The organism is Parafrankia sp. FMc2 (assembly GCF_041008525.1).
Classification (GTDB): Bacteria; Actinomycetota; Actinomycetes; order Frankiales; family Frankiaceae; genus Parafrankia.
In genome coordinates this window covers 1-44,440 of record NZ_JBFLUG010000065.1, presented here as the reverse complement: position 1 = coordinate 44,440, position 44,440 = coordinate 1, and the positions used below count along the sequence as shown (strand labels likewise).

The 44,440-nt window shown below is 67.3% G+C and carries 17 protein-coding genes and 2 pseudogenes; 17 read left to right on the top strand and 2 right to left on the bottom strand.

Annotated elements, in window-relative coordinates; all coding sequences use genetic code 11:
* Positions 1-274 precede the first annotated feature (274 nt).
* A pseudogene (locus AB1460_RS21505) lies at positions 275-711 on the top strand (IS1634 family transposase); the annotation flags it as partial.
* Positions 712-718: 7 nt separating this feature from the next.
* Here AB1460_RS21505 and AB1460_RS21500 read toward each other — a convergent pair.
* The gene (locus tag AB1460_RS21500) at positions 719-2,260 is read right to left on the bottom strand and encodes an AraC family transcriptional regulator (protein ID WP_368963617.1); all 1,542 of its coding nucleotides are present in this window, start codon (positions 2,258-2,260) and stop codon (positions 719-721) included.
* 168 nt (positions 2,261-2,428) lie between these two features.
* Here AB1460_RS21500 and AB1460_RS21495 point away from each other — a divergent pair, with 168 nt between their 5' ends.
* The 16 genes and pseudogenes from AB1460_RS21495 to AB1460_RS21420 all read left to right on the top strand — a co-directional run bounded on the left by AB1460_RS21495 (position 2,429) and on the right by AB1460_RS21420 (position 38,123).
* Positions 2,429-4,294 (top strand): SIP domain-containing protein, encoded by a 1,866-nt coding sequence (locus tag AB1460_RS21495; RefSeq protein ID WP_368963615.1) that lies wholly within the window; start codon positions 2,429-2,431, stop codon positions 4,292-4,294.
* 264 nt (positions 4,295-4,558) lie between these two features.
* Positions 4,559-5,545, top strand: coding sequence for an ABC transporter substrate-binding protein (locus AB1460_RS21490; protein ID WP_368963613.1), 987 nt, complete (start codon positions 4,559-4,561; stop codon positions 5,543-5,545).
* On the top strand, positions 5,542-6,585 hold the full coding sequence (locus tag AB1460_RS21485; RefSeq protein ID WP_248831780.1) for a FecCD family ABC transporter permease: 1,044 nt from the start codon (positions 5,542-5,544) through the stop codon (positions 6,583-6,585). Before AB1460_RS21490 ends, AB1460_RS21485 begins: the two co-directional genes overlap by 4 nt.
* Positions 6,586-6,653: 68 nt before the next feature.
* Positions 6,654-7,691: a FecCD family ABC transporter permease gene (locus AB1460_RS21480; RefSeq protein ID WP_368963611.1), complete on the top strand. Its 1,038-nt coding sequence runs from the start codon at positions 6,654-6,656 to the stop codon at positions 7,689-7,691.
* A complete protein-coding gene (locus AB1460_RS21475; protein ID WP_368963609.1) occupies positions 7,688-8,572 on the top strand; it encodes an ABC transporter ATP-binding protein in 885 nt (294 codons plus the stop codon). The genes AB1460_RS21480 and AB1460_RS21475 overlap by 4 nt, the downstream gene beginning before the upstream one ends.
* Positions 8,572-10,326 carry an ABC transporter ATP-binding protein gene (locus tag AB1460_RS21470; protein WP_368963607.1) on the top strand — a complete coding sequence of 585 codons (1,755 nt, stop codon included), beginning with the start codon at positions 8,572-8,574 and terminating at the stop codon, positions 10,324-10,326. The genes AB1460_RS21475 and AB1460_RS21470 overlap by 1 nt, the downstream gene beginning before the upstream one ends.
* 11 nt (positions 10,327-10,337) lie before the next feature.
* Positions 10,338-12,068 (top strand): ABC transporter ATP-binding protein, encoded by a 1,731-nt coding sequence (locus tag AB1460_RS21465; protein WP_368963605.1) that lies wholly within the window; start codon positions 10,338-10,340, stop codon positions 12,066-12,068.
* 615 nt (positions 12,069-12,683) lie between these two features.
* Positions 12,684-29,603, top strand: coding sequence for an amino acid adenylation domain-containing protein (locus AB1460_RS21460; protein WP_368963604.1), 16,920 nt, complete (start codon positions 12,684-12,686; stop codon positions 29,601-29,603).
* Positions 29,587-29,841, top strand: coding sequence for a phosphopantetheine-binding protein (locus AB1460_RS21455; protein WP_368963602.1), 255 nt, complete (start codon positions 29,587-29,589; stop codon positions 29,839-29,841). Before AB1460_RS21460 ends, AB1460_RS21455 begins: the two co-directional genes overlap by 17 nt.
* A gap of 70 nt (positions 29,842-29,911) precedes the next feature.
* On the top strand, positions 29,912-30,754 hold the full coding sequence (locus AB1460_RS21450) for an alpha/beta fold hydrolase (RefSeq protein ID WP_368963601.1): 843 nt from the start codon (positions 29,912-29,914) through the stop codon (positions 30,752-30,754).
* A gap of 62 nt (positions 30,755-30,816) precedes the next feature.
* A pseudogene (locus tag AB1460_RS21445) lies at positions 30,817-32,068 on the top strand (SidA/IucD/PvdA family monooxygenase).
* Positions 32,069-32,102: 34 nt separating this feature from the next.
* Positions 32,103-32,354 (top strand): MbtH family protein, encoded by a 252-nt coding sequence (locus AB1460_RS21440; protein WP_248831786.1) that lies wholly within the window; start codon positions 32,103-32,105, stop codon positions 32,352-32,354.
* A 519-nt stretch (positions 32,355-32,873) separates the two neighbouring features.
* Positions 32,874-33,620 carry a 4-hydroxy-tetrahydrodipicolinate reductase gene (gene dapB, locus AB1460_RS21435; protein WP_368963599.1) on the top strand — a complete coding sequence of 249 codons (747 nt, stop codon included), beginning with the start codon at positions 32,874-32,876 and terminating at the stop codon, positions 33,618-33,620.
* 131 nt (positions 33,621-33,751) lie between these two features.
* Positions 33,752-35,377, top strand: a complete 1,626-nt coding sequence (locus AB1460_RS21430) for a (2,3-dihydroxybenzoyl)adenylate synthase (RefSeq protein WP_368963598.1) — start codon at positions 33,752-33,754, stop codon at positions 35,375-35,377.
* Positions 35,378-35,444: 67 nt separating this feature from the next.
* Entirely contained in the window at positions 35,445-36,893 is a 1,449-nt protein-coding gene (gene tcuA, locus AB1460_RS21425) for an FAD-dependent tricarballylate dehydrogenase TcuA (protein WP_368963596.1), read from the top strand.
* Positions 36,894-36,896: 3 nt separating this feature from the next.
* On the top strand, positions 36,897-38,123 hold the full coding sequence (locus tag AB1460_RS21420) for an FAD-dependent oxidoreductase (protein ID WP_368963594.1): 1,227 nt from the start codon (positions 36,897-36,899) through the stop codon (positions 38,121-38,123).
* A gap of 330 nt (positions 38,124-38,453) precedes the next feature.
* On the opposite strand, the gene AB1460_RS21415 is transcribed toward AB1460_RS21420, so the two are convergent.
* Positions 38,454-42,779 carry an amino acid adenylation domain-containing protein gene (locus AB1460_RS21415; protein WP_368963592.1) on the bottom strand — a complete coding sequence of 1,442 codons (4,326 nt, stop codon included), beginning with the start codon at positions 42,777-42,779 and terminating at the stop codon, positions 38,454-38,456.
* Between the last annotated feature and the right edge of the window lie 1,661 nt (positions 42,780-44,440).

Here is a 44,440-nt window from a genome sequence, read left to right as displayed (position 1 = left end):
CCCACCTCGTCGCCCTCGTCCGCGCCGGCGCCGTCTTCGAAGCAGGCCAGCTCGTCGAACGACCCACCACCACACCCGTCACCCAAGCCGCCTAACGATCATCACCCACAAGTCTTGACTATTTCTCTTCGAGCCCCCGTTGGTCCGCGAGCCGGCCCGCCGCGAAGCCGATCTAGGATCGGCTTCGCGTTACCGTGCGGCGTCGGGCGCTGGTCTGGTACCCGGAGGACGTGTGGCGCTATGTTCTGGTGGCTGGTCGGCTGCGGGTCAGTCGACCCCCAGGTTCGTCACCGTCAAGGGCGACGCCACGACTCTCGACGAGGCCAGCCGGGCCCGGGCCCGGCTGGCCTGGTCGGGCTGAAGGGCTACGTGACCAACCTGCCCGCGACCGTCCTGCCCGCCGACCAGGTCATTGCGAACTACCACGACCTCTGGCACGTCGAGCAGTCGTTCCGGATGTTGAAGACCGATCTCGCCGCCCGGCCCGTGTTCGTCCGCACGAGGGACACGATCGATGCCCACCTGACCATCGTGTTCACCGTGCTCGCCGTCGCCCGCACCGTCCAGAACCGCACCGGCCTCGCGGTCCGCAACGTGATCCGACAGCTCCGCCCGCTGCGCTTCGCGACCATCGCGATCAACGGCGCTACCCAGACCTTCCCGCCCGCGATCAAACCGGACAAACAGGCCGTTCTCGACGCCCCGAACTGACCCGGTGTCAGGCGGTGCCGATCTCGCGCTCCTGGTATTCGCGCGGGGAGAGTCCGTGGAAGCGCGTGAAAGCGGCGCTGAAGGCAGGTAGGTGGGCGTAGCCGACGCGGCGGGCGACGGAGCTGGGCTTGGCGCCGCCGGCGAGCAGGTCGCGAGCCATCCGCATGCGGGCGGCGTAGCGCCAGCGGGCGAAGGTCATTCCGGTCTGTTCGTGAAAGGCTCGGTGGACGTCGGCGGGCAGGTCGAAATCGGCCGATCCGGCGGAGACCCCGATGCGGCGCAGGTAGTCCATGGCGGCTTCACGGCCGCGCGGGTCGGTGGGCATCGGCACGGACAGTGCCCGCTGCGCGGCGACCTGCTCGGCGAACAGGTCGATGATCTGGGTCCGGTCATAGTCGATCGGATGCAGCGAGGTGCGGGCGCTGATCGAACAGAACATCAGGTAGTCGTCCCACGCTCGGGGGAACTGCACCTGGATCGGTTCGATCAGCTGGAGATCGGCGGTGCTGGCGTTTCCGAGCGGCAGCGAGATGGAGTCCTGGTGAAGCCCGGTGATGTGCTCCACTCCCGCTGGTATCCAGGTTGCTACGCCACGCAGTCGCTCGTAGCGCCTGGCGTCGATGTCGAGATATCCGCTGCCGCGATACATCCAGCTGAGCACATGACTGTCGATGGCGTGCAGAGGCGTTTGGGCGGCGGGCAGCAGATCGGGCGCGTGGGCAGCAGCGCCGCCCGTCCGCATCAGGCGTACGAAGTTGTCAGCCTGGCGGGCCGCGCTGGCCCGTCCGGTCAGGCCGCCGGCAGGAGTGCGGGCGGCAAGCGCCCTGGAGAACTCGTGCGGGGTCAGCCCGAACTGCTGGTGGAACGCGCGCCGGAAACCACCGCGGCTGGCGAAGCCCACTCGCGCTGCCACCGGATCGACGTCGTACCCGGCGGCGAGGAGCTCGACGGCGGCGGTCAGCCGGCAGCGCAGTCGCCACTGCTCGAAGGTGAGCCCGGTGTCGGCGACGAACTCGCGCAGCAGGGTGCGCGGGCTGGAGGGAACCCGGACCGCCCACTCCTTGACAGTGAGGCCGAGCGCGGGGTCGCGGATCAGGTCCTCGGCCACCGCCCTCGCCCCGGCGGCCTTCGGCATGGTGGGGGGATCGAGCAGCGCCGAAGCAGCGCTGGCCTCGCCGGGCGCAGGTGCGGTCGGGAGGGTGCCGAGGTCACGTAGGAGATCGGCGACCCCGCCAGGGGAGTACCCGTGACCGGTGAACGGTGTGACCTGAAGGTTGAAGTACTGGATCAGCCAGTCGTGCCAGTCGTCTGGGACGTCGAACCGCATCGGCTCGGTCAGCTCCCAGGTCCCGACGCCGGCGTCGGGCCAGTACGGGAAGGCGACCGTGCCGGGCTCGGTGATCGTCAGGCTGCGGCTTCGGAGCCGCTGAGGCACCCAGATGCCTTCGCCATCGCCGAGCGAGAACTCCGTCCCGTCGTCCAGAAGCACCCGCGCGCGACCGGTACGGACCCAGATCAACATGTGGCTGGGGCGCTCCACCGGAACCATCCGTGCTGCCGGAATCGGCGGCGGAGACGAGCCAACCATGTCATAACTATATGGCGACCTGCGTACCCAATCGTGGGTGAGGTTTACCGTACCTTACCGGTAGCTCGCTGCCGCTGGTGGTGCGCGACCTCCCCACCTCAGGCGCGATTGGAAGGGGCTCCCCTCAGCATGCCGAAGACCGCACGTGGGCTCACAGTGCACCCGCTGACCCTGCGAGAGGCCGAGGTGGTGCGGGTGGTGGACCTGACATCGGGGGTGCGGCGGATCACGTTGACTGGCGAGCAGCTTGGTGCTTTTACCTCGGCGAACGGCTTCCCGCAGCCCGCGTTCGACTCGACGGGTTTCGACGACGACATCCGGCTGGTGTTCTGCTACCCCGACCAGGCCGAGCCGGTGCTGCCAGTGCAGAAGGAGAAGGGTCTCGAGCTGCCGAGAGACCCCCGGCCGCTGTCGAGGGCATACACAGTTCGTCGCTGGAACGCCGCGACCGGTGAACTGGATGTGGACATCGTCAGGCACGGCATCGGTGTCGGCAGCACCTGGGCGTACCGCACCGAACCGGGCGAGCGCATCCACTTCCACGGCCCGAGCGCATCGCGGTCGCTGCCGCAGGACGCGGACTGGCTTCTTGTTGCCGGCGACGACACGGCGATCCCCGCGATCGCCCGCCTGCTTGACGAGTTGCCCGACGAGGCGCGGGCGCAGGTGTTCGTCGAGGTCGCCGAGGACGCTCATCGGCTGGAGCTGAGGGCGCTGCCGCAGGTCGAGGTGACCTGGTTGGTGCGCGGCGGCGCCGAGGCGGGCACGACCACGCTGCTGGTGGACGCGGTCAGGAACTGCGCCTGGTGGGACGGCCGACCGTTCGCGTGGTTCGCGGGAGAGCGTTCGGCGGTGCGGGATCTGCGTCGCCATCTGGTCGAGGACCGTGGAGTGCCCAAGGAGGACATCGAGTTCACCGGGTACTGGCGCCGTGGCGAGGTCGTCGCCTTGGAGGGCGACGGAGCGGTGCCCGACCCCGAGAAGTCGATCACTCCCTTCGAGAAGCTCCATCAACTGACCGAACTGGTCCCGCCGATCGCGATCCGCACCGCCGTCGAGCTGGGCGTTCCCGAGCTGATCTCGCGTGGTGTCAGCAGCGTGGCGGACCTGGCCACCAAAGCGAATGCTGACGAGCGTGCGCTGGGCAAGCTGTTGCGCTACCTGCATGCGCTGGACGTGCTGACCGAGACCGAACCGGGCCGTTACGGGCTGACGCCAGTAGGTGAAGTCCTGACCGTCGAGTTCGTCGCGGACTCCCTGCACCCGTCCGGGGTGGGGGGGCGGGAGATGCTCGGCGTTCACGGGCTCACCGAGTCGATCCGCACTGGCCGGTCGTCCTACGCCTCCGTCACAGGGCAGACTTTTGCGCAGGTGCGGGCCGAGCAGGACTACGAGGACCGCTACCTCGAACGTCTGGCCGAGTTCCAGCACGCGCTGGCCATGTCGATCGCCAAGTCCGACCTCCTTGTTGGCGTCCGGCACCTGGTGATCCACTCCGGTGGTGCGGGCGTGCAGGCCAGCGCGTTCGTCGCCGCTCATCCTGAGCTGCGGGTCACGATCTGCGCGTTGCCCGCCCAGGCCGACTGGCTGCGCCGCGACCTGCCTGTCACGATCCCCGACGAGCAGCAGCGGGGGCGGGTCGGCGTGGTCGAGCAGTCGGTGTTCGAGCCCAGCCCCGAATCGGACGCCGTGTTCATCGGCCGTGCTTTCAAAGCGCTACCCGACGCCGACGCCGCTCACGCCCTGCGCCGAGCGTCCGAGAACCTCCTCTCGGGCGGGCGGGTGCTGCTGATCGAGGATGTCTTCGACCGCGACGACCTCGATGAGCATGACGGTGAAGCCGACCTGATCGGACTCGCTGTACACGGCTCCGGGCTACGGACCGCCGAGGAACTGGACGCCGTGATCGCCCGGTCAGGGCATGCCCGCACAGCGACGCACATCGTCGGCTGGGGAACCACCGTCCACGACCTCGTCCGCAACGACACCAACTGACCCTGAGGTGCTCAATGTCTTCCGGGTAGCTGTCGCCACCAGAATTAGGGGCAGCACGGAAGATGTAATAGATGGCACAGCGGTGCAGAAAATGATCGGCTGAGTTAAAGGGTCGGGATCTGCCGTCGGCCATTTTCATCCCACCGTTGTTGATCGAGATCGCCACGGGTCCGCGACGACGGTGGAAAGAGCTCGGTGGTGGCTGTCCGGATCTAACGGGCACGTCGCCCTCGCCGAACGAAGAACAGAAAGAAGAACGCATCTATGAGATTTGCCAGACCACGGCGCCACAGCGCGGCCCTGGTCGCCGCGTTGCTGGGCGCCGCGATCCTCCTTGCGGGGTGCGGCGGCGACGACAGCGACGACCAAGGTGACGCGGCCGCAGCGACCCGCACTGTGGAGGCCGACAACGGCACGGTCGAGATCCCGGCGCACCCGCAGCGGGTTGCAACGCTCGGCCGACTGACCTTGTCGTTCCTCGACCTCGGCGGCAAGCCGGTGGGCGTCACGGAGGTCGACGCTCCCGTGGTCGGCCTGCTGCCCGCGGAGCAGCAGGCCGCGTACAAGGCGGCCAAGCTCCTCGGCTCCAGCGCCAGCGAAGCCGACCTCGAGCTGCTGGCCACCCTCAAGCCCGACCTCATCCTGTTCTCCGCACCCGACTCCGACTTCGACCAGATGAAGTCGCAACTGGAGTCGATCGCACCGACGATCTACTTCGGGTTCAGCTCGGACTGGAAGACCCGGCTGTCCGTGACGGCGGATGCCACCGGGCTGACGGATGCTCTCAACGAGCAGAAGTCCGAGTACGATGAGACGCTCGCCGAGTTCAAGAAGAAGTACTCGGAGATCATCAAGACCACCAGGTTCGGCGAGGTTAACAGGGGTTCCTGGCAGGACCCGGGAATGTTCAGTCTCAACGGATCTCAGTGCTCGGAGATCGCGCGCGCGGACGTCCCGCTCAACATCCCCGATCTGGGTGAAGGTGGCGAGGAGCGATCGTTCGAGCGGATCGGCGACCTGTCCGAGTACGACGTGCTCATCTACCCCGTGGACGTTGAGGGCAAGGTCGCCGAAGGCTTCGTCCCCGTGGCGGAGTCGAACGGCTGGAAGGCCCTTCCCGCGGTGACCTCCGGCAAGGCCCTGGGTGTCTACTGCTTCGGTGACATCAGCTTCACCCGGTCCTACCGGACCTACTCCCAGTACCTGGACTCGCTCGGTCAGGCACTGGCGAAGCTCGCGCCGGCGGGATGACAACTCAGACCAGTGACGTCGAGGCCCGGATGCCCGCAGCGGCATCCGGGCCTCGACTGCGCGCCGGCGGCCTGCTCACGGTGCTGGTGACACTGCTCGTACTGCTGGTGCTGAGCCTGCTGGTCGGCTCGACGGTGATTGCGCCGTCGGTGGTGTGGGATGCGCTGTTTCATCCGTCGGCCGACATCGATCAGTACTCGATCCGCGACTACCGGGTGCCGCGCACGGCCGTCGGGCTGGTCGTGGGCATGGCACTGGGGGCCGCGGGCGCGTTGATCCAGGCCCTGACGCGTAATCCACTGGCCGACACCGGCGTCCTCGGCCTTAGCGCGGGTTCCTCGTTCGCGGTGACCGTAGCCGTCGGTGTTCTCGGAATCCGCGACATCAGTGGCTACATGTGGTTCGCGTTCGCCGGGGCGCTGATCGTAACGATCATGGTCCTGCTCCTGGGGTCGACCCGAAGCGGCCAGTCGCCGGGAGTCATGGTGCTCGCCGGGGTCTGCGTCGGCGCGGTGCTCGGTGGTGCCAGTTCGGCACTTCAGCTGACCAATCCGGACGCGTTCGATGCGATGCGGTCGTGGGCTGCCGGTTCGATTCTGGGGCGCCCCCTCGACGTGATGTGGCCGGTCGTGCCGTTCTTCGCGGTGGCACTCGTGCTGGCCTTCGCGGTGTCGGGCCCACTCAACGCGATGGCTCTCGGCGACGAGATCGCCGCCGCGCAGGGCGTTGCGCTGAACCGTACCCGCGTCCTCGCGATCATTGCGATCACGCTGCTCGCCGGCGGCGCGACCGCCATCGCGGGCCCCATCGGATTCGTCGGGCTCATGGTGCCGCACGTGGCCCGCTGGTTCGTCGGACCGAACCAGCGCTGGATCTTCGCCTACAGCATTCTTCTCGCCCCGAGCCTGCTGCTGGCCTCCGACATCGTCGGTCGAATCGCCATGCGACCCACCGAGATCCCCGTGGGTGTCGTCACCGCCTTCATCGGAGCCCCCGTGCTCATCGCACTGGTGCGGCGGAGGAAGGCGAGCGGACTATGAGCATCGGTGTCGCCTCTCGGTCCGAACCGACGAGCCTTCGTTCGACCGGAAGAGCTTCCGGGGGGCGGGTGGACTTCGGCCGGCGGGTCGTGGTGCTGCGGCGATGGCGGGTCGCGGTCCGGTTCGAGTGGCGCGCGGTCATCGTCTGCGCGGCGCTGGTGGCCGCGATGGTCTGCCTAGCGATGCTCGCGCTGATGACGGGCTCGTACCAGCTCAGCCCCGGCCAGGTGGTCTCCGCGCTGGTCGGTGGGGAGAACGGGCTGGTCCGCGACATCGTGGTCGAGTGGCGAGCACCCCGGGTGGCTGCGGCGCTGGTGTTCGGTGCCGCTCTGGGAGTCAGCGGGGCGATCCTGCAGTCGATGTTGCGCAATCCGCTCGCCGACCCAGGCATCATCGGGTTCTCCCAGGGCTCGTACACCGGCGCACTGATCGTGATCCTCGTCGTCAACGGCAGCTATGTGCAGCTGATAGGCGGGGCGTTGCTGGGGGCGATGGCCACCGCCGTCGCCGTGTACGTGCTCGCCCACCGGCGAGGGGTGCAGGGGTTCCGGCTGATCATTGTCGGCATCGGCGTGTCGGCGATGCTCGAATCGCTCAACACCTGGTTGATACTGAAAGCCGACCTGGAACAGGCGATGGCCGCCGCCGCGTGGGGCGCCGGATCACTCAACGTGGTGTCCTGGAACCAGGTGGCCATCGGCGGTGTGTGCATCGCGGTGCTGCTGCTGCTGGCTGCGATGTTGAGCCGGCCGATGCGCCAGATGGAACTGGGTGACGATACCGCCGCCTCCCAGGGGGTGCGGATCTCGTCCGCCCGCCTCGGTGTGGTCGTGGTGGGGGTGGCGCTGACAGCGGTCGTCACGGCGGCCTCGGGGCCGATCGCGTTCATCTCCCTGGTCGCGCCGCAGATCGGGCGCCGCCTCGTCCGCTCCGCGGGGATCACCCTCGCACCCGCCGCCCTGGTCGGCGCGCTGCTGTGCCTGGCGGCCGACTACCTCGCCCAGCACGTCGCCCCGACCCCGCTGCCGGTCGGGATCATCACTGTCATCCTCGGCGGTGGGTACCTCGGGTATCTGCTGTTCACCGAAGCCAGGAGACGCCTATGAGCACGTACTCCGACACCGTCACCGAGCTGGCCGAGGCGAGCGATGTGCCCACGCCTGCCAGGTCGCCCGGTGGCACCCGCCTGAGGGTGGAATCGGCGACGATCGGTTACGACAGGCGCGTCATCAGTGAGGGCTTGTCGGTGTCCATTCCGGACCAGTCGTTCACCGTCATCGTCGGTCCGAACGCGTGCGGGAAATCCACTCTGCTGCGCAGCCTGTCGCGGCTGTTGAAGCCCTCCGCGGGTCAGGTGATCCTCGACGGTGCGGCCATCGGGTCGTACAAGGCGAAGGAGGTGGCACGGCGGGTCGGCCTGCTGCCGCAGACCTCGATCGCCCCGGAGGGGATCACCGTGGCCGACCTGGTGGCTCGGGGGCGGTATCCGCACCAGGGGTTCATCCGGCTGTGGACCGAGGCCGACGAGCGGGCCGTGGCGAGAGCGATGGGCCAGACCGGAGTCACCGACCTGTCCGGCCGTCTGGTGGACGAGCTGTCAGGTGGTCAGCGGCAGCGGGTGTGGGTGGCGATGGCGCTCGCGCAGCACACCAACATCCTGCTGCTCGACGAGCCGACCACCTTCCTCGACATCGCCCACCAGATCGAGCTGATGGAGCTGTTCACCGACCTGCACCACGTCGGCCACACCCTGGTCGCCGTGCTGCACGACCTCAATCACGCCGCTCGCTATGCCACGCACCTGATCGCGATGAAGGACGGCGCTGTGGTCGCCGAGGGGTCACCGTCCCAGATCGTGACGGCCGAGCTGGTCGACGAGGTGTTCGGGTTGCGCTGCCTGGTGGTGCCCGATCCGGTGGCGGGCACTCCGCAGGTGGTGCCGCTGGGCCGTGACCGTCGTGGCGAAGGCGTGCGGGAAAGCCGTTGATGCGCACCGATCCGATGGGGCTGGGGCGAGGACCGCTGACGCGGTGGCTGCCGGTGGTGGGGCAGACCGCGCCGGAGCCTCCTGATGTCGGGCCGTTCGAGGCCGGGGAGGGTGATCGTCCCGGGCAGTTCGTGACGCGCGTCGTCTTCTCGCTGCCACGCATCACGGTTCCCGCGATGCTGCTGGCGATCGTGTGGCAGGTGGGCGAGGCGGCTGTCCCGGTGGTGATGGGGCTCGCGATCGACCGGGCGCTGGTGACCGGGGACACCGGGCAGCTGGTGCTTTGGCTTGGTGCGCTGGTGGCCTTGTACGTCGCGCTGACGGCGGCGGCCAGGTTCACGAACCGGCTCAACACGTACGCGATCCAGTTGTTGCAGCACCGACTGCGCGCAACCCTTTCGACCAGGGTGCTGCATTCCGACGGCAGCGCGGGGCGGGCACCGGCGGACAATGTGGTCTCGGTCATGACCAATGACGTCGGCCGACTGGCCAACGCTGTGCTGCTCGTGATTCTGCCCATCGCGCGGATCGCCGCCATCGCGTTCATCGCCGCCTCGTTGCTGGTGACGTACTGGCCGCTCGGGGTCGTGGTGCTGCTCGGCGCGCCCGCGGCGGTCTGGTTGATGGGCTTCCTGAGCGAACGCCTCGCCCGCGACACCCGCGTCTACCAGGATCTCCTCGCTGAGACCGTTGGACGGGCCACCGACCTGGTCGCCGGGTACCGGGTGATCAAGGGCGTGCGGGCCGAGGCCGAGGCGACCAGGCGATACCGGCAGGCCAGCCAGGAGACCCTGGTCGCCGCCAGGCGCAACGCCGGGCTGCTCGGCAGGTTCCTGGTGGGCTCCGGCGCGGTGAACGGCGTCTTCGTCGCCGCGGTGACGGGGCTGGCGGGCTGGTTCGCGGTGGACGGGCAGCTCAGCATCGGCGAACTGATCGCCGTGGGTGGCCTCACCCAGGCGCTGCTGCCCCAGATGCAGGCGATCGCGAACTACTCCATCCCCAATCTCGCCGGTGCCCGCGCCTCGGCCGCGCGCATCATGGACGTCCTCAAAAACGCGGACACCGTCGCGTCCGGCCACGATGACGCGCTACGACAGCGCCGCAGCCCGCTGCCCGCGCAAGGCGTGGCCGCGCCGTCCGCCGGTGTGCTTGAGGTCGACGTGCCCAGTGGGTCGATCCGGGTGGAGCCCGGTGAGCTGGTGGGGGTGCACGCCGATGACCGGACTGCCGCCCGCATCGCCGACGCGCTGCTGAACCCGTGGGCCGCCGACGACACCGAGGTTCGTCTCGACGGCCGACCGGCGCACGAACTGACCCCGGCGGAATACCGCCGCGTGGTCACCGCCGCACCCCACCGGGCGACGTTGTTCACCGGCACCATCCGCGACAACCTCACCGTCACCGGCAGCCCGCCCGAGCGGATGGACAGTGCTGTGTGGGCTGCCGCCTGTGAGGACTTCGCGGCCGGTCTGGACACCCCCGTCGGTGAGAACGGCAACCGCCTCTCCGGTGGCCAGCGTCAACGGGTCGCGCTCGCTCGGGCCTTCGCGACCGATGCTCCGATGCTGGTGCTGCACGACCCGACCACCGCCGTCGACTCGGTGACCGAGCAGCTCATCGCCGAGCGGCTGGTCGGTGTCCGTAGAGATCGTTCAACCCTGCTGATCGCCTCGTCGCCAGCCCTGCTTGGCTGCTGCGACCGTGTCGTCGACCTGCTCGACGACGTGCCGGCGCTTGGAAAGGCGGCGCCGTGACCGGGGGATCCGTGAGGACACCGAACGCGCTGCCGATCGCGGGCGGGCGTGAGACCGCTCGGGAGATGTGGCGGCTGTGCCGTGGGCATCGACGACAGCTGGCGGCCCTCGTGGTGCTGGGAGTCGTAAGCACCGCCATCGAGCTGATCGGACCGGTCGCGATCGGATTCCTCATCGATCGGGTCCAGGAAGGCACCGCCGACTTCGGTATCGTGCTGATCGTTACCGCGATCATGGCGGTCTCAGCCGTTCTCGGTGCTGCCGGCACAGCGGCGACGATCGTCCTGGCTACTCGGATGTACCACACCATCCTCGCCGGGCTGCGGGAGGAACTGGTCTCCCGTGCCCTGACGCTGCCGCAGCATGTCGTCGAGGGGGCGGGTACCGGGGATCTGATCTCGCGGTCCAGCGATGACGTCACCGCGGTTGCCGATGCGGCCCCCGCGGTGATCCCGGTGCTCACCGTCACATCCTTCACCATCGTCATGTCGCTGGGCGGGCTGGCCGCAGTGGAATGGCCCTACGCAGTCGCCCTCGCCATCGTGCTGCCCGTCTACGCGCTGTCCATGCGGTGGTATCTGCGCACCGGACCGCGGGTCTACCTGGCCGAGCGCGCGGCGATGAGCGCGCGTGCCCAGCAGATTCTGGAGTCGCAGCGCGGCTACGCCACTGTGCTCGGATTCAGGCTTGCCGAGCAGCGGCACCGCGCCGTGACAACCACCTCCTGGGGGGTGTCGGCGCAGGCGCTGCGGGCACGCACCGTGCAGAGCATGCTCAACACCCGTCTGAACCTCGGCGAGTGCCTGAGCCTGGCCGCCGTACTCGTCGTCGGCTTCGTCCTCATCGACCACGGGGACTCGACCGTCGGTGGTGCGACCACCGCCATGCTGCTTGTGCTGCGCCTGCTCAACCCGGTCAATCAGCTGCTGTTCGTCGTCGACACTGTCCAGTCCGCCCTCGCCTCGCTGAACCGCATGATCGGGGTCGCCACCATCCCCGTCGCGGACGCGCCGAGCATCGCAACGAGCAGCGGCGCCCACCTCCGCGAGGTCTCCTTCCACTACGGGGCCGGCCCTCGCGTGCTCGTCGATGTCACGCTCGACGTTCCCACCGGTCAGCGCGTCGCCGTCGTCGGTTCGTCGGGTGCCGGCAAGTCGACGCTGGCCACGGTGATCGCCGGCATTCACCAGCCCGACGCCGGAACAGTGGCCCGGCCGCAGCGCACGATGATGATCACCCAGGAGGTGCACGTCTTCACGGGGACACTGCGCGACAACCTCACCCTCGCCGCACCGCAGGCCACCGACGCCCAGGTACGGGCTGCGCTCGAGGTCGCCCAGGCGGTTGGAACGCTTGACCTGCTGCCCGACGGCCTCGACACGGTGCTCGGTGGTGGCGGGTACGAGCTGACCGCCGCCCAGGCGCAACAGATGGCGCTCACTCGCCTGGTCCTGGCCGATCCGGAACTGGCGATCTTCGACGAGGCCACCGCCGAGGCGGGTTCCGCCTACGCCGGAGCGCTCGACCGCGCCGCCGACGCCGCGCTGACCGGACGCACCGGACTGGTGATCGCGCACCGGCTCTCGCAGGCCGCCGCCTGCGATCTGGTCGTGGTGATGGAGCACGGCCGTATCGCCGAGCGAGGAACCCACCCGGAGCTGATCGCCGCCGGCGGGGTGTACGCCGCGCTCTGGTCAGCCTGGCAGGCTGGGCAGGAAACCGGAGCGAACGGGTCGAGATGACGGAACACCAGGCGTCGTCGACGAGACGAGCAGTGCGCCGGAACTCGCGTTTCCTGGATCAGGGGCCAACCGCCGGGCCTGCCTCGGCGGCCGGATCGCCCGCCCCGCTTGCCGCGCTCGCCGTTTCAGGCGCCCCCACCCACCGGTCTCCTCTGGAGAACCCCACGCGCCGTCGAAGTGATCAAGCCGGCTCCATGACCTGCCTGCCCTGGATAACACCGCCATCGATCTCCCGGTCCGCCCACCGGAAAGGGCACTGGTCAGGACCTGGACCGGGCACCTACCCCGCTTCCCGGCGGGGTAGTGAACAACGGCACAACTCAGTCGAACCCCGGAACCCAACATCAACGAGGGTGGGAGATCGGCCCACGATCGTGGGATCACACCCAGTGAAAGATCGAGGCTGGAGCCTCGGAAAGATGCACTGCACAGCTATAAGCCCTGCTCGGCGTATAGATCGATCATTGAAGTCGAATCGATGGCCGACTCCAGGTGCTACCCGGACATTCTCGTGCGGGGTGGGTGCTGCCGCTCTCCGGGATCGGTCGCGAACATCGCCGAGACATTTTTCGTCAATCCGTGCAAATTTAGGTTAGGTTACCCTACACTGGCGACATGGCTGGTCAGCGCGATGAGACGGGGAGTGCGTCGGCTGCGGGTGGTGCGCCATCTGATGTGGGAGTGGGTGGTGGCAGGCGGCTGCCTCTTTCGTTTGCCCAGCGGGGGAACTGGGCGGCGCAGCGATTGTTCCCGGGTTCCGCCGGGTTCTGTGTCTGCGATCTGGTCTGGTTTGACGGTGCGATCAATGCTGGGGCGTTCGCTGCCGCGGTGAGCGGGGCGTTCGCGGAGACCGAGGCTCTGCGGGCCGTTATCCATGACGATGACGGGGCTCCGATGCAGTCGGTCGGCGGCGCCTTTTCGCTGCGAACGGTGGTTGCCGAGGAGGAGCTCCCAGACGACGAGATCCGGTCTGCGGTTCGCGCCGCAGTGGGTGCGCGAGAGGCTTCGGCGGCTACGGATGTCACGTCGTCGACGTTGTTCAGACGTGTCGGTGGCGGGTGGGTGTGGTCGTTCACGACGAACAATCTTCTGCTTGACGGATACAGCATGTCGCTGTACATCCGCCGGGTGGCCGAGCTGTATTCGGCTGCGGTCGGTGGAACACCGCCACCGGCCAGGTGGTTCGGTCACCTGGAGGATCTCGTCACGGGTCCGGCGTCGACACCGGGCGGGCCCGCCGTTGTCGGTCACTGGCGTGATGTTCTTGCGGTCGAGGTGTCGGCCGAGCCGGCGGGCAGCACACCAGCCGAGCTGTTCTCGTTCTCCTACCGGCCTGTTCCGGTGGTCCTCCCACCCGAAGCCGATGATCGTCTGAAGGCGCTGGCGCGGGCGGCGCGGAGCACCTGGACCGATCTTGTGATCACAGCGTGGGGGCTGTACACCGCCCTGGCGGAGGGCCGGGATCACCTGGCGGTGCGGGTGCCGTCGATGATGCGCGGCGCGGCGGAGTCGCTGCGGGTGCCCGGTGCGGTCGCCCGCGTCCTGCCTGTCGTGACCGCGCTGCGTCCGGGAGGCACCTTCGCCGAGGTGCTGGCGGTGGTGCGGGCGCAGGTCCGGGACCTGCAGGACAACTCCGCGATCGAGGACCACCAGCTCGCCCGGCTCTGGCAGGGCGGGGAGCACTCCTACCTGGCACTGCCCACTGTCAACATCAAGATGTTCCGGACGACACCGGTCTTCGGCACGGTGCCGGGAGTAACGGAGCTGATCAGTCCGGGCCCGACCGGCGCGTTGGACCTGTCGGTCTACGGCAGCCCCGGGCGGGACCTGCGGATGAATGTCTCCGGCCGTTCACCGCTGGTGGCCGAAGACGCGGCCGAGCGGCACGCAGCCGCGTTCGCTGGGTTCCTCGGCCATCTCCTTGGTGGCGCTGCGGACACGACACTCCACGACCTCGCCGAAATTCAGGTGTTCACCGACGCCGGTGCCTTGTCGGTCGGTGCCCTGTCGGTCGATGCGGTGTCGGTGGGCGCGAGGCTGGCAGTTGCGGCGGTGTCGGTCGATGCGCTGATTCGGGACCAGGTGATGCGTTCTCCTGGTGCGGTCGCGGTGGTGGATGACGCGGCTGGGGCGGAGTGGAGGTATACGCAGTTCGACAGGCGGGTGAATGCGCTGGCTCGTCTCCTGGTCGAGGGGGGTGTGGCGGTGGGTGGCCGGGTCGCGGTGGCTTTGCCGCGGTCGGCGGACCTGGTGGTTTCTCTCGCCGCGGTGCTACGTGCTGGCGCAGCATATGTCCCCGTCGATCCGGGATATCCGGCGGAGCGGGTGACAGCGATCCTGCAGGACAGCGCCACCCGGATGGTGATAACTGATGCTGCGACGGCGGCGGCCCAGACTGGTGTGCTCACGGCGGCAGGCGTGGCTACCGTGCTCGTCGATGAAGATGCTGTTCGTCGCCAGCTCGATGACGGGGCTTCCGACGGTCCCGCGCTTGGGCGTGCGCTGACTTCCGGCGACGCCGCCTATGTGATTTTCACGTCAGGCACCACCGGACGACCGAAAGGTGTCGCGGTCTCGCACGCCGCGGTCGTGAGCCGGCTGCTGTGGGGGCGGGAAGCGCTGGGCTTCGGCCCGTCCGACCGGGTACTACTGAAGACACCGTTCACGTTCGACGTGTCGGTACCGGAGTTCTTCCTCCCTCTGATCGTCGGTGCGGCAGTCGTGGTCGCCCGTCACAACGCACACGGGGACCCGAGCTACATCACCGAAGTGCTGCGCCGACAACACATCACGAGTGTGCATTTCGTGCCGTCGATGCTGCAGGCGTTCCTGGACTCGGGAGTCGAACCGGGAACATTCCCGGACGTGCGCCTGGTGTCCTTCACCGGGGAAGCACTCCCCGTGGCCGCGGCCGTCGGAGCCCGCGAGGTGTTCGACCAGGCGGAACTGTTCAACCTCTACGGGCCGACCGAAGCAGCGGTCGAGATCGCCAGCTACGACATCACCCAGCTCGCCACCGACGCGGGCTCGACACCGATCGGCCGACCGGTGTTCAACTCCTACGTGCGCATCCTGGACGGCTGGCTGCGCCCGGTACCAGCCGGGTTGACCGGTGAGCTGTACCTCGGCGGCGTACAGCTCGCAGACGGCTATGTGGGCCGGGCGGCACTGACCGCGGAAAGGTTCGTCGCCGACCCGCACGGCGCTCCACACGAGCGGTTGTACCGGACAGGGGACCTGGCCCGGTGGAACGGTCAGGGCGAGCTTGAGTACCTCGGCCGGACCGACGACCAGGTCAAGGTGCGCGGCTTCCGGATCGAACTCGACGAGATCCGCACCGTCCTCGAACGGCACCCCGCCGTGTCCGGCGCCGCCGTCACCGCCCTCGACCACCCCGCCGGCGGGAAGTTCCTCGCCGCCTACGTCACGACCGGCCCGGCCGCCCCGGCCGACCAGACGGAGCTGGCTGACCTGCTGCGAGAGCACACGTCCACGCACCTGCCGGAGTACATGGTTCCCGCGTCGTTCACTCACCTGGACGCACTCCCTACGACTGCGAGTGGAAAACTCGACCGGAAAGCGCTACCCGCCCCCGACCTCACCGCGGGGTCGGGCACCGGCCGCCCCCCGGAAACCGACACCGAACTGTCCCTCGGCGCCGTCTTCCGCGACGTCCTCGCACTTCCCGACGGCACAGCCCTGTCGGTCGACGACGACTTCTTCCGGCTTGGTGGGCACTCGCTGCTTGCGGCGCGGGTCGTCGCCCGAGCCAACACGGTCCTCGGTTCGGCGCTGACGCTGCGGGACGTGTTCGACCACCCCACCGTCGCGGGCCTGGCCGGCATCATCATCGACGGTTCGACGGCCTCGACGGTGCCAGCGTTGCGGATCGGACAGCTGCCACGGCCCGCCGACCTGCCCGCATCCTTCGGCCAGCAAGCCCTCTGGGTGATTGATCGCCTGGGCGGACCGGAGAGCCGGTATGTGGTGCCGGTGGTGCTTCGCCTGTCCGGAGAACTGGACGTCAGCGCACTCGACGCCGCAGTGAAGGATGTAGTCGCCCGGCACGAGGCATTGCGAACCCTGATTGTCGAAGACGACGGTCGGCTGCACCAGGTGGTCGTTCCTGCCCAGGTCGCGAGCCTTCGCCTGACACTGGTCCCGGAGGATCTCTCCGGTGCCGGTGCCGGTGCCGTGGCGGAACGGATCGCCGATTTCGTGCGGCAGGGATTTGACCTCGCGGCAGACATTCCCTTCCGCGCCGGCCTGCTGCGGGAGTCCGGTACGCAGTGGGTGCTGGTGCTGGCGGCGCATCACCATGCGGTGGACGAGTGGTCGCTGCCGGTGCTGCTGGAGAACCTGTCAACCGCGTACCAGGCACGGTCGGCCGGTGATGAGCCCGGGTGGGCGCCGCCGAGCATTCAGTACGCCGACTACGCGATCTGGCAACGTCACGTCCTCGGGGATCCCGTCGACCCGGATTCCGAACTCGCTCAGCGACTGGCCTACTGGCGTGCTGCCCTCGCTGACGCGCCGGAGGAATCCACGATCACCCTGGACCGGCCTCGCCCCGCCGAGCCCACCCATCAGGCAGGCGATGTCGGGTTCGCCGTCGAGTCCGAGACTGTGACGGGGTTGCGCAGCACCGCGCAGCACAACGGCGTGAGCATGTTCATGATCGTGCAGGCCGCGCTGGCGCTGACGGTCTCCGCTTTCGGCGGCGGAGACGACGTGGTGATCGGCTCCCCGGTCGGGGGCCGCACTGAGGACGGCCTGGAGAACCTGGTCGGCTACTTCGCCAACACCCTCCCGCTGCGCCACCGGCTCCGACCCGACGACACGATCACCGAGCTCCTCGGGCGCGTCCGGCAGACGGTGCTGGACGGGCTCGCACACCAGGCCGCACCGTTCGAGCACATCGTGTCCGCTGTCGGCGTCGACCGGTCCGCGACCCGCAACCCGGTGTTCCAGGTCATGCTCACCTATCAGAACCTGCCCGGCGGGCCCGACCTGCTCGACCTCCCCGGAATCACCGCCCGAACACAGCACGCTTCGCTCGGAGCGGTCAAGACGGATCTGGACATCTACGTGGACGAGACCCAGCACTCCCTCGCTGGGTCCCTGAGCTTTGCCACTGACCTGTTCGACCCGGGCACCGTGCAGCGATTCCTCATTCTCCTGCAACGAAACCTCGCCACGATCGCGGCCCGCCCCGACACGCTGATCGCCGACCTTCAGGTGCTGTCCGACGCTGAAGCCGTGTCGGTGGGTGCGATGTCGGTGGGTGCGGGGATGGCCGTTGCGGCCGTGACGGTGGACGGGCTGATCCGGGATCAGGTGGTGCGTTCTCCCGGGGCGGTTGCGGTGCTGGATGACGCCGATGGGGTGGAGTGGGGGTATGCGCGGTTCGACGCGCGGGTGAACGCACTGGCTCATCTTCTGGCCGGGCGGGGAGTGCCGGTGGGTGGCCGGGTCGCGGTGGCTTTGCCGCGGTCGGCGGATCTGGTGGTCTGCCTGGCCGCGGTGCTGCGGGCCGGCGCAGCGTATGTGCCGATCGATCCCGGATATCCGGCCAGACGTGCGACGGCGATCCTGCAGGACAGTGCCGCCCGGGTGGTGATCACTGATGCTGCGACGGCGACGGCCTTCGCGGATGTGTTCACGGCGGCGGGCGTGGCGATGATGACGATTGATGAGGATGCTGTCCGTCGCCAGCTGACGGACGGGGCTTCCGAGGCGCCGGTGCTGTCGCGTCCGCTCACCCCGGACGACATCGCTTATGTGATTTTCACGTCCGGTACCACCGGGCGGCCGAAAGGCGTTGCGGTGTCCCATGGCGCGGCGGTGAACCGGCTGCTGTGGGGGCGGGAAGCACTCGGGTTCTCGCCGTCCGATCGGGTACTGCTGAAGACGCCGTTCACGTTCGACGTGTCGGTACCGGAGTTCTTCCTCCCTCTGATCGTCGGTGCGGCGGTCGTGGTCGCCCGGGACAGCGCACACGGGGATCCGGGTTACATCGCCGGTGTGCTGCGCCGACAACACATCACGAGTGTGCATTTCGTGCCGTCGATGCTGCAGGCTTTCCTGGACTCGGGAGCGGAACCGGGGTCGTTCCCGGCCGTGCGCCTGGTGTCGTTCACCGGGGAGGCACTCCCGGTTGCGGCCGCTGTCCGGGCCCGGGAGGTGTTCGACCGGGCGGAGCTGTTCAACCTGTACGGGCCGACCGAAGCAGCGGTCGAGATCGCCAGCTACGACATCACCCGGCTTGACGCGGACGCCGACTCGACGCCGATCGGCCGGCCGGTGTCGAACTCGTATGTGCGGGTGCTCGACGGGTGGCTGCGTCCGGTGCCGGTAGGGGTGACCGGCGAGCTGTACCTGGGTGGGGTGCAGCTGGCGGACGGCTATGTGGGCCGGGCGGGTCTGACCGCGCAGAGGTTCGTCGCCGACCCGCACGGTGGCCCGGACGTGCGGTTGTACCGAACAGGGGACCTGGTCCGGTGGAACCGTCAGGGGGAGCTTGAGTACCTCGGCCGGTCTGATGACCAGGTCAAGGTCCGCGGCTTCCGGATCGAGCTCGACGAGATCCGCGCTGTTCTGGAACGCCATCCTGTCGTGTCGGGCGCCGTGGTCACCGCGCTCGATCACCCCGCCGGCGGGAACTTCCTCGCCGCCTACGTCACGACCAGCTCAGCCGCCCCCGCCGACGAGGCGGCGCTGGTCGACGTGCTGCGGGACCACACGACCGCGCACCTGCCGGAGTACATGGTCCCCACGTCGTTCACCCACCTGGACGCCCTCCCTACGACTGCGAGTGGAAAACTCGACCGTCGGGCGCTGCCCGCCCCCGACCTCACCGCGGGGTCGGGTGGCGGCCGGGAACCCGAGACCGACACCGAACTGTCGCTGGCCGGCGTGTTCCGTGACGTTCTCGCTCTCCCGGCCAGCGCAGCGCTGTCGGTCGACGACGACTTCTTCCGACTTGGCGGGCACTCGCTGCTCGCGGCGCGGGTCGTCGCCCGAGCCAACGCTGTTCTCGGTTCAGGGCTTGACCTGCGGGACGTGTTCGACCATCCCACGATCGCCGGCCTGGCCGGGATCATCTTCGACGGTTCGCGTGTTTCGACGGTGCCAGCGTTGCAGATCGGGCAGCTGCCGCGGCCCGCCGAGCTGCCGGCGTCCTTCGGACAGCGATCCCTGTGGATAACCGACCAGATTGCCGGCAGGGCGATCTACCGCATGGCCATGACTGTCCAGTCACGCGAACCGGTCGACGTCAGTGCCCTGCAGGCGGCCGTTCGTCGTCTCGTCGCCCGGCACGAGATCCTGCGCACAACCTTCGTGCTCGACGAGGACGCCGCCGAACTGCGGCAGCGGATCCACCCGGACGCGGAACCGAACGCGGCGCTGGTCACGGTTGAGCAGACCACCGCGGCGGCGTCGAATGCGAGGATCGCCGAACTCGTCGCCGCCCCAATAGACCTCGCGTCCGACCACGGCCTGCGATTCCATCTCCTCCGCCGGGAGGACGACGATCTGCTCGTTGCTGCCGGGCATCACATCGTCTCCGACGAGCAGTCCTTCGACCCCTTCCTCCGCGATCTGAATGCTCTCTATCGCGAAGAGGCGGCTGGAATGTCGGCCGGGCTCGTTGAGCTCCCGGTGCAGTTCGCGGATTTCGTGCTCTGGCACCGGACCGTGCTCGGTGACTCCCGGGATGCGCAGTCGCGCCACCGGCGTGAGATCGAGTACTGGCGCGGTGCGCTCGAAGGTCTCCCTACGGAGACCGCACTGCCGATCGACCACCCACGCACTGACACCGACTCGCGCACGGTCCGACCGGCGACCACCGTGCTGTCCGCCGCTGACGTCGATGCCGTGGACGCGCTGCTCGTCGAGCGCAGGGCGACACCGCTACAGGGGCTGATGACCGCACTGACCCTCGCACTGTGGAGCGAGGGGAGCGGCACCGTGGTGCCGATCGGTGTCCCCACCAGCCTGCGCGATCTGCCGGAACTGGCCGATCTGATCGGCTACTTCGTGAACACCGTCGTCGTCCGCTCCGACATCGACGAGGCGGCCGGATTCGGGCCGGCGCTCGTCAACATGCGGGAGCGCATGCTGGCGGCGAACGAGCGCAAGCTGGTGCCTTTCGACGCCGTCGTCGAGGCGATCCAGCCGGTCCGTGCCCCCGGGATCAGCCCGCTCTTCCAGGTGATGGCCGGCTATCTCGACCAGGCCGATCCGGAGCAGGGCCCAGCCGGGGCCTTCACCCCGTACGTCCCGGTCGCAAGCGGCGGGCCGGGTGCGGCCCGGCCCGCCCTGTTCGACCTCGTCTACTCCATCACGAGGCGTGGTGACGGTGCGCTGGCGCTGCACCTGAACGCGGCCAGGGAACTGTTCTCCGAAGAAACCTCGGCACGGCTGCTACAGAAGACGCGGCTGTTCCTGACCCTCGGTGCGCGCCATCCTGAGCTTGCGGCCGTCCATCTTGCGCAGCTGGTTCAGGCCGCTGTCGAGTCCGGGCTTCAAGGGGTGGCCTCCGATCAGGAACGACCAGCCTTCCGCCTGGCGCTTCCCGCCTTCGACATCCAGGACGCCGTGCTGTGGCGGGCTGCCGTTGATCACGTCGCTCTCGCGCTGGGCGACGCCGGGTTGCAGCTGCAGGTGCTCGACGACGGAAGCGGCCAGCTGGTCGCCGCACACGACAACGTCGAGACCCTCGACGCGGTGGCAGCGCTGCTCACCGAGCTTGTCGCCGGCTACGCCATGCAGAGCCGGCTGGTGATCGAGACACCGCGGGCCGGCAGCGACCAACGGACTGACGTCGAGCTCAGCACGATCCTCGAGGATCCCTTCTGGGACGACTGGATCGACCAGCTCGCCGCGGTGGGAGACGTCAGCCTCCCGTCGAAGGCAGGTGAAGCACCGACCTTCACGGTACATTCTGTCGGCATCTCCGGCCAGCGTGGGACGGGCGGCACAACACCACGTGAGGCGTGGGAGGCGATCGCTCGCCCCCTCCACCGGGCGCTCGGTGAAAGCCAGCTGATCGTCGAACGCCGAGAGCCCGCGGACGCCTTCACGGTCTGGAACTACCCGGTACTTCTCGCTGAACCGGCGACCAGCACGAATGCGGGCGGCACTCACCTGCCGCCTGCTCTGAGCCCCGAGCGGGTGGCTGACTACACGTCCCTGCGTGCTCGCCCGCAGCTCGACCGTTTCTTCGACGATCTGCCTGCCCCGAGCATCCGGATCAGTGTGTTCCGCAGCGCGGCGGAGCGCATCGCATCGGTTCCCGCGATCCCCGCGGACAGCCCGATCCAGCTCGACATCTGCATCCTGATCGGCCCGGACCTGACGGCCGAGCCTCAGACGATCCGGGTGGCGGTCGAGACAGCCGCTGGCGTCGACCTGGACGCGCGCGCGTTGGCGCAGCAGATCGCCACCGTGGCCACCCAGGTCGATTTCGGGCTCGCGCTGTCGAGGCCGTCGCCAGGCGGGCTTCATCTCCGTCGAGCCGACCGTCTCACGATCTCGGGAGAGGACGAAAAGCGTATCCGGGCCCGCTACGGAAAGACCGCCGAGATCCTCCCGTTGTCCACGTTGCAGCGCGGCATTTTCTACCACATGGTGCGCGCGCAGGAGTCGGATGACCACAACGCCTACGTTTCGCAGGCCACGAGGAACCTGGCTGGCGCGGTCGACCCGGACCGCCTGAAGGGCGCCGTGCGGATCGTGCTCGGCCGGTACCCGAACCTTCGCGCCGCCTTCGTACCCTCGGGTGAGGCGCAGGTGATTCCCGCTGCCGCCGATGCGCCGTTCTGTGTCATCTCGCTCACCGAGTGGTCCGCGCTCCGGGTGGATATCGGCGCCTTCCTGGCAGCCGAACGACGTGCGCCCTTCGACTTCCAGAACCCACCGCTGCTCCGGTTCACCCTCATCGAGCGAGCGACCGACTCCTGGGTGCTGGCGATGAGCTTCGAGCACATTCTGCTGGACGGCTGGTCGTTGAAGGCCCTGTTCGAGGAGATCCTGACGATCTATGCGGATCCCGGGTACGCGGACCGCGTCCGCCCGGCCTCGTTCCGCTCGTATCTTGAATGGCTCGACGGTCGGGATCCGCAGACCGCGGCCCGGGCCTGGAGCGACTATCTCGCCGAACTGCCCGGCCCGACGATGCTCTGGCCGGCGGGTGGCGATCTCGGCGCGGGGCAGATCGACACGGATGATCTGCATTACGATCTCGATCCCTCCGCTGCTGCCGCGGTGTTCGGCGCAGCACGAACCGCGGGGGTGACAGCGGGTACCGTCCTGCAGGTCTCCTGGGCTGTCGCCCTCAGCCGCCTGACCGGCAGCAACGACGTGGTGTTCGGCAACACGGTGTCCGGCCGCCTGCCCGAGCTTCCTGATGCGGACCGGACCATCGGGGTGCTCTTCAACACGGTACCGATGCGGGTGCGTCTCAGCCCGTTCGAGACAGCTCAGGAGGTGCTCGCGCGGGTGCAGTCCGAGCAGTTGCGCGTCATCGACCATCCCGACACCGCGCTGACGAGCATTCAGGCGTCAGCTGGTATGGCGACGCTTTTCGACACGTTGTTCGTGGTGCAGAACCTGCCCTTCCAGGTGCGCGACGAACGCGACTGGGCCGGCATCCGGGTGGTCGGCTCCGCCGTGGACGATGCCACGCACTATCCGGTGACGTTCGCGGTGAACATATGGCAGCGAGCCGGATCCGCGTCCGTGCATGTACGGCTTTCCTACCGCCGCGACGCGTACGAGAAGGCCAGCGCGGAGCGGATACTGGCGCGTTACGTCGCAACACTGAACGCGATCGCGAGCCGTCTGCGCGCGCCGGTCGGCGGGCTGGCGGTGCTGCTGCCCGATGAGGTCGAACCGCACACCGGCCCGGCCGCCGATCTGCACCGAGACGTGGCACCCGTCACTGTTGCGGGTCTTTTTGCTGGTCAGGTGGTGCGGTCGCCGGGGGAGATCGCGTTGGTGGCGGGTGCGCGGAGTTTCACGTTTGCGGGTTTGTCTGCGGAGGTGAATCGGTATGCGCGGCTGCTGTTGGAATGGGGGGTTGGCCCGGAGCATCGGGTTGCGTTGTTGCTGCCGCGTGACGAGCGGATGGTCATCGCGATGTTCGCGGTGTTCGTGGTGGGTGCGGCGTATGTGCCGGTGGATGCGGAGCTGCCGGATGAGCGGATTGGTTACATGCTGGCGGTGGCGGGTCCGACGGTCACGCTGGTGACTGATCGTGATGTGGCGCGGTTGGGGTCCGTGGCGGGGCGGGTGGTGAATCTCGACGATGTGGTGGTGCGGGCGCGGGTCGGGGAGTTGGCGGATGGGCCGGTGACGGTGGTCGAGCGGGGCGGGGAGGTGTCGTTGGATCATCTGGCGTACATCATTTTCACGTCTGGTTCGACGGGCCGGCCGAAGGGTGTGGCGGTCGGTTATCGGGGTCTGACGAACATGTATGCCAATCATGTGGAGAAGATCTTCGATCGGGTGGTGGCGCATCAGGGTGGGCGGCGGTTGCGGATCGCGCATACGACGTCTTTCTCGTTCGATGCGTCGTGGGAGCAGTTGTTCTGGCTGTTGAACGGCCATTCGGTGTATGTGATCAACGAGGAGATGCGTCGGGATCCGCAGCAGTTGCTGGCGTATTACGACGAGCAGCGTATTGATGGTTTTGATGTGACGCCCTCGTACGGGCAGGTGCTGGTGGACGAGGGTTTGTTGGAGCGTGATCGGCCGGCGGGCAGGTCGGTGTCGGCGGAGGCGACGGGTGTGGTGTTCGTGTCGCTTGGCGGTGAGGCGGTGCCGGAGCGTTTGTGGCAGCGGTTGCGGGATGCGCCGGGGGTGGAGTCGTACAACCTGTACGGGCCGACCGAGTACACGATCAATGCGCTTGGTGCGGATCTTGCGGACAGTTCGAATCCGAGTGTGGGTACGCCTATCTTCAATACTCGGGCGTACATCCTGGATCAGAACCTGCAGTTTGCGTTGCCGGGTGTTGCGGGCGAGTTGTATCTGGCGGGTGCGGGTAATGCGCGGGGTTACTGGGAGCGGGCTGCGTTGGCTGCTGAGCGGTTCGTGGCGTGCCCGTGGGAGTCGGGGGCGCGGATGTATCGGACGGGTGATCTGGCTCGGTGGAACGACGAGGGGCGTATTGACTATCTCGGTCGTGCTGACGAGCAGACGAAGATTCGTGGGTATCGAATCGAGCCGGGGGAGATCCGGGATGTGCTGGCGGGGCATCCGGAGGTGGTGCGGGCCGAGGTGATCGCGGCGGATCATCCTTCGGGTGGGAAGTTTCTGGCTGCCTATGTCATGACGGCCGGTGTGGGTGGTGATGATGATGTGCTTCGTCGGTCGCTTCGTGAGTATGCCGCGCAGCACCTCCCCGACTACATGATTCCCACGACCTTCACCCGAATTGACTCCTTCGCGACCACGGTCAACGGGAAGCTGGACCGGCGGGCACTGCCCGCCCCCGATCTCAGTGAGATCACCGGCACCGACGGGCGCGCGCTTGAGACGCCGGCCGAGCACTCGCTGGCGGAAGTGTTCCGGGCGGTCTTGGGCCTCGGGGCCGAGGTCGGTCTGCGGGCGAACGATGACTTCTTCCGGCTGGGTGGTCACTCGTTGCTGGCAACCCGCGTCGTCGCGCGGGCCAATGCGGCCCTGGGCTCGGCGCTGACCCTGCGGGACATATTCGAGCAGGCCACGATCGAAGGACTGGCGCGGGTCGTCGACGCAGCGACCCAGGCCGTCTCCCCAATACCACGAGTAGGCGAGCTGCCACGCCCGGATGTCCTGCCTGTGACGTACGGGCAGCGGTCCCTGTGGGTCATCGAGCAGATGGGTGGCCCGGGAGCCCGCTATGTCGTCCCGCTGATCCGGCACCTGTCCGGAGAACTTGACGAGGCTGCCCTGCGGTCGGCGGTGCGCGATGTTATAACCCGCCACGAGGCGCTGCGAACGTTGATCGTGGGCGACGACGGGCAGCTCCATCAGGAGATCCTCACGGCGGAGGCGGCGGCCTTGCGCGTGCCGCTGGTTCCCGAGGACTTCATCGGGGCGGGGCAGGACGCGGTCGACCGGCGTCTTCGGGAACTCGTGCGGAGCCGGTTCGACCTCGCCGCGGACATCCCGGTCCGCTCCGGTCTGCTGCGGGTGGGTGCCGCCGAGTGGATCCTCGTCCTCGCGGTGCATCACCACGCCGTCGACGAATGGTCCACGCCGACGCTGCTGGAAGACCTCTTCGTCGCCTACGCGGCGCGCAGCAAGGGGCAGGCGCCGGCCTGGGAGCCGGTCCGGATCCAGTACGCGGACTATGCGGTCTGGCAACAGACCGTGCTCGGTCAGCCCACCGATCCGGAATCCGCTTTGTACCACCATCTGAGGTACTGGGCGGACACCCTGGCGGACGCTCCTGGTGAATCTACGATAAGCCCCCACCGGCCCCGGCCAGCCGAACCGACCTACCGTGCGGCAGACGTCTCCCTGACCGTCTCCTCCGATGTCGTGGCTGATCTGCGGCGCGTCGAGGATGCGTACGGGGTCTCGATGTTCATGATCTCCCAGGCCGCCGTCGCCCTGGCGATGTCGGTCATGAGCGCGAGTGACGATGTCGTTCTCGGTGCCCCGGTCGGCGGTCGTACCGAGGATGGTCTCGAAGGCGTCGTCGGATACTTCGTGAACACGATTCCGCTCCGCCACAGATTCTTCCCCGGTGACACGTTCGCCGATGTTCTCGCTCGGGTGAAGCAGACCGTGCTGGACGGATTCGAGCATCAGGCGGCGCCTTTCGACCAGATCGTCACGGCGATCTCGGCTGACCGGGTCGTCGGCAGAAATCCGGTGTTCCAGGTCATGCTCACCTACCAGCGTGGCACCGGGCGCCGGGCGGATCCAGCGACCGGGGATCTCGTCGTGCGGCCTCGCATGGTGGGGCTGGGTGCCGTCAAGGGAGACCTCGATCTCTATCTGGTCGACTCCGACGCCGGCGCATCCGTACTGCTGACATTCAGCACGGATCTCTTCGAGGAGAAAACGGCGGTTCGTTTCCTCGGCGTGATTCAGGAGATCCTTGGCGCGATCGCCGAGGATCCGAACCGAACCATCGCCGAAGTCGATCTGCTGATCGCGAACGAGAGAGCCGCTGTCGAGTCCTGGACCGCTGGACGTCCAGTCGAGTTCGCCGGCGTCACTGTTGCGGGTCTTTTTGCTGGTCAGGTGGTGCGGTCGCCGGGGGAGATCGCGTTGGTGGCGGGTGCGCGGAGTTTCACGTTTGCGGGTTTGTCTGCGGAGGTGAATCGGTATGCGCGGCTGCTGTTGGAATGGGGGGTTGGCCCGGAGCATCGGGTTGCGTTGTTGCTGCCGCGTGACGAGCGGATGGTCATCGCGATGTTCGCGGTGTTCGTGGTGGGTGCGGCGTATGTGCCGGTGGATGCGGAGCTGCCGGATGAGCGGATTGGTTACATGCTGGCGGTGGCGGGTCCGACGGTCACGCTGGTGACTGATCGTGATGTGGCGCGGTTGGGGTCCGTGGCGGGGCGGGTGGTGAATCTCGACGATGTGGTGGTGCGGGCGCGGGTCGGGGAGTTGGCGGATGGGCCGGTGACGGTGGTCGAGCGGGGCGGGGAGGTGTCGTTGGATCATCTGGCGTACATCATTTTCACGTCTGGTTCGACGGGCCGGCCGAAGGGTGTGGCGGTCGGTTATCGGGGTCTGACGAACATGTATGCCAATCATGTGGAGAAGATCTTCGATCGGGTGGTGGCGCATCAGGGTGGGCGGCGGTTGCGGATCGCGCATACGACGTCTTTCTCGTTCGATGCGTCGTGGGAGCAGTTGTTCTGGCTGTTGAACGGCCATTCGGTGTATGTGATCAACGAGGAGATGCGTCGGGATCCGCAGCAGTTGCTGGCGTATTACGACGAGCAGCGTATTGATGGTTTTGATGTGACGCCCTCGTACGGGCAGGTGCTGGTGGACGAGGGTTTGTTGGAGCGTGATCGGCCGGCGGGCAGGTCGGTGTCGGCGGAGGCGACGGGTGTGGTGTTCGTGTCGCTTGGCGGTGAGGCGGTGCCGGAGCGTTTGTGGCAGCGGTTGCGGGATGCGCCGGGGGTGGAGTCGTACAACCTGTACGGGCCGACCGAGTACACGATCAATGCGCTTGGTGCGGATCTTGCGGACAGTTCGAATCCGAGTGTGGGTACGCCTATCTTCAATACTCGGGCGTACATCCTGGATCAGAACCTGCAGTTTGCGTTGCCGGGTGTTGCGGGCGAGTTGTATCTGGCGGGTGCGGGTAATGCGCGGGGTTACTGGGAGCGGGCTGCGTTGGCTGCTGAGCGGTTCGTGGCGTGCCCGTGGGAGTCGGGGGCGCGGATGTATCGGACGGGTGATCTGGCTCGGTGGAACGACGAGGGGCGTATTGACTATCTCGGTCGTGCTGACGAGCAGACGAAGATTCGTGGGTATCGAATCGAGCCGGGGGAGATCCGGGATGTGCTGGCGGGGCATCCGGAGGTGGTGCGGGCCGAGGTGATCGCGGCGGATCATCCTTCGGGTGGGAAGTTTCTGGCTGCCTATGTCATGACGGCCGGTGTGGGTGGTGATGATGATGTGCTTCGTCGGTCGCTTCGTGAGTATGCCGCGCAGCACCTCCCCGACTACATGATCCCCGCCTCCTACAACCGTCTTGAGGCCTTCCCGTTGACCACCACCGGCAAGCTCGACCGGCGGGCACTGCCCGCCCCCGATCTCGGGCAGTCGACCGCCCACGGGCGTCCACCCGCAACGGACACGGAGCGAGCTGTCCTCGCTGTAGTCCGTGACCTGCTGGGGCTGAACGACGATGTTCAGCTGTCTGTCGAGGACGACTTCTTCCAGCTGGGCGGGGACAGCATCCTGTCGATCCAGCTGGTGTCCCGGATGCGGCGTATGGGTGTTGTCATCTCGGCCGCGGACGTCTTCTCGACGCGGACGGTGACCGGGCTGGCCCGTCTTTCTGATGCACGCCAGTCGGCGTCGGTGGAGCCCACCGCCCCCCGGAAGGATCTGCGGTCCGCCAGGTTGTGGCCGATCGCGAACAAGGAAGTCGATCTGCCTGGATTCTCGACCCTGGTGCAGGCGGTCACATTCGTGGTGCCAGCCGGAATGACACACGATATGTTGCTGCGGGTACTGAACAGGGTCGTCGCGCACCATGCGGCGCTGGGCGGTCGCCTCGCGACGGCTCCCGACGGATCCTTCCGGTTTGAGGTCCCGGCCCGCGCTGCTGAAGTCGCGCGGGATCAGGTGGTGATCGAGGCGCTGAGGCCGGCGTGGCCGGATCCGGCCTGGCGCAGCGGCAACCGGGCGCGGGTGGAGGAACTGGCGCGTTCGCTGCGCCTCGATGCCGGCATCCTGTGGCGGGCGGTCTGGTACACCGGCTGCGCCGATGCGACAAGCCGCCTGCTGCTGGTCGTTCACCATCTGGCCGTCGACGGGGTGTCCTGGCGGGTTCTTGAAGAGGATCTTCGGCAGGCCTGGGAGCTGGAGACCGGCCGCACCGCGCAGCCGCTGCTGCCGGTGGGCACCAGCTTGCTGACCTGGGCGGAGATGCTCACGGGCCGCGCCGCTGAGCAGGATGTGAGCGCACAGGCGGACTACTGGGCCGGGACTGTCACGGCGGATGACCCGTTGCTCGGTTCCCGTCCGCTGGATGCAGCGCTCGACACGCGCGGCGCAGCGGAGATCCTCACGATCCAGGTTCCCGCGAAGGTCTCCGGCCCGGTACTGAAGGAGGTGCCCGGTGCCCTGGCCGCCGAGATCAACGATGTGCTGCTCGGCTCGTTGACGATCGCTGTCGGGGTGTGGCGGGCGAGGCGAGGGGTCGGTCATCGACGGGTGCTGATCGGACTCGAAGGTCACGGGCGCGAGGAGACGTTCGTGCCCGGAAGCGATCTGGCGCGCACGGTGGGGTGGTTCACGACATGGTTCCCGGTCGGGCTGGACACCGTCGACATCGATCCCGTCAAGGCGCTGACGGATCCGGGAGCTTCCGCAGCTGTGGTGAGGCGGGTGAAGGAGCAACTGCGGGCGGTGCCCGATCGCGGCATCGGCTACGGGGTGCTTCGTGAGCTCGCTCCTGGCGGCGCGGGCCGGTTGGCGGACGGCGTGGTGCCGCAGATCGGATTCAACTATCTCGGCCAGTTCGGCCCCGGCGGCGCCGTGCGGGACAGCGCATGGCAGCTGGCCCCCGAGTCTCCCGGCATCGTCGGCTCCGCGGCCCGGACGATGCCTCTGATGGCTGTGTTGGACATTTCTCTGGTGGCGGTACAGAGCGGCGAGAACAGCGAGTGGACGTTGCGGGGAAACATCGTTTATGCGGCGGGGATCCTCAGCGCGGCGGAAGTGAGCGAACTGCAGGAGCTGTGGATGCGGTCGCTCGAGACGCTGGCGTCCTACCCGACAGCGACGGGCGTGCGAAAGCGCGCTTTCGGTAACCCAGAGGAGAATCATGAGGATCAGCGATAACCGAGTGCTGGCCGACGTCGCCGATGTCCTGTACATCGAGGTGAGCGATGTGGATCAGACCGGAGACCTGCGCACGCAGGGCATGGATTCCGTCCGGCTCCTGGAACTGGTCGAGCGGTGGCGCAGTGCCGGTGTGGCGGGCATCGACTTCATTACGCTCGCCGAGGACCAGCGGGTGTCACGTTGGCTTGAGGTGCTGGCGGCGTCGACGAACGACGACGCCGGGTCGTCCGAGTGAATCTCGTCTGGCACGGGCGGATGTGACGACCGGTTGTGCGATCGTGCCGCCCCTCCGACAAGGAGATGCAATGCCCACGATGCTCGTGAACGGAATCGCCCTGCACTACGACGAGTATGGCGATGCCGTCGACCCGCTTGTCGTGCTGGTGATGGGAACGGGAGCGAAAGGGCAGGTGTGGATGCCGCACCAGGCGCCCGCCCTCGTCGAGGCGGGGTACCGGGTCGTCACCTACGACAACCGGGGCATCAGCCCGGTGCCTGGGCAGACCGCCACGTCGTGCCCCGACATCGCCGTCTCGGAGCTCGTTGACGATCTGGTCGCGCTCATCGAGCGCTTCGGTACCCCGGCGCACGTGATCGGAACCTCGCTCGGGGCGCGGGTCGTGCAGGAACTGCTCCTCGCGCGCCCCGACCTGGTGCGCTCTGCCGTCGCGATGGGTGGTCACACCCGCATCGACGACGTCGGCCAGCTGCTCACCCGGGGAGAACAGGAGCTGTTCGACCAGAAGATCGTGCTGCCGAAGGCGTACAAGGCAGCGGTCGAGGCTCTGCTGAACCTCTCGCCCGCGACACTGCTGGACGAGATGAAGACCAACGACTGGCTCGCGGTTCTGGAGTACTCCGCGGGTCCGGCGTCGTCGGGTGAGCGTGGCCAGCTCGGCGCCTCCGAACGGCTCGGAGATCGCGGTGCCGCGTACCGAGCCATCACCCGACCATTGCTGGTGATCGGCTTCGCCGACGACCTGATGATTCCGGCCTACCTCGGACGCGAGCTCGCCGACATCGTCCCGACTGCGCGGTACGTCGAGGTGCCCGACGCCGGGCACTACGGCTATCTCGAGCAGCCTGAAGCGGTGAACCGGCTCATCCTCGACTTTCTTGCCGAGCCGGCCGGGTCGGCTGCCGCGTGAGGTCGATGAGGAAAGTGAACATTCGGTCGGATGAGGTGGGCATGCCACCCGATGTGGTCGACATCGTAGGTATCGGTTTCGGGTCGGCCAATCTGAGCCTGGCCATCGCCATTGAGGAGCGCAACAGTGCCCGGCCGCCCGCCGACCGGGTGACCATCCGCTTCGTGGAGGTCCAGCCGAGGTTCGGATGGCACGACGGCATGCTGCTGTCGGGCGCGACCATGCAGATCAGCTTCCTCAAAGATCTCGCGACCATGCGCTCGCCGACCAGCTCGTACAGCTTTCTGAACTACCTGCACGAGCGCGGGCGGCTGAGCGACTTCATCAACCTGAAGAGCTTCTTCCCCACTCGGCTCGAGTTCCGCAACTACCTCGCATGGGCGGCCGCACGGGTGGACGTGCCCGTCTCCTACGGGGCAAGGGCGGCCCGCGTCGACCACGATGGTGCGGCCTTCACCGTCACGGTGTCGGGCGGGCGCGAGGAGGTCCGGGCGCGGGTGGTCGTGGTCGCGACCGGGCTGAGCCCCGTGCTCCCGGACGGGATCGAGGCCGGACCCCGGGTGTTCCACAACCACGGCTTGCTCGGCAGCCTCGACCGGTTGCCCTCCACGCCGCACGGGCGGTTCCTCGTCGTGGGCGCCGGGCAGAGCGCGGCAGAGGTTGCCGCCTACCTGCACGACACCTACCCGACGGCGGAGGTGCACGCCTCCATCCGCAGCTTCGGTTATGTCCGCCGACAACTCCCCGTATGCGAACCGCATCTTCGACCCCGGTTCCGTCGGGGAGTACTACACCGCCCCGCCCGACGTCAGACAGAACCTGCTGCGCCAGCACTGGTCGACGAACTATGCGGCCGTCGACGTCGAGCTCATCGACGATCTGTACCGACGGGAGTACGACGAGAGGCTACGCGGCTTGCGGCAGCTGTTCGTGCACCGCGTCACCGAGATCGAGAGCCTGTGCGAGGGCCCGGGGGGCGTCAGCGTCACGTTGCGCGACCTCGGGGACCGTGCGCGCACGCCGCTCGAGGTGGACGCGGTGGTCTTCGCCACCGGCTTCCGCCCGCCGCAGCTGCGCGGCCTGTTCGGCCATGGCATCGACCTCAAGGCCGCGCTCGACGGGGACGAGCCACTCGTGGCGCGTGACTACAGCCTGCGTGTGTCGGGGCTTGCGGGCCGCATCTTCCTCAGCGGAGGTGTCCAGCACAGCCACGGCCTCAGCTCGTCGCTGCTGTCGACCCTGGCCGTGCGCGTCGGCGAGATTCTCGAGGCCGCGGTCGGCACACACAGATCTCACCTGGCGACGGGCAGCTGACGGCCCGTTCCCACCGGCAGATGGAGAACACATGATGGCGAAGAACCCGTTCGACGACGAGGATGGCGCGTTCTACGCGCTCATCAACCATGAGGAGCAGTACTCGCTCTGGCCCACGTTCAAGCCGGTGCCCGGTGGCTGGACGATCGTCTACGGCGAGCCGGACGGCAGGCCCAGGCAGGAGGTGCTCGACTGGATCGACCAGACCTGGACCGACCTGCGGCCCAAGTCGCTGCGCGACTTCATCGCCAGTCAGGAGGTCGCGGGGGCTGCCGCCGGCGAGTGAGCGCACGGCGGTGTGCCCGGCTGGGAAGAAGGAGTCGAGGAGATGGTGGATGCGCTGACGGCAGACCCGAGCCGCGTTGCGTTCGAGGCTTGTGGGACCCGGGCGACGATCTGTGCTGATGCATGAGGACTTGTTGACTCAGTCGGCGCCCAGTGGGGCTGCCGGTGATGAAAACGTGTTAGTGTCGTAGCTTTTCAGTCGAGGCCATTGCGGGCGGCTGGCAGTCGCGGGATCTTATTGGCTGATCCTGCCGGCTGTCATCCCGTCGATGGCAATTCTGGCCTGCGCAAAAAGCGGACCGGAATCTCCCGCTCGAGCTGAACAGCCCCACCACTAGCGCAAACGCTGTCAATCGAACCGGCGGCGGAAGCGCCTCGACGACCGACCACGACTTCACTGGAGCCGCCATACACCAATTCAATCAAGGCTGACCACCCCTGCTTGGCGAGCGCTCTGCTTCCGCGCAGCTCGCAACAGACAGCCTTGCGTCGCTCGAATGACTTAAGTTAACCTTTCCTCATGAATCAAGTTGCTGTCCTGGGAGCACGCGGGCGCATGGGTGAGGCATCCGTTCGTGCAATCGCGGCCACTTCCGACCTGAGTGTGGCCGCCGAGATCGATATCGATGACGACCTGCAGGAGATCGTCGACAAGAAGGCCGATGTCGTGCTCGTGTTCTCCCCGCCGGGTCCGGCGCACGAGCAGGTCCAGTGGTGCATCGAGCAGGGGATTCACGTCGTCGTGGGATCGTCCGGCTTCGGTGATGAAGCTGTCCAGAAAATTCGCGCCGCACTCGTCGAACGCGATGAGGTCAACGTTTTCGTCGTCCCGAACTTCTCGGTGGGCGCGGTGCTCCTGACCCAGTTCGCAGCGAAGGCTGCCCCGCACTTCGAGTCCGTCGAGATCATCGAGATGCATCATCCCGACAAGGTGGACGCGCCATCCGGTACGGCCCAGCACACGGCCGAACTGATCTCCAGGTCCCGAGCGGAGGCAGGTTGCGCTCCCTCGCCCGATGCCACCTCTCGTGACCCGCATGGAACACGAGGTGGGCAGATCGAGGGAATCAAGGTCCACGCGGTGCGTGTACGCGGCTTCATGTCCTCACAGGAGGTGCTGTTCGGGTCCCAGGGAGAGATCCTGCGGCTGCGCTACGACTCCGTCACACGCGAGTCCCTCATGCCGGGAGTGCTCGCCGCGCTGCGTGCCGTCCCGGGTCTGCCCGGGATCACGATCGGCCTCGAAGCCGTGGTGAACCTGGGCTGAGCACGATTCGACGACGGACGACGGCCTGAACCTCCTGCGCTCAATCGCTCGTCGACGACCGGATCGGCATCGGCAGCTCCACGCGCCGCCGATGCCGCCAGGTCACGAGACGCCGACCCCAAGGAAGTCCGATGAGCATTCAACCGCTGACACTTGACGGCGTCGTACCCTATCCGCCGGAAACAGTGGACGAGTACCTTGCAGAGGGATACTGGCACGATCAGACCCTTTCCGAGATGCTCTTCGCCACGGCGGAACGCCACCCCGACAAGCTCGCAGTCATCGACCGCGAAACCCGGCTGAGCTACCGGCAGCTCACCGACGAAGTCCTCCGCCTGGCGGCTGGTCTGCAGGATCTGGGGCTGGGTCGTGGCGACCGAGTGGTCGTGCATCTGCCCAACACCTACGAGTACATCGTGTTCGTCTTCGCCCTGTGGGAACTCGGGGTGATTCCGGTGGTCGCGCCCATCGCGCACCGTCGCGCGGAGATCGAGCACTTCGTCGAGATCGCCGAGGCGCGGGCCTACATCACCGTCGCGTCGGACAGCGGTACTGATCTCGCCGCCCTGGCGGCCGACCTGAAGGGCCGTTGGACCAGCCTGAAGCACACAGTGATACTCGATCGTGGCGGCGGCGGCGCCGAGTACGACGCGCTGCTTTCGAAGGGGTCACTCGAGCACGTGCGGCGGTGTAGCCCGCAGGACGTCGCACTGCTGCAGATGTCGGGTGGCACGACTGGCGTTCCCAAGCTGATGCCGCACACCCATCACACGTACGGCTATGCGCTGCGCAGAAGCGTTGGGGAACGGGGCATCACCGAGCAGACCGTGCATCTGCTGGTGATGCCGATCTGCCACAGCATGTCAACGCGTTCGCCCGGCTTCCTCGGCGCGTTCAGTGTGGGCGCGACGATCGTCATCGCGCCGAACGGCAGCCCCGATGTGGTGTTCCCGTTGATCGAGAAGCACCGCGCGAACCGGGTGACGCTGGTGCCCCCGATCCTGCTGTTCTGGCTGAACACCTCGCTGCGCGACGCCTACGATCTGTCCAGCATGAAAGTGATCATGTGTGGAGGTGCGAAGCTCAGCGAGGAGGTGGCGCGGCGGGTCGAGCCGGTGCTCGGCATGGAGCTGTCCCAGAGCTTCGGGATGGGCGAAGGCCTGGTCGTCAGCAACCCTGCAGACGTCGACCTGGAGACCCGGGTGCGATACCAGGGCCGGCCGGCCTCGGCGGCCGACGAGATCCGGGTCATCGACGACGAGGGAAACGACGTGCCGCCCGCAGCACCCGGTCACCTGCTGACCCGGGGGCCGTCGGTGATCCGCGGGTATTACCGCAACCCCGAGCAGAACGCCCTGGCATTCACCGGCGATGGCTTCTACCGCACTGGTGACATCGTCGAGCGGGACGAGCGTGGGTTCATCAGGGTCGTGGGCCGGTCAAAGGACCAGATCAACCGTGGCGGCGAGAAGATTGCGCCCGAGGAGCTGGAGAACGCGTGCCTCGCGCACGGCGGCGTGCACAACGTCTCGGTGATCGGGGTCGACGACGAGGTGCTCGGTGAGCGCATCAAGGCGTACCTGATCCCCCGGTCGCCGGCGGACGCGGCCGACCTCACCCTGAGCAAGCTGCGTCGGTTCCTCCAGGAACGGGGCCTCGCGACGTTCAAGCTGCCCGATTTCGTGGAGGTGGTCGACGAGTTCCCGTACACCGCTGTCGGCAAGGTCAGCAAGCGGCTGCAGCGCGAGCAGAAGTAGGCACGCGTCGGGCGGAATCGCTCGACGCGAGGTGTTCTCGGGGGTCGGATACGACGACGAGGTGGTCATGCGCAGCGCGGATGTTGTTGTGGTCGGCGGGGGTAACGCCGGGTACTGTGCGGCTCACGCGGCAGCCGAACGCGGGCGCCGCGTGGTGCTGTTGGAGAAAGCGCCGCGGGCCCAGGCCGGGGGAAACAGCTACTACACGCTCGGCGCGACCCGGATGGTGCACGCCGGGTTCGACGATCTGCTCGGGATACTTGAGGCTGACGAGCGCCACGGGCGTACCGAGGTTCCGCCGTACCTGGCCGCGGAGTTCCTGGCCGACCTGGACCGGATCACGCAGGGCCGCGGCGACAGGGAACTTGCCGCGGCCGTCGTCGAAGGTTCGCGCGACGCGGTCCGCTGGCTGCACGAGCTGGGGGTGCGATACCGGCTGATGTACGAGCGGCAGGCTCACCAGAACGCCGATGGAACCTTCGTGTTCTGGGGCGGAACGCACGTGTGTAACGTCGATGCGGGCCCCGGGCTGATGTCCGACCACGAGCGCATCGCCTCAGGACTCGGGGTCGAGACGCGTTACGGTTGCCCGGTCACGGGGCTGCTGACCGACGGCGACTCGGTCGTCGGCGTTCGTGCGGGCGATCAGGAGATCACGGCGGAGTCGGTGGTGATCGCCAGCGGTGGTTTCGAGGCGAACGCGCAGTGGCGGCAGCGCTACCTGGGAGACGGCTGGCAGCACGCGAAGGTTCGGGGCACGCCGTACAACACCGGTGACCTGATCGGTGCGGCCCTGGAGATCGGTGCGGATCGTGGCGGCGACTGGTCCACATGTCACAGCGTGCCCTGGGACGCCTCATATCCCGAGAACGAGAGCAATCGTATGCTGACGAACCGACTCAGCCGGTACGGCTACCCATTCGGCATTATTGTCGACAGGCGGGGTCGACGATTCCTCGACGAGGGTGCGGACTTTCGCAACTACACCTACGCGAAGTACGGCAAGGTGATACTGGAGCAGCCCGGCTCGGTGGCGTTTCAGGTCTTCGATGCGAACTCGCGTTCGATGCTCGACGGGTACGAGTATGAAATGCCTGGGATCGACCCGGTCGTCTCCAACACCCTAAAAGATCTTGCCGTGGCCATGGACGTCGACGTCGAGGCGTTCGTGGAGACCGTTCGCGATTTCAATTCGTCGATCGACACCAGCCGCCCGCTCGATCCGACGATCAAGGACGGTCGCCGAGCGATGGTGGAGCCGATCAAGAGCAACTGGGCGTCAGCGATCGAGGCGCCGCCCTACTACGCGTATCAGGTGACGTGTGGGATCAGCTTCACTTTCGGCGGGCTCCGCGGCGACGTCGACGGCCGGGTTCTCGATCCGTCGGGTGCACCCATCCCCGGGCTCTTCGCCTGCGGTGAGGCGCTCGGCGGCCTCTTCAGCGGGAACTACCCGACGGGTGCCGGTCTGATCGCGGGCATGGTGGTCGGGCGACGCGCCGGATCGCTCGCCTGAGCCATGATCTCATCGCAGCGCAGGACCCGGGTCGTCATCGTCGGAGCTGGACCGGTCGGAATGGTGTGCGCACTGGCACTCAACCGGCAGGGCATTCCGGTCACCGTGCTTGAGTCGGAGCCGGTACCGGTGCAGGACCAGCGCGCCGCGACCATTCATCCGAGCACGCTGGAGATGCTCGACGAACTGGGCATCGTCGAGAAGATCACGCTGCACAGCCTGGTCTCGAGCACCTATCGCTTCCACGACCGGCCGACCGGTGAGCTGGTGGCGGAGTTCGATCTCGCCCGGCTGAGGGATGAGATCAGGTTTCCCTATGTACTGCAGTACGAGCAGTACAAGCTGACCGCCTCGATCGCTGCGGAGTACGCCGACGGAGCCGACTTCGACATGCGGTTCTCCCACGCCCTCACCGGTCTCACCGCGGTCGCGAACGGCATCGAGGTGGAGTACATCTCGCCCGCGGGCACGGAGCGCATGGCGGCGGCCTATGTCATCGGCTGTGACGGCGGCCGGTCAACGGTGCGCAAGCTCGCCGGCATCGAGTTCGAAGGGTTCACCTATCCGGAACGGTTCATCAAGATCGCGACCGAGTTCGATTTCAAGAGCGTGAAGTCGAATCTGTCGCTGCGGAACTACTTCTCCGACCCTGACGAGTGGGCCAACCTGTTCAAGGTGCGTGGAGAGACGCCCGACGGGCTCTGGCGGCTGATCCTGCCGATCGGCCAGGGCGAAGACGACACCACCGCGCTGTCGGCAGCTCGGGTCGAACAGCGGCTGCAGAAGTTCTTCCCCAAGACGGATCCCTACGACGTCGAGTACGCCCGGGTCTACCGGGTCAATCAACGCGTCGCCGCGACCTTGCATAAAGGCCGCGTACTGCTCGCCGGAGACAGTGCGCACGTCAACAACCCGATCGGCGGCATGGGCATGAACGGTGGTATCCATGATGCCATCAACCTCGCGGAGAAGCTTCCCCAGGTGATCCATGGTCAGGCCGGCGACGAGCTGCTCGATCTCTACAGCCGCCAGCGCCGGCACGCCGCGCTGAACTATGTACAGGCCCAGACGATCGCCAACAAGCGACTGCTGGAGGAACGCGACCCCGCCGTGCGCCGACAGAACCTCGACCAGCTGCGCGGCACGGCCGAGAACCTCGACAGCGCGCGCGCCTACATGCGCCGCGCGGCCCTGTTTGACAGCCTGCACGACGCCGCCTCCATTACCTGATACTCCAGTCGTAGCGGCGGACGGGCCGGGCTGCTCGACCTGTCCGACTGGCCGCTGGGTGTGGAGGTCGTCGTCCGCCGCGATCGCCCGCATCCCGGCGCCGGGCCACGTGTCACTGACGTCGACGGGCAAGGGATTGCTGCGTCCGCGGTGAGCCGCCGCCGAGACCAGCTTGCCGCCCTGCTGATCCGCCACTGCGGCGGCTGCGATGACCGGATCCGCCACGGCAGGAACACCGGCCTGGAGAACCTGCCCCTGCCGCGCTCACGCAGCGAAGCAGATCTGGTGCGCGGTCGGCGCGACGATCGAGGTGGACTGTGGGCGCCAGAATCACCGATCGGTGCTGTCGTCGACTTTGCTCAGCGCGTTCTCGAATGCCAGTGTCACGGCCTGGGTGAGCCCGATGACTGTCAGCACGGTGCTGTCGGCTTGCACCCGGTATCGGATCACCGCGCGGTACGCCGCCTCGGTCGGTTCGATTGCCAAGGATTCTGCATTGGCGGAATAGGATCGGCTGACAAGTATCGGCGCGATCGGTACGCCGGCCAGGCGACGCCTGCCCGAGCCGCTGCCGTAGCGTGCCAATGCGACCCCAGGACTTTGCTGCCAGTTTTTCTGCTCGATAGGCACGGGAACGGTTGCCGTCATCGGGCCAAGCGGCCGCAGGTCGGCAGCTGGCAGAAGCGGAGATTCGTGATCTACGGCACCGCCGAGTCTTGATCCGTACCCTGTCGCGTGCAGTGTTCGTCGGATGGTCTCACGGGCGGTGGCGTCGGTGCGAGTGCCGTACCAGTGTATTACCCGAGCTCGGCCAGCCGAGTACAGTGTCTCGTCGAGTGAACCCGTGCGCTCGATCACCGCGACCTGGTTCGCGATCTGATCCGTTTCGAGTGCCGCGGCGATATCGGCGACTTCACTCAAGGTCGCTGCGACGGATGGTGCTGATGGACTGCTCTTGCTGGCGTTTGCATCAATGAGCGGCCGGAGGGCCTTCAGCAGCTGGTGCACGGTGTATCGATCGGCCGCGGCAGCATGTACCGCAAGCGCAATGTAGGTCTGCGTCGAGGTGCTTGCGTAGGCGAGGCCCGACGGCCGTGCATCGGTGATATCGATCAGCTGGCTGGCCATCGCCCGAAGATCTGTCAGCTTCGTGGCGGGCGGGGCGTCTGCGAGATGCAGTCTGGAGACAGTCGGCGCGACAGTTGTCATAGGGTTTGCCCAGGTGAGCCACAGCCGACGGCTCACCGTCTGAACCGACAAGCGAAGCAGGTCATGAGCTTGAACGAGAGAAGTGTAGGCGGCCAGTATCGCGTCGTGCGATAGCCGGATGGGGAGAACGGCGGTTTCGGTCAGGACCCATGAGTTCGGATCGTCGCGCGACTCACGTAGTCTCTCGAGAGTAGGCGAGGCGGGCACGGCGACGTTGCTTGCTGGCATCGCCTTGGCCTCGACTTCTTGGGTGATCTTTTTGGACAGCTTGGCGACGGTTCGCTGCTCGAAGACGTCCCGCAGGGTGAAAGCGTGCTGCCGTTTTGACGCGCGCGCAACAAGGCGTATCGCGAGGATGCTGTCACCGCCGAGTCGGAAGAAGTCGTCGTCGGCTGACAGGGGTGTGCCGTCGGGGAGTGCGAGGACGTCGCGGAAAACAGCGGCGAGGGACAGCTCGGTGTTGGTCTCGGGTGCCCGGCCGCCACCGGATCCGGCGGTAAGGTCCGGGGTGGGTAGTGCTTTCCGGTCGAGTTTTCCGCTGGGGGCGGTGGGGAGTGCGTCGAGGTGGGTGAACGACGTGGGGACCATGTACTCCGGTAGGAGTGTGGTGGTGTGGTCCCGCAGCACCTCGGCCAGCGCCGCCTGGTCCACCGGCGCTGATGGGGCGGTCGGGCTGGTGGTGATGTAGGCGGCGAGGTACTTCCCGCCGGCGGGGTGATCGAGCGCGGTGACTGCGGCACCTGAGACGGTGGGATGGCGTTCGAGGGCGGTGCGGATCTCGTCGAGTTCGATCCGGAACCCGCGTACCTTGACCTGGTCGTCGGTCCGGCCGAGGTACTCCAGCTCGCCGTGGCCGTTCCACCGGGCCAGGTCCCCCGTCCGGTACAGCCGTGTGTCGGGGGCGCCGTGAGGGTCGGCGACGAACCTCTCGGCTGTGAGCCCCGCTCGGCCCGCATAGCCGTCCGCGAGCTGCACGCCACCCAGGTACAGCTCACCCGTCACCCCGGCTGGTACCGGGCGCAGCCATCCGTCCAGCACCCGCACGTAGGAGTTGAACACCGGCCGGCCGATCGGTGTCGAGCCCGCATCTGCATGCAGCTGGGTGATGCCGTAGCTGGCGATCTCGACCGCCGCTTCGGTCGGCCCGTACAGGTTGAACAGCTCCGCCCGGTCGAACACCTCTCGGGCCCCGAGGGCCGCCGCCACCGGTAGCGCCTCTCCGGTGAACGACACCAGCCGCACGTCCGGGAACGACCCGGTCTCTGCTCCCGAGTCGAGGAACGCCTGCAGCATCGACGGGACGAAATGCACGCTCGTGATCCGCTGTCTGCGCAGCACACCGGCGATATAATCCGGATCGCCGTGCGAGCCGTCACGGGCGACCACGATCACCCCACCGACGATCAGGGGGAGGAAGAACTCCGGTACCGATACGTCGAATGTGAACGGTGTTTTCAGCAGCACCCGATCGGCCGGCGAGAACCCGAGCGCTTCCCGCCCCCAGAGCAGCCGGTTCACCACGGCCGCATGAGACACCGCGACACCTTTAGGTCGACCGGTGGTACCAGACGTGAAAATCACATAGGCGGTGTCCTCGGGTGTGACAGGACGTGACAGCGCGGGCCCGTCGGAAGTGCCGTGTTCCAGCCGGCCACGAACAGCATCCTCGTCGAGGACGACAGTGGCCACGTTCACGGCCGTGAAAACACCAGCATGGGCCGCCGCCGTCGCAGCGTCAGTGACCACCACCCGGGCGGCGCTGTCCGCCAGGATCGCTGTCATGCGCTCAGCCGGATACCTCGGATCGAGGGGAACATACGCGGCGCCGGCACGGAGAACAGCGGCGAGAGCAACCACCAGATCCGCCGAACGCGGCAAAGCCACCGCTACCCGGCCACCTACCACCACACCCCCCTCGGCCAGCAGATGAGCCAAAGCGTTCACCCGCGCGTCAAAGCCCGCATACCCCCACTCCCCACCACCCGTGTCATCCACCACCGCAACCGCACCAGGAGAACGCACCACCTGATCCCGAACCAGCCCGTCCACCGTCAGCGCGGGAGCCGCCATCTCCACACCCACAGACACCGCCTCAGTCGACACCGCCTCAACCGACACGACATCAGTCGAGGAGGAAATGACTGAGGAGGGCGTGGTCGTGAGTTCGGCGAGGTCATGGAGTGTCCTGTCCGCAGGACCACTTAGGAGATGGCCGAGGAACAGCCCGAACGCGGCTGCGTGCCGGTCGGCCGCGTCTTCCGGCACCAGCGGCGAACGGCCGGAGACATTCATCCGCAAACCCCGCCCGGGGCTGCCGTAGACCGAAAGGTCCAACGCACCCGTCGGACCCGGATTGATCAGCTCCGTGACCCCCGGGACCGTCCCGAAGACCGGCGCCGACCTGAAAATCTTGATGTTCACCGACGGCAGCGCCAGATAGGAGCGCTCTCCCCCCGTCCACAGACGGGCAAGCTGGTGGTCCTCGATCGCGGAGTTGTCCTTCAGATCCCGGACCTGTGACCCCACCACCGACAGCACCTCGGCGAAGCTGGCACTCGGACGCAGAACGGTCACGACCGGCAACGCGCGGGCGACCGCACCCGGCACCCGCAACGACTCCGCCGCCCCCCGCATCATCGACGGCACCCGCACGGCCAGACAGTCCCGGCCCCCAGCCAGAGCCGTGTACAGTCCCCACGCGGTGATCACGGCATCCGTCCACGTGCTCCTCATCTGCCGCGCCAGCAGCCGCAGATGATCGTCAGCGTCGGGTGGAAGCACCACCGGAACAGGCCGGTACGAGAACGAGAACAGATCAGCAGGCATGCCACCTGCCGGCTCGGAGAACACGTCGACAGCAAGAACATCACGCCAGTGACCGACAACAGCGGACCCACCCGGTGTCGACGCCGAACCCGCGACGAGATCCTCCAGGCGACCGAACCACCTCGCCGGCGCGGGCGTTCCATCGACCGCAGCCGAGTAAATTTCCGCAACCCGGCGGATATACAACGACATGCTGTACCCGTCAAGCAGAAGATTGTTTGTCGTGAATGACCACACCCACCCCCCAGCAGCCCTCCTGAACAACGTCGACGACGTCACATCCGCACCCGCCGGGAACTCCCGTGCACCCACCCCGGCCCGCACCACAGACCGGACCTCCTCGTCGGTGAACAACTCCCCGGGGACCACCGTCCGCAGCGACAACGCCTCACCCACCACCTGCGAAGGAACCCCGTCATCATCAACGACGACGACCGCCCGCAACGCCTCCGTCTCCGCGAACGCCCCGCTCACCGCATCCGCGAATGCCTCCGCATCGATATCCCTGTCAAACCACACCAGATCACATACACAGAAACCGGCGGAACCAGGAAACAACCGCTGCGCCGCCCAGTTCCCCCGCTGAGCAAACGACAGCGGCAGCCGCTTCTCACCACCCACCCGCACATCGGACGGCACGCCACCTGCAGCCGACGCACGCCTCGCCTCACCGCGCTGACCATCCATACCGTCAGTGTAGGGTAACCTAACCTAAATTTCCTCGGATCGACAGAACTCGCACAGACAGCATTTGCCCACACTTCTGATCATGCCCTTGGCCAGGTCGAATGCGGTTCGCGATCGGTGGCGTGAGATTGAGTATCGGGGGAAGATCCTGATCGGGGCCTCGACAGCTGGTTCAAGCCCGGTTGGTCGTCCAAGCCATCCGCGCCGTCCGTCCGCCGCGGTCTTGAGCGGCGGTGACCGTGCGCGGCGACTGCTCGACGACATCCAGGGGATCGGGCGTGCTCGTGCGTCGGAATCGCGAGACCGCCACTGGCTCAGACGGCTCGACGGACTGGCGGCGTGCCTGCCCCCTTCACCCGCGACACGTGGCCCAGCTGTGCCCTCACACCGGCGCAACGACCCCTCCACCGGCACCGATCACCCGAAACGGACGGAACACCCATCCCCGCCAAACCGCGATCATGCAAGAGCCCTGGGGGATCATCACCTCGACCCTGCCACTGCTCAAGCGGATCGCGGGCCCGGAGGTCACGCGTAACAGCTGATGCTTCCCGCCGCGCCCCCACCGCGACGGCGCCCAACTGTGGCCCGCCCTATCTGTCGTCCGGATTCGATGGATGAGCGACTGTCGGCGACCGACCTTGCCTCATCCGTCCGGATCGCTGCGTTCGAGGCTGCCCCGCAACGCGCCGTCAGGCGAAGTCTCAGGCGCTCAGCCGCAAGACGGCCAGTATTGGAGCGACCCTGCTGTGCCTCGGATCGCCGGCCGGTTTCAAGGCCGGCGAACGCTCCAGGGCGGACAAGGAGAGGCGGTGGACCGGTCCTCCGGGTGATGCTCCTGCTCGGCGATCTTCCTGGCCTCCGAGTGGAACATTCGATCTTCGCGGGCTCGGCGTGCAGGTTGAGCTCGCCGGACCGGGCAAGCTTGGGACGACCGAGTCATCGTGGGTTGCGGCGGCTGTCTGGAGAGCAGTCATGGGGCAGGTAGACCAGGGCCGTAGAGATCTGACGGTGATCTGACAGAAGTTGCATACGCAACTTCTGTCAGATCACCGTCAGATCATCTTCTGGCTGATGTGGGATCCTCCGCTGAATAGCGAGACTTGCCTGCAGGTCTCCGCCGGGTGCGAGACAGCTTCACCTCCCGGCACAGTGGCGATGAGATTTCTCGTGGGCCAGTTCTGGCGAGCTCTGGGGGTCCAGAGCTGTCCACCACCGCACGCAGGCATTGGGGGCAGATGCTCGGCCCCAGCGCAGGCCCGGAACGCTGCCCAGCGGAGCTGTTCCCGAGCATGGCCGTTGCGCCGGGTCATGTCTGTCCTGGCCTCGTGACGGTGCCTTCTTGTAGGCGGGGTATGGCGCGGCGGAGAAGATGTGTGGCGCGGATGCGCAGCAGCCCCGCATGATCGATACCGGTGCCGGAGGGGACGGCGTCGAGTAGCTCGGCGATGACGGCCAGTTCGGCGTACTGGAGCGTTCCCGCTTTTGTAGACAAGCCTAACTATGCCGCACGGAGGTCTCGTCCGTCAAATTCTTCCTCGAACTCGATGGGGGTGAGGTAACCGATTGCGGAGTGTATCCGCTGCCGGTTGTAG

What these genes read in the sequence shown, in the direction of transcription:
- AB1460_RS21500 (WP_368963617.1), bottom strand. Translation starts at nt 2,260, where the DNA reads ATGGTTCCGGTGGAGCGCCCCAGCCACATGTTGATCTGGGTCCGTACC.
- AB1460_RS21495 (WP_368963615.1), top strand. Translation starts at nt 2,429, where the DNA reads ATGCCGAAGACCGCACGTGGGCTCACAGTGCACCCGCTGACCCTGCGA.
- AB1460_RS21490 (WP_368963613.1), top strand. Translation starts at nt 4,559, where the DNA reads ATGAGATTTGCCAGACCACGGCGCCACAGCGCGGCCCTGGTCGCCGCG.
- AB1460_RS21485 (WP_248831780.1), top strand. Translation starts at nt 5,542, where the DNA reads ATGACAACTCAGACCAGTGACGTCGAGGCCCGGATGCCCGCAGCGGCA.
- AB1460_RS21475 (WP_368963609.1), top strand. Translation starts at nt 7,688, where the DNA reads ATGAGCACGTACTCCGACACCGTCACCGAGCTGGCCGAGGCGAGCGAT.
- AB1460_RS21470 (WP_368963607.1), top strand. Translation starts at nt 8,572, where the DNA reads ATGCGCACCGATCCGATGGGGCTGGGGCGAGGACCGCTGACGCGGTGG.
- AB1460_RS21460 (WP_368963604.1), top strand. Translation starts at nt 12,684, where the DNA reads ATGGCTGGTCAGCGCGATGAGACGGGGAGTGCGTCGGCTGCGGGTGGT.
- AB1460_RS21455 (WP_368963602.1), top strand. Translation starts at nt 29,587, where the DNA reads ATGAGGATCAGCGATAACCGAGTGCTGGCCGACGTCGCCGATGTCCTG.
- AB1460_RS21450 (WP_368963601.1), top strand. Translation starts at nt 29,912, where the DNA reads ATGCCCACGATGCTCGTGAACGGAATCGCCCTGCACTACGACGAGTAT.
- AB1460_RS21440 (WP_248831786.1), top strand. Translation starts at nt 32,103, where the DNA reads ATGGCGAAGAACCCGTTCGACGACGAGGATGGCGCGTTCTACGCGCTC.
- dapB (WP_368963599.1), top strand. Translation starts at nt 32,874, where the DNA reads ATGAATCAAGTTGCTGTCCTGGGAGCACGCGGGCGCATGGGTGAGGCA.
- AB1460_RS21430 (WP_368963598.1), top strand. Translation starts at nt 33,752, where the DNA reads ATGAGCATTCAACCGCTGACACTTGACGGCGTCGTACCCTATCCGCCG.
- tcuA (WP_368963596.1), top strand. Translation starts at nt 35,445, where the DNA reads ATGCGCAGCGCGGATGTTGTTGTGGTCGGCGGGGGTAACGCCGGGTAC.
- AB1460_RS21420 (WP_368963594.1), top strand. Translation starts at nt 36,897, where the DNA reads ATGATCTCATCGCAGCGCAGGACCCGGGTCGTCATCGTCGGAGCTGGA.